The sequence below is a fragment of the Streptomyces sp. NPDC048825 genome (assembly GCF_043198355.1).
GTDB classification, from domain to species: domain Bacteria; phylum Actinomycetota; class Actinomycetes; order Streptomycetales; family Streptomycetaceae; genus Streptomyces; species Streptomyces xiangluensis.
Window position 1 is genome coordinate 1 of record NZ_JBICUR010000025.1, and the last position, 55195, is coordinate 55195.

Sequence of the window (55195 nt, forward strand, 5' to 3'; positions counted from 1 at the left end):
TAGTTTCTCAACTGGCCGGTCCACGGTCCCCCGCCCGCTATCCGCCCCGCCGGGGGGGGGGGGGGTGGGGGGGGGGGGGGCCCCCCCCCCCCCCCCCCCCCCCACGACCGCACAGTGGTCAGACGCCGAAGTACGTACGACAGCGGCTCCCCGGAGAGCTAGAAGGGGAACGCGTGCGCCTGCTCGCGGTAGGTGACCCACTGCCACTGGGTGAATTCGTCCCAGCTGCTCTGGGAGCCGAACCGGCTGCCGTTGCCGGAGGCGCCCGTACCGCCGAAGGGTGCGTACGCGTCGTTGTTCAGGGTCTGGTCGTTGATGTGGACGATGCCGGTCCGCAGCCGTCGCGCCAGATCGCGGCCACGGTCCGGGGATCCCGTCTGCACCGCGGCGACCAGCCCGTACTCGGTGTTGTTGGCGACCGCGACCGCCTCGTCCTCGTCGCGCACGACGACGACCGGCGCCACGGGTCCGAAGATCTCCTCGCGGAACGCGGGCATCGACGTGGTCACGCCGGCCAGCACGGTGGGCTGGTAGAACAGCCCGTCGTACGAGCCGCCTGCCCTGACCTCGGCCCCCGCCCCGACGGTCTCCTCCACGATCCGGTGCACATTGTCCCGCTGCCGCTCGTTGATCAGCGGCCCGAGAGCCACCTGCCCCGTGAACGGATCGCCCACCGGAAGTCCCTGCGCCCGCTTGGCCAGCCGGTCGAGGTATTCGTCGGCGACGGATTCGAGCACGATGTGCCGGCCCGCGGTCATACAGACCTGGCCCTGGTGCAGGAACGCGCCCCATGCCCCCGCCGAACTGGCGATCTCCAGGTCGGCGTCGTCGAGCACGATCAGGGCGTTGTTGCCACCGAGTTCGAGCGAGACCCGCTTCAGCGTGCGCCCGGCGGTGGCGCCGACCTCACGGCCGACCGCCGTCGAGCCGGTGAAGGCGATCATCGCGACGTTCGGGTCCTCGGCCAGAGCCGCGCCGGGCCCGGCATCCCCGGGCAGCACATGCAGCAACCCGTCGGGCAGGCCGGCGGCCTCGAAGAGCCGCGCGACCAGCGTGCCTCCTGACACCGCCGTCTGTACGTCCGGCTTCAGGACGACCGCGTTGCCCAGCGCCAGCGCCGGCGCGACGGCACGGACGGAGAGGATGAACGGGAAGTTCCACGGACTGATCACACCGACCACGCCGAGCGGCACCCGGCGGGCGACGCTCTCCCGGCCGGGCTCACTGGCCGGCAGCAGGTGCCCCCAGGGCTGGGTGGGCAGCGCCGCCGCCTCCCACAACTCCCCCAGCACCAGGTCGACTTCGAACGCCGCCTTGCCCGGCACCGCTCCGCCCTCGCGGACGAGCCAGCGCTCGAACTCCGCACGGTTGTCGGCGAGGACGGCAGCGGCCTTGCGGATCACGGCGGCGCGGGACGGGCCGGTCGCCGCGGCCCAGTCGGCCTGTGCCTGGGCGGCTCGGGTGGTCGCGGCCGCCACGTCGTCGGCGTCGGCCAGGCCGACCTGGGCCAGGACGGCACCGGTCGCCGGTTCGGTGCTGTCCAGCACACCGCCGTGGGCGGTGGTCCAGCCATTGCTGTAGATCTTGCCCTGCCAGGAAACGTCATCGAGCAGTTCGGTCATCGCGGGGTTCTCCTCAGCTTCGCGTGAGCTCGGGTGGTCAGGCGCCGGGCCGGCGGATGAGGTCCGCTGCCTTCTCGCCGATCATGATCGTGGCGGCGTTGGTGTTGACGCAGACGAGCCTCGGCATGACCGAGGCGTCGGCCACCCGCAGGCCGTCCAGGCCGTGCACCCGCAGATCGGGCCCCACGACGGCCTCCGGCCCGACACCCATCGCGCACGTGCCGACCGGGTGGTAGTAGGTTCCGGTGCCCCGGGCGATGAACTCCCGCAGACCGGCCTCGTCCGTGACGTCCGGTCCGGGAAGCACCTCGCGGGCACGCCAGGGAGCGAACGGTTCGGAGGCGGCGATCTCGCGGGCGACCTCGATGCCGTGCAGCAGCCTGCGCACGTCGGACTCCGCGCCCAGATAGTTCGGATCGATCATTGGCGGCGTCTGCGGATCGGGCCCAGCGATCCGGATGGAGCCGCGTGCCTCGGGCACCGTGGCGACGCCGATGGTGAAGCTGTTCTCCGGGGCCTGAAGCGTCGGCGGGTGGAACGGCAGGTGAATGAACATCAGCTGCATGTCCGGGCCCGCGAGGGCCGGGTCACTGCGCCACAGCATCGACGTCTCGGCGTGGTTGGTGAGCCCGGGCGGAATGGGCCGGCTCGCCTCGTACACGATCCCGCACAGCGGATGGTCGTGCAGGTTGCGGCCGACACCGGGCAGGTCGTGCACGACCGCGACACCCGCCTGCTCCAACTCGTCGGCTGCGCCCACACCGGAGAGAAGCAGCAGCCGGGGCGAGTCGACCGCGCCCGCGCTGACCACCACCTCCGCATCCGCGTACGCGGTGACGAGCTCGCCGCGGCGTTCGTACTCGACACCGGTGCAGCGTGTGCCGTCGAACAGCAGCCTGTGGGCACGAGACTCCGTCGCGACCGTGAGATTCGGACGGCTGTCACGGACCGGGTGCAGATAGGCCGCCGCGGTGCTCTGGCGGTGTCCGCCGGTGATCGACAGGTCGTGCCAGCCGGCACCCTCCTGCACCTCTCCGTTGAAGTCGTCCGTCAGCGGATGACCGGTCGCCGCCGCCGCGTCGAGGAAGACCTGCGACAGCGGATTCGGCTGCGCCGACGGAGCCGGACGCATCGGGCCGCCCTCACCCCGGTACTGCGGATCCCGGCCACTGACGGTCTCCATGCGACGGAAGTAGGGCAGCACGGAGGCGTAGTCCCAGCCGTCGCAGCCCGCCTTGGCCCACTCGTCGAAGTCCGCGCCGTGTCCCCGCAGGTACACCATCGCGTTGATGCTGCTCGACCCGCCGAGCGTGCGCCCCCGAGGCCAGTTGTGGACCACCCCGCCGGTGCCGGGCTGGGGAACGGTGTCGTAGGAGTAGTCGACCTCCGTGCCCCACAGCGCGGGCCACGCGGGTGGCACGGCAATCTCGGGCGCGTCGTCGGCAGGACCGGATTCGAGCAGGAGAACCCGGGTGTCGTGATCTTCCGACAGCCGCGCGGCCAGAACGCAGCCGGCCGACCCGCCACCGATCACCACGTAGTCGTAACGAGAAGCCATGGCCAAGCCCACCTCTGATTCGGCGGTCCGGCGGGCCCCGTCGCCCGCGCGGTGAAAAACCTGCTACAGATTCTTGTCAGTCACGTTGCAGAGTTGTTGACTGATCCCGCCTCGGCCTTTGTCGTGCAAGGCCAAGTCTGGTGGGAGGGCGCACACAGTGATGTCGTCGACCGCAGGGACCGAACAGTCAAGCTCTCTCCCGGCCGAACTCTGGCGAGAGCAGTTGGGCAGTGCCTTCGGCCGACTCGTCCCAGAGGCCATCGGAGCACGGGCCGCCCATGGGCAGATGGCCGGCACTCAGCTCGGGACGATCGCGGCCTACCGGGTGAGCGGCACTCCGCAGGTGGTGCGGCGCACCCCCAGGGCCGTACGGCAGACACCGATCGACCTGCTCAAGGTCTGCGTACAGCTGAGCGGGTACGCCACCGTGTGCCAGGACGATCGCGAGATCGCGATCGCGCCCGGGCAGATGGCGATCTACGACACCGGCAGGCCCTACCACCTGCGTCTGGAGCGCCAGTGGTCGTGCGCGGTCATGGCCTTTCCCCGGGGCGCGTTGAGCCTGCCCGAGCGCATGGTCGTCACGTCGATGAGCCATGCCTATCCACTCGCGGACGGACCTGGCGCGGTGCTGGCCGGCTTCGTATCGTCCGCGGTTTCGCAGCGAGATTCGATCCCCCGGACATCCGCCGATCGGCTCGGCGAAGCGGGGCTGCATCTGGTGGCGGCGGCATTGAGTGACGCCGCCACCTGTGGCAACGATGGCGCAGCGGACGCATTGCGGCTGCAGATCCTGAACTACATCAGAGCGCACCTCGCCGAACTGGATCTGACGCATGCGCGGGTTGCCGCCGTCCACCACATGAGCGCGCGCACACTGCACCGACTGTTCGAGCACGAGCCATGCAGCGTCACCGACTACATCCGGTCATGCCGCCTCGAAGCGGCGATGCGTGACCTGGCCGACCCTCTGCTCGCCAATCGCAGCATCGCGGCGATCGCCGCCCACTGGTGCTTCGTCGGCCAGGCGCACTTCACTCGCGCCTTCCACGCCAAGTACGGCGTGAACCCCTCGACTGCCCGTCGCAACGCCGCGTAGTCGCCGGACCTCACGAGAGCCGCGCCGCCCCGCGGATCCGGCCATGAAGAGAGGCCGTCGGCCGTGCCTCCGCCTGACGCAGCGCGGCGAGACAGAGCCGGCTACTCCGTTCGCAAAGCCGTAGCCGTACGCGTCCTGGCCGCCCAGCCCGCCGGGAGCAGCGCGCCCAGTAGCGCGATGGCGATCCCGGCCAGCCCCAACAGGACCAGTTGCGGGGTCTCGTACACCTCGAGCACCGACGGCGGCAGATCGGTGCCCGCGGCGTGCCCCATCACGGGCAGTACAAAGCCGTGCAGCGCGAACCCGGCCGGTACACCGACGAGACCGCCGAGTACGCCGATCCCGGCCACCGAAGCGAGTACGAGGCTCACCGTCTGCCGCGGCGACATGCCGAGCGCCTTGCACACGCCCAGGTCATGGACGCGCTCCCGGGTGTCGAGGACGACGGAGTTGAGCACGCCGAGGCCGGCCACGGAGACCAGCATGAGGGTGAGCAGCGCCGCCATCGCCTCCAGGATGAGGATCATGTTCTCCTGTTCCGAAGGGGAGTTGGCCATGACGTCTCCGCCCAGTGGCTGCACCACCGCGGCGAGTTTCCTGGCGTACTCGGCGGGGGAGACGCCCGGCTTCACCTCGATGTGGAAGACCTGGGGCTTGGCCGCGGCGAAGCTGGCGAGGTCCGCGTGGATTGCCAGGCCGTCGTTCGAGGTGTCGAAGGCCTCGCCGACGATCCGCAGGGTCTGCGTGTCTTTCCCGAGGGTCACGCGCACCGTGTCGCCGATCCTGGTGCCGGTCCGTTCCAGGAAACCTGTGGGCACGACGACCTGCCCAGCGCCGGTGATCCAGTGCCCGGAGATCATCTCGTAGCTGCCAGGACGTGAATCGCCCTGGTAGAGGCTGGCCTCGACCGAGCCGGAGATGCCGGCCACGGTGACGTCGGTCTGGGACATGCCGTAGTACGAAGCGGTGCCTGCCTGCGCCTCGATGGCAGCGCGGACCTTCGCCGGGTCGGCGGACGGAGGCTCGTGGTTGGCCCCGGGGCCAGGTCCGCGGCCCGGGCCCACGCCCTCCCCGCCCGGTACGCCGCTGACGGCGGTGACCTGGGCGCGGTCCTCGGGATCCGACGCGTCGCCGACCGCGTTCAGCGACGCGGTCAGCCCCACCGCGAAGGTCGCCGCGACCGTGCCGAAGGCCACCGCGAGCAGCATCGCGGCCGTACGGACCGGGTGCGCGACGGGGCTTGCGAGGCCGTAGGTCACCGCCCGCGGCAGCGGCAGCCGCCCCGCCGCCCGGTGTGCCCACTGGCCGCGCCCCGTGCGCGGCGCCCGGCCGACCGCGATGGCCTCGACCGTCCGCAGTCTCCCGGCCCGCAGCGCGGGGGCCAGCGCCGCGATCCCGACGATGAGCAGCGCGGCGGCCGGCACCACGATGTCCACCCACCAGGCCACCGAGAGCGAGACAGTGCCGTACACCGACTCGGTGTCCTCGAGCAGCGGCACGGCCAGGAGGTTCCCCAGCACGACCCCCAGCGCTATACCGACGCCGGCCGGGATCAACGCCTGGGCCACATAGGCGCGTACGACCTCGCGCGGGGTGAAGCCGATGGCCTTGAGGATGCCGATCCTGCGCAGGCTGGTGCCGACCGAGCCGCTGACCACACTGCCGACGATGATCACCGACATCACGATGCCCAGCGCACCGAAGGCGATCAGGAACGGGATGGTCGCCGCCGCGCCCTGGTCGGCGGCGCGCTTGGTGTCCAGCCAGGACTCGGTGCCCAGCAGCGCCTCGGCGGGCACGGCGGCGGCGAGCTTATTCCGGTCCGCGGTGATCTGCTCCTTCGTCCCCGCGGAGTCGAAGCGGTAGAGCATCTGACTCGTGACCGGGCTGTCCTCCGACGCCAGTGCCCTGACCTGTCCGGGGGTCGCCCAGACGTCGGCGGTCTTGCTGGCCGACACGGCAAGGCCGACGACCGTCAGGGTCGGACTGTCCACGGCGTCCGAAGCCTTCATGGTGAAGCCGGGCTTGATGTCGGGTCCGGCGAACGAAGCGGACACCACGACCTCCCCCGGCTTCGCCGCCCACCGGCCGGACTTCAGGTCCAGGTCGTCCACGTCGCCGTGCGGATCGGACCGCCCGGCAAGGGTCAGCGCCGGAAAGTGCCCGCCACCGGGGCCTGTCGGGTGGATGATCGTCGACGGGAACGGCCCCGCGCTCGCCGTGACGCCGTCGAGCTGCCCGGTCTCCTTCAGCTGTGCCGTGCTCGCCTTGGCCGGATCGAACTGCGCGGTGACATGCGCACCGTGCTGCTTCGCGAAGGCGTGGTCGAACGGGGCATTCGTGGCGACCATGAGTGCCCCGGCGACCACGGCCGAGGCCACGGCCATCATCGTGGCCACGGCGATCACCAGCGTCTGGACCCGTCTCCGGCCCACCCCGGAGCGTACGACCCGGCCGAGCGCGCCGGTGCCGAAGCGGCTCATCGGACGGCCTCCACATGCGTACCGAGGGCGAGGTGACCGTCGACCAGATGAATCGCGCGGCTCGCGCACGCCTCCGCCAGCGCCAGGTCATGCGTGACCAGCACGATGGTCTGCCCGCCGCGGTGCAGATCCACCAGCAGTTCCCGTACGTCCTGGCCCGAGGCGGTGTCGAGCGCGCCGGTCGGCTCGTCGGCGAGCAGCAGCGCGGGCCGGTTGACCAGCGCCCGGGCGACCGCGACCCGCTGGCGTTCGCCGCCGGACAGCCGGCCAGGATAGGCGCGGGCGTGCTTCTGGATGCCCAGCACCTCCATGAGCTCACCGGCGCGGGCCGCCGCCTTGCGGCGCGCGGTCCCGGTCAGTTGGGCGGGGAGCTGGATGTTGTCGGCGACGGTGAGGTCGTCGAGCAGATTGAAGAACTGGAAGACCATGCCGATCCGCTCGCGGCGGAACCGGGCCAGCGCGTGCTCGCTCAGCTGGTCGATGCGCTGCCCCGCCACGGTCACGGCGCCTTCGGTGGGCTTGTCCAGGCCGGCGACGAGGTTCAGCAGCGTGGATTTGCCGCTGCCGGAAGGGCCCGTCACGGCAAGGGCCTCACCCTGGGCGACGCTGAGGTCGAGCGGTCCGAGCGCGGGCGCGTCGGCGCTGTCGTAGCGCTTGGCCACGCCCTCCAGTTCGATCACGTGAGTCATGGAGTGGTACGTCCTTACGGTCGAGAGGGCCCGGAGGGCTCATGCCTTGGCCGGTCCCGGCGAACGTAGGGGCGTGCGCTCGGATGGCGCGTCGGCCGCGGCACCGACATCCGGCCCTCCTGGCGGAGGACCCGGCCGCGGGGTCATCCCTGCGAAGTACGCCTGCGGGACAGCGCTTTGGCCGTGCAGGCGGACGCGGGCCCTGGTGGGCGGGCCGCACAATGAGCCCATGGAGACGGAGGACCGGCGCGGATGGCGTCAGCACCTGCGCGACGCGCTGCGCCCGGAGGCGAAGCCCGCGCCGTTGTCGCGGCGTGCGGTGCGCGCCGATGTGGTGCTGGCCGTCGTGCTGACCGTCGTCGCGCTGATCTGGCTCGCGCGTTATCCCGACAGCGGACCGGTCGGGATCGACCAGGACGTTCCGTTCCCTCCCCCGACGCCCCCGACGCCCCCGACTCCGGGCGGCCTGGTGCGGGAGGAGGAACCCTCGTCGGTGATCTGGCCTCTCGTCGTGCTGTCGGCACTGCCGCTGGCGGCCCGGCGGCGGTATCCGCTGGCCGCGTTCGCCGTGGTGATGGCCTCGACGCTGGCCATGGTCGACGACGCCTCCTGGATAAGCGTGCTGACCTGCGTCATCGGCGCGTACAGTGCCGTCGTCCACAGCCGTTACCGGATGTGGGCCATGGCCGCACTGGTCGTCGCCGCCGTGCTGGCAGGCCTCGCGTTCCGGGAGACGGAGCCCATCCTTCCGGGCTGGTCGAGCCCGGCAGTCGTGCTGCTGGTCGCCGGGGTGCTGGCCGGCCTGGTCCGGATCTGGCGCCGTCAGCTGGCGGCGAGCAGGAACCGGTACGCGCGGCTTCAGGAGGCCCAGGAGGAGGTCACGCGCCGGGCCGTCGAGGAGGAACGCGCCCGCATAGCCGCCGAGTTGCACGACGTCGTGACCCACAATGTGAGCGTGATGGTCATCCAGGCGGGTGCGGCGCGCAAGGTGATGGACGCGGCGCCGGAGCGGTCGAAGGAAGCACTGCTGGCGGTCGAGGCCGGAGGCCGGGCCGCCATGGCCGAACTCCGGCATGTGATGGGCCTGTTGGCCGGTCCTGGCACCGGTCGCCCCGACACCCCCGCCGACGGCCTGGAGCCGCAGCCCGGCCTCGGGCAGCTCGACGCCCTGACCGAGCGGGTCCGCGCCGCCGGGACACCGGTCGGCATCGCGGTGTCGCTGCCCCCGGACCCGCTGCCGCCCGGGGTGGACCTCGCGGCGTATCGCGTCGTGCAGGAGGCGCTGACCAACACGATCAAGCACGCACCCGGCGCCGAGGCGTCCGTCATGATCGGTTACGCCGACGACTGTCTGGAGATCGAGGTCACCGACACCGGCGGCGCCCACGACTCACCGCCGGCGGAAGGCAACGGCCGCGGCCTGATCGGGCTGCGCGAACGGCTGGCGGTCTACGGCGGCGAACTCACGGCCGGGCCGACCCTCGCCGGCGGATACCGGATCAAGGCCCGAGTCCCGTGGCGGACCGCGTGAACCGGCCGCCGCTGCGCGCGGTCATCGCCGACGACCAGGCCCTGGTGCGAACGGGATTCGGGATGATTCTCGCCGCCGACGGAATCGAGGTGACGGCCGAGGCCGCCGACGGGGCCGAGGCGGTCGCCGCCGTCCGGCGCACCCGGCCCGACGTCGTCCTCATGGACATCCGGATGCCGGGGACGGACGGCATCGAGGCCACCCGGCGGATCCTCGGCGGCGAAGGCCCGCATGAGACGCGGGTCATCATCCTCACCACGTACGACCTCGACCACTACGTCTACGCCGCGCTCACCGCCGGCGCCAGCGGCTTCCTGCTCAAGGACGTCACACCCGAGCACCTGGTGGCCGCCGTACGCCTGGTGCAGTCCGGCGACGCCCTGCTCGCGCCCACGATCACCCGTCGGCTGATCGAGCGCTTCGCCCACCGCGAAGAGGCCCGCCCGGCCGGCCTCCACCGAGACCTGTCCGGACTGACCCCGCGCGAGCTCGAGGTGCTCCGCCTGCTCGCGACGGGTCTCAGCAACGCCGAGCTCGCGGACCGGCTGTGCCTCAGCCCGACCACGGTCAAGACGCACATCGGCCGCATCCTGTCGAAGCTGGACCTCCGCGACCGCGTCCAGGCCGTGGTACTCGCCTATGAGACCGGACTGATCTCTCCGGGAGGCCCGACCGGGACCGGCTGACGCGGGCGGTTGTACGGGTCACCTGTCGCGCAGGTCCGCCACATACGGCTGATGGGCCGTCCTCCGGCCGGCCGAGAGGTTCAGTGACCCACACGGGTGAACGTCACATGCGTGACTCCGCTCGGCGAGGAGGTGGCCTCGACCTCGTGGTCCTTCTCGAGGCCTTCCAGTGCGTCCCAGAGGCGTACGCCTCGGCCGAGCAGGACCGGGACCACCACGATGTGCATGTGGTCGATGAGCCCGGCGGCAAAGAAGTCGCGGATCACGGTGGGACCCCCGCCGATGCGTACGTCCTGGCCGCCCGCGGCCTCGCGGGCCGTCTCGAGCGCCTTGGCGGGCGAAGTGTCGAGGAAGTGGAACGTCGTGCCGCCTTCCATCTCGATCGACGGGCGCGGGTGATGGGTGAGGATGAAGGTCGGTGTGTGGAACGGCGGGTTGGGCCCCCACCATCCCTTCCACTCCGGGTCCTCGTGCCATCCGGGCGGGCCGAACTTCCCGGCGCCCATGATCTCGGCGCCGATCCCGGGCGTAGTCTGCCGCCCGAAGGCGTCGTCGATGCCGCGGGTCCCGCCGGATTGGCCGGTCACCTGGTGCCAGAACCGGGTGGCGAACATCCACTCGTGCAGCCCCTCGCCGGCGTGGCCGAACGGCGCGTCACGGCTCAGGCCCTCACCGGTGCCGAAGCCGTCGAGCGAGATGGAGAAGTTGTGGACGCGGGCGAGTGACATGGCCGGCGACTCCTTTCCTTCTGCTGGTCGAGATTCGTCCGGTCAGCTCGGTCATGAAGCGATGATGGCCGCCCGATGTCATGACGTCCAATGCCAGTTCTTCCCAGGTCTCATAGACAAACTTGATCCATGCTGAACCTGACTCAGCTCAAGGTCCTTGAGGCTGTCGCCCGCCATGGATCGGTGACCGAAGCGGCGAAGGAGCTGCATTACTCCCAGCCGTCGGTCAGCCACCACCTGGGGCGGCTGGAAGCCGCCACCGGCGCCAGGCTCATCCGACGAGTGGGCTACCTCGTCAGCGACCAACCCGATCAGCGTCTGGAAGACCACCGTGACTCCGCCTGGGTCGGCGGCTGCGAACGCTGCCGAGCCGCCACGATCACGGCCTGCGAGCGCGCCGGCTTCACCCCACGCATCGCCTACTCCTGCGACGACACGGTCGTCTCCCAGGCACTGGTGGCCGCCGGGATGGGTGTCGCCATACTCAACGGACTCGCGTTGCAGGCCCACCGGGCGCCGGGCATCCACGCCACACAGCTCACCGGCAACGCCCGCCGGATCTACGCCGCCACATACGGCGATCCGCCAGACCCACCCGCCACGACCGCGCTGATCGAGATCCTGGCATCTCAGCCCCGAGTACCGAACCGGGACGAGGCAGGAGGGCCGACACTGGTCAGCAGATCCAGCACGAGTGCAGATCGGCGCTGAGGAGGCAGCAGCTCGGCCGTACCACGCGCTGTCGAGGTGATCGCGGCGTGGGAGCGCGTACAAGAAAACTCCTGTGCGCCGGCTCGCACACCTCTGCGATCATCCTCGAATGGCGCAAAGTTTCGAATCGCTGGTCATCCGGCACACCCACCGCCTTCCCTCCCCCAAGGGCTCCGCAGGGGAAGGAGCCACCGCCGCGCGGCAGTTCGACGCGGCGCTGACATCCGTGGGCTTCAAGCTCTCGGCGGAGCTGCTGGCGCGGCTGTCGGGGCTGTCCGAGGCCGCGGTCGTGCACACCGCCAAGCGGACGCTGCGCACTGTGAGCGAGATGGTGGGCGACCACGTCCGGCACAACTCGTACTTCATCGACTTTCCGGCGAACGTGCCGGACACCGAAGAGTTCTGGATGCGGTGTGTGACGCAGGCGCTCAGCGACGACAAGGCGCGTGAGAACGTCCTGACGCAGCTGGCACACGGGGTGCTGGACCTGCTCAGCCTCCCCACGTACGGCCGCTACCAGCACACCTACGTGGAGATGCTCGCGGCGCAGGACGAGCTGATCGCCTCGGCGGGCGACCGGGTGACCGTCCTGCACCTCGGGCGGGACCTGGACGACGAACTCACGGACCTGTACCTGGCCTTGGCGGGCAGCACGACGCCACTGGGTGAGGACCACCTGCGCGACCTGAAGACCCTCGCCGAGCGGTGCGCGCTGGGCCCCCAGCCGGAGTCGATCCCGGTCCGGGAGAACCGGGCGGTGGTCAACGAGGCCCGTCTCGCTGTCGGCGCGGACCTTCTGCTGGACACCGTCACCGATGTGCTGCGGCTGGCCTGCGCGCTGTCGGGCGGCGATGTGACGCTGCAGGAGCCGACCCTGTTTCGGGCTCTCTCGCGGCGGGCCCGCCGTGCGCTGCTCGCGGGCCTCGATGCCGTGGTCGCGGCGAACCCCGCCAAGCTGGCCGATGTGCACGCGCACCGCGAGCCTTTCAAGCGGCTCGGTGAGCGTCTCCACCCGCACGAGTACCCGCGCTGGCCGCACGCCTCCGATGTGTTCGCCGTAGCGCGGGGCGAGAAGGAGGCGCGGTCCTTCGACGGCCGTGTCGAGAAGCTGCTCGACGAGTTCGACGTCCTCGGTGCGGTGCAGCTGCTGAAGTCCGCTCCCGGCAAGCTGTTCCGCGCCCTGGACCTCCTGCTGCGTATCGCCGCCGACCAGGAGGAGCGGGACGCGGTGGTGGCCGCCGCGGTGCGGGTCGCACCCGAGGTCTCCGGCCGGGTCGTGCTCTCGGTGCGCGAGCACTTCCACAACCGGGAGCGGGAGACCGACGAGCTCCGCATCTTCGTCAACCGCCGGGGCCGCGCCTGGGTGACCCCCGACTTCCGGCCGCCGGTACCGGCGGCCGACCGCGACCGGCTGATCGCCGCCCTCGACGCCGAACTGCGCCGTCGGCTCCGGGCGCCGGGCCGGTTGCTGCTCGACCCCGACGTCCTCGACGTGGCGCTCCCGCTCAGCGGCCGGGCGACGGCGGCCGGGCTCGGGGTGCTGCCGCGAGGGTCGGTCTCGGCGGTCGACGGTGAGCGGCTGCGCTTCTTCGTGTACTGGAAGGAGACCGAGGACCGGACCGACTACGACCTCTCGGCGCTGCTTCTCCACAGCGACTACAGCACCGACTCCTGGCTCTCCTACACGTCTCTGACGGCTGTCGGGGGCCGGCACTCGGGCGATGTCACCGAGGCGCCCGACGGGGCCTCGGAGTTCATCGACCTGTCCCTGGACCGGGTACGCAGCTCGTTCATCGTTCCGGAGGTCAACATCTACGCGGGCGAGGGTTTCGACGAGGTCGAGGAGTCCTTCTTCGGTTTCATGCTGCGCGACAGTGAGCAGAAGGGCCGGCCGTTCGAGCCGCGCACGGTGCGGATGAAGTCGGAGCTTCGCGGGGTGGGTCGAGTGGCGCTGCCGCTGGTGTTCCGGCGCGAGGACGACGGCCGGTGGAGCGCGAAGTGGCTGCACCTGTACCTGAAGGGCATCTCGTCGGCCAACCGGGTCGAGGAGAACCAGGTGTCGGTGTCCAAGGTGGTGCGCGCCCTCGTGGAGCGGGAACAGCTGACGGTGCGATACCTGATCAACCTGATGTCCGGCGACACCACGGCCACGGACCTGTGGGAAGGCGAGGCGGTCCCGGACGAGCCGGTGACGTACATCGGTCTCGAACGTCCCGAGGGGCTGCACCCGGACTCCCGGGTCATCACCCTCGAAAATCTGCGCGACTTGATCCCGGGCTGAGTGCTAGCGTTGCCCACGGCGAGGCCATGAAGGGGCTTCCTTCTCATTCACTCCAAATGAACTCAAGTCCTTTCGCTTTCCTCGCCCTTGAGGTCGCTCCGGGCGGCGCCCGCGCTCACCGCGCGAGCGCCGCCTGAGCCGTTTTCAGGGCCTGTTCCGCGTAGCCACGGCCGAGAACACGGCGTGCACCAGCAGCGGGAAGAGCCGGCAGCAGCCGCGCGGTGGCGTCGCGGCTCTCCTCACTCCGGCCCGGAGTTGCGGGAGGCCAAGTCCGGGTCCTGAGTGCGTCTCGCCGGGGCGCGGCCCGCCAGTGCCTCCAGCAAGAGGTCGACCGCCTCCTCGAAGGAGCTGTTTCCCATGGTGTGCAGTTCCTGGCGCACGGAGGTCAGCGCGGGATATGCGGCGGGGTCCAGCCCTTGGTAGACATCGCGCCACGCCCGGTGGTCGGCCTCGCGCTGTTGTCGCGGGAGTGCCTGGAACGCGGCGTCCATGGCCGCGTGGCTGAGCACGGTGTCGATGAACGTCAGATACAGGCGCGTCGCGTCGGCCGGTTCGAAGCCCGCGGACAACAGCAGGCCGATGCCGGTCTCCACGGCACGGATCTCGTTCTCGCGCCGGGTCACCCGGTACGAGGCGAAGGCCGCCGCGCGAGGGTGGGCGAGGTACCCGGCGCGAACCCGCAGGGCCACCTCGCGCAGGTCGGCCACCCAGTCGCCCCCGGGGGCGAACCCCGCCATGGCGTCGCCGATGATGCGGTCGGCGATGGCGAGCACCAGGTCGTCGGTCCCGTGGAAGTAGCGGTAGAGAGCGCTCGGATCACAGCCGAGCGCCGTGCCGAGCCGGCGCACGCTGAGCGCCTCCGGGCCGTGCTCGCCGATCAGCCGCAGGGCGGTCTCCACGATCAGGTCCTCCGACAGCAGAACCCCTGAGCGGGTGGGACGGCGGCGTCTGCGTTCCTGCGGGACACGGGTGGGCATACCGGGGCTCCCTCTCGTCACGGGATTCGCGTACCGGCAGTGAAGGGTCCCGCCCGCCTTATGTCAACAGCATTGACGCAAAACGAACGCCCGGGGTTCCATCACAGTCCGCGCGGCTCTCCCTCGTCCCCTTCTCCGCGAGGAGCCCTCATGCCGTCCCTGTCTCCCCAACCGTCCATACCGCCTCCGTCCTCACCACCGGCCCCGCCCGGCGGGCCGGGCACCGGACTGCACCGTTCCCTCGGCGTCGTCGACGGCGTCGCCATCGCCGCCTCCAGCACGGCCGCCACCACCAGCATCGCCATCGGCATGGGCACGATCGCCACCATCGTGGGCCTGCAGGCACCGGCGCTCCTGCTCCTCGCCTTCCTGCCCGTGCTCGGCATCGCCACCGCGTACGCCCGCCTCAACCGCTCCGAACCCAACTGCGGCAACGGCTACACCTGGGTCGGCAAGTCCCTCGGCCCGTGGCCCGGCTTCCTGACCGGCTGGGTCACCATCGCCGGCTCGGTCATCTTCTGCGCCTACACCAGCGCGGTCATGGGTTCGGTCGTCCTGACCTTCGCCAACAAGGCGGGCCTGCACAGTCTGGCGGGCATCGCCCTTGATCCGTCGTCCACCGGTGTCAGTACGGCCGTCGGGCTGGTGCTGCTGCTCGGCCTCACCGCTCTCGCCGTCACCGGGATGCGCGCCACCACCCGCTTCCAGTTCGCCCTGCTGGTCTTCGAGTACACCGTGCTGCTGGCATTCTGCGGCTGGGCTCTGATCACCGGCGAACAGTCCTTCTCCTTCTCCTGGTTCAACCCGTTCGAGATCTCCGACGGCACCGCCTTCGCCCAGGGCATGGTCCTCGCGGTGTTCTTCTTCTGGGGCTGGGACGCGGCCTTCAGCGTCACCGAGGAGACGAAGAGCCCGGGTGACTCGGCACGCGGCGGGCTGATCGCCCTGTTCGCCATGCTCGGCCTGTTCCTCTTCGCCTCGGTCGCCTTCCAGCGGGAGATGAGCCTGACCGAACTCATCGAGAACGGCCCGCAGGCCCTGCCGTACCTCGGTCAGAAACTGGCCGCCGAACCCTGGGCCACCCTGCCCCTGGTCGCCCTGATGTTCTCGGCCGCGGCCTCCGTGCAGTCCACGCTGATTCCCACGGCGCGCGGGCTGCTCGCGATGGGCCGGGACCGCACCATGGGGCCGCTGTGGACCCGGGTGCACCCGCGGTACGGCACTCCCGCCGCCGGAACGATCGTGGTGCTGTCCATCGCCGCCGTGATCGCCCTGCTGGCCGTCGGCATCCCGCGGCTGAGCGACATGCTGCTGGCCGCCGTCAACTCCATCGGTCTGCTGGTCGCCCTCTACTACGGCCTCACCGCGCTCGCGTGTGCCGTCCGCTTTCGGTCCTCGCTGCACGACGGGCTGCGTACGGCCGTGCTCGCCGTGGGCGTGCCCGCCGTGTCCGGTCTGATGCTGCTGGGCCTCGGCGGCTATCTCGGATACTCGTACCTGACCATGAGCGACCACTTCGAACTGAGCCCCGACAACGGGTGGTTCATGTTCTCCCTGCCCACCTTCATCATCCTCGTCGGCCTCGGTATGGCCGCGGTCGCCAAGTACGTCCGCCGTTCGCCGTACTTCACCACGGGACGCGGCACGGACGCCGACGCCATCGCCCTCCCTATGGACCGCGCGGCCGTCTGAATCACCGCCTCCTTCAAACCCCCCTCCATGGAGTTCACCGCATGTCGCAGTACCAGGTCACGGGTCCCGCCGATCTCGTCTTCACCGGCGGACCCGTCCATACCGTCGATCCCGCCCGCAGCCGCGCCACCGCCGTGGCCGTGCACGGTGGGCGGATCACGGCCGTCGGCCACGACGAGGTGCACGCGCTGATCGGTCCGGGCACGGAGGTCGTCGACCTCGCCGGGAAGCTGTTGCTGCCCGGCTTCCAGGACGCCCATGTGCACCCGCAGGGCGCGGGCCTGGAACTGGGTCTGTGCCACCTGGCCGACACGGTCGACCCCGCCGAGTACGTGCGGCGGATCCGGGCGTACGCCGACGAGAACCCGGACGCCGAATGGATAACCGGCGGCGGCTGGTCCCTGGAGGCCTTCCCTGGCGGCTCCCCCACCGCCGCGGTCCTCGACGCCGTCGTCCCCGACCGGCCCGTCTTCCTGCCCAACCGGGACCACCACGGCGCCTGGGTCAACACCCGGGCACTGGAACGGGCCGGCATCGACGCCCGCACCCCCGACCCCGCCGACGGCCGGATCGAACGCGACGCCGAGGGAAACCCGACCGGCATGCTCCAGGAGGGCGCCGTTCATCTCGTGGGCCGGCTGGTGCCCGTCCCCACGCCCGAGGAACAACTGGCCGCGCTGCTACGTGCCCAGGCCGTGCTGCACTCCCACGGTGTCACCGCCTGGCAGGACGCCATCGTCGGCGCGTACGCCAACATGGCCGACCCGGCACCCTCTTACCACGCGGCCCTGGACCGGGGCCTGCTCACCGCCCGCGTCGTCGGCGCACTGTGGTGGGACCGCGAACGCGGCCCCGAGCAGATCCCCGAACTCGTGGCGCGACGCGAGGAGTTGAGCAAAGGGCGGTTCCGCGCCGGCACCGTGAAGATCATGCAGGACGGCATCGCCGAGAACCACACCGCCGCCATGCTCGACCCTTATCTCACCGGCTCCGGCTGCGGCTGTGTCGCGGACACCAGCGGCATCAGCTTCGTCGAACCGGGCGAGTTGAAGAAGTACGTCACCGAGCTCGACACGCTCGGCTTCCAGGTCCACTTCCACGCTCTCGGCGACCGCGCGGTGCGCGAAGCACTCGACGCCGTGGACACCGCCCGCACCGCCAACGGACACCGCGACACACGCCACCACCTGGCACATCTCCAGGTCGTCCACCCCCATGACATACCGCGGTTCCGAGCGCTGGGCGCCACCGCCAACCTGCAGATGCTGTGGGCCGCCCACGAGCCGCAGATGGACGAACTGACCCTGCCCTTCCTGGGCCCCGAACGCGGCGCCCGGCAGTATCCGTTCGGAGATCTGCTGCGCGCGGGGGCAACGCTCGCCGCGGGAAGCGACTGGCCGGTCAGCAGCCCCGACCCGCTGCAGGCCATCCATGTCGCCGTCAACCGCGTCTCCCCGAACGCGCCCGAGGGCACCCCCGAGTTCCTGCCCGGACAACGCCTCGACCTGGGCGCCGCCATCGCCGCGTACACGGCGGGCAGCGCCTACGTGAACCACCTCGACGCCATCACCGGCAGCATCACCGCCGGCAAGGCGGCCGACCTGGTCGTCCTCGACCGCGACCCGTTCACGGGCCCGCCCGAGGAGATCGCGGCCACCCGGGTCCTGGAGACGTTCGTGGAGGGAGCACGCGTCCACACGGCCCGCGATGCCTGAGCTTGTTCCTCAACCTCCGTCTGCTTCGTATGGCGCTGATGGTTGGTTCCATACGGCGTCAAACCGGCTGATGATCTGGCGGAGTTCGCGGGCGCTTCGAGGTGACATGGCCTGCATCACGGTCTCGAGGAGAGCGCGGGCTTCGAGGGGATCGGCGCAGCAGTGCCAGTGCACGTTGCCCCACTCGTACTCGTGCCACAGCTGGCGCTCGGGACGGTGGACGTAGTCCTTCCACAGGCGCACGCCCGCACTGACGTCTCCTGGCTGCAGCTAGTTGCGGGTGCGCTCGAGACGGAAGATCTCGGACAGTGCACGGGAGGACAAGCCGTCGATGACTGGCTTCGCACCTGGTGTCCGGTGGCGGGAGGTGCCGGCCCGGATGTGTCCTGGCCGTCTACGCGGCATGGACCTTTCGGTTCGTCGTCATGCCGCACATGCTCCCACGATCTCGAGCGATATCTCGAACGGATTCGCTCGGGCCCGGTGACACCACCCCCAGGTCATCCCATCGACAGGAAACTCCGGTGCAAACCGTATGCCGCCCCTCACATGCCCGCCGACGCCCGGGGGACCGCGGTCGCCCGGGCGTCGGCAGGGGAATCGTCCTCACGGGGCCTGCTGAAGCGCTTCGTCGAGCGACAGCCAAGGCTCGTTCTGACACTGGGTGATCAGATGTTCGGCACCGGCTCCGGCGGGATGCCGGACGGTCGATCCGCCGGGCCTCAGCCCGTCCCCTGCCGGACGGAGGGGCGGTCCATGGTGTTGTCCAAATGCGTGATGACGGCCGGCACGTCATCACTCTCGGTGCTCCGGATCAGCTGCAGGGCCGGCCGGACGAGGCCGCCCGGCCGCGCCGTCAACCGTGCGAGCACGGCGGCCCGGATGTCGAGCCGCTCGATGGTGGCCTCGCGCTCCTCTTCGTTCTGACCGGCAAGCAGGACGGCGTTGTACCACGCCTCCTTGCGGGACTGACGGACACTGAAGTCGAGGATCCGCTCGTCGGTACGGCCTCCGACCTGATCCAGCAGCGACATGAGTGGCGAGAGGGCGCCGACCGAGTCCTGCACCGCCAGCGCCACCCGCGCAAGGATGTCGTTGATCAGCAGAAAGTCGCGCCGCAACGCGTGGACGGCCTCGCCCGGGCTGGTCCGCGCGGCGGCGATGGCCAGGTCGAGGTTGATGTGCGCGTTCACGCCGAGTATCAGGTGCTGGACGATGACGGTGTCGGCGTCGTCGAGCAGCCCGAACGCCTCGCGCCAACAACGCGGCCCGCTCTGGTCACGACGCCAGGCGTCGTACGCGTCGAAGTAGCGGTTTCCGAAGTGCGTGTCGAAACGGTCCATTCGGGCGCCGTCGTCGAACAGCCCACCGTGAATGGCCGTACGGACCTCAACGGTCACCTGTCGGTACAGCGCCGCGAAGTACCCGACCCGGTCACCGGCGCGGCCGGCCTCCCGCACGATCCCGGCAAGCCCGTCCACGACATCGTCGATGTTCTCTGCCGCCATGCCCAACTCCCTCTCGCGGTCCCCGCGTTCGGCCCGCACTCTGGCTGCTGTCCGCAGTTGCCGATTACAGCCCCGTCCTACCACCGCACACCGCGGAGGGTCCCCGCTCTACGGAAACCGGGACGGGAGCCCCGCTCGTCTCCCCGCCATGGCCGCGACCGCGGCGAGCACCTGGGAACGGGACTGCGTTTACCGCGCTGGGCATCGCGGGCGAAAATGCGCCTAGGAGGGTGCTCTTGAATCAGGGCTTGATGGGCTTGCACCGCATATCCGGACGGTAAAGTCGGCACACATGACAGCAGAGTCACCGGCGCAGACTGTGCAACGCTTGTTCCCGCTGCTCGCAGAGGGGAAGAGTGCGGAGGCGGCGGCGCTGTTCGCCGACTCGGTATCGTTCTCGATCCCGCACCCCCCGGGCATTCCGTGGGTACCGGAGGTCGACTCGGCGGAGGGCATGCGGACGTTCTTCGAACTGCTGCAGACCCATGTGCAAGCAAAGGAGTTCGACCTCCGCCAGGTCATCGCCGAGGGCGACGATGTGGTGCTCATCGGGCGCTTGGTCTCCGAGGTCAAGAAGACGGGCCGGGACATCGACACCGCGTTCGCCCTGCACACCACGGTCCGGGACGGGCGAATCACCCGCTACCACCTCTACGAGGACAGCTACGCCGTTGCCAAGGCCTACTTCGACGACTGATCGTCCGGCGGGCTCGCTCAGCTTGCCCTTCGACCGATCGTGCACTAGCACTCACAGAGCAGCGGACGGGATGATGGCCACCCAGAGCCCGAGGGGGTAGTCATGAGGTCGCGCCTGCAGTGGAACCACGGCCGCGGAGAGCATGTCATCGTCGAACGCAAACAGACGTACACGGCCGAGATCCTCGTCAAGTTCTTTGTCCTGGTCGGCCTGCTGTATATGCCGGTTCTCATCTTCCATTGGGGTGAGTGGATCCCGTTCGCCGGAGCCAGCATCTACCTGCTCTGGGAACTCAGCCGCACCGACAGCGCACTTGGCGAGCTCGCCGGCCTCTGGAACGAGCAGTACCAGCAGCGGCAGGAGTCGACTCGAACCGACTCCCTCCAGTGACACAGCCGGTCGGCGGCTGCATGACGATCCCGCCGTCGGCCCAGGGCACTCACCTCCGGAGCGCTGCCGGGCCACGGGACGGCCCTGCCTGTCCAGTCCGCCGAGGAGTGGGTCCTCGTCGAGATGGCCGACGGCGCCCTCGGCCTGCGGCGCCTCCCGTTCAGCGCAGGCTCGCGGGCACCAGCCGGAGCCGGTCCTGATCCGCACCGGCGGGGCGCTGCCGCGGCCAGCACGGGCTGGGCAACGGGCCACTGTTTGACCGGCCTGGTCAGCCGTCTGATCATCAACGTGATGGTGGCCCACGCGATGTGCGCCTCGCAGTACCCCGACGGCCAGGCTGCGCTGCTCGGCCAGCTGCGGGCGGCGGAGTTGGTGCGGTAGTTGAGCTCCGCCACCGCACGCAGCACGGCTTCGCTCTTTCCCGGGCTGACCTTCGGGGAGTCACGCAGGCCCAGCGAGACGCGCGGGACCAGCGAGACCATGGACTTGGACACCGGCCCGCTCGGCGACGTACAGGACCGCCGACCGCCTGCCCTTGCTCTGGCCCGCCGTCGGCAGTGATCACGGTCGCTTCCAGGAAACCGGTGGAGCGTTCCAGCGCCTGCCCAAGCTTCCAGCAACCGAATGTCTTGACATGCGAGGTGGCCGCTCTCACGATAACGGGACTGGAGCGCTCCATTAGAGCGCTCCAGTGCCCACGCATGACCGGCTCGATGGAGAGGACAGGGATGCATGGTGAAGTCCAGAGAGCGTCTGCAGCGCTACAGCCTCGTCGGCCCTGAGGGCGAACGCGCCGTGGAAGCGGGGCTGGCCGACGGCACCGACTGGTTCCGCAGCGACGTGCCGCGCCGCCGGATGAAGGAGCTGATGCGCCGCTCGGACTACCCGGCGATCCGCGACACGGTCATCTGGCTGGGCGCCATGGCGGTGTTCGGGACACTGGGCGCCGTCTTCTGGGGCAGCTGGCTCGCGGTGCCCTTCTTCGCCGCCTACGGAGTGCTGTACGGCTCGGCATCGGACTCACGCTGGCACGAGTGCGGGCACGGCACCGCCTTCAAGAACCGCCGGCTCGACGACGCCGTGTACTGGCTGGCCTCGTTCATGGTCATGAGGAACCCGACCGTGTCGCGCTGGAGCCACACCCGTCACCACACCGACACCCTGATCCTCGGCCGCGACCCGGAGATCCAGGTGATGCGGCCAGCCCGGCTGGCCCGCCTCCTGGCCAACTTCCTCGGCCTGGTCGACGTACCTCTGGCGCTGCGCGACACCCTCCTGCACTCGTTCGGACGGCTCACCGCGGAGCAGCGCACCTACGTCCCCGACACCGAGCGGACCAAGGTGTTCCGTACGGCGCGCATCTGGCTGGCGATCTACGCCGCAGTGATCGCTGCCTGCGTGCTGACCGGCTCGATCCTGCCGGCGATGTTCGTCGGCCTGCCGCGGATGTACGGCGGCTACATGCTCTACGTCTACGGCCTGACGCAGCACGCCGGGATGGGCGAGAACGTACTCGACCACCGGCTCAACACCCGCACGGTGCACATGAACCGCGTCAACCGGTTCCTGTACTGGAACATGAACTACCACGTCGAGCACCACATGTTCCCGATGATCCCCTACCACCGGCTGCCGGAGCTGCACGAGGAGATCAAGCACGAGCTGGCACCCGCGTACCCCTCCCTATGGGCCGCCTACAAGGAGATCATCCCGGCGGTGCTGCGCCAGCTGAAGGACCCGACCTCCTACGTGCGCCGCGAACTGCCCCCAGGCGCCCCTCCGTTGCACGCCCGTTCCGACGGACGCGCGCTCGCCCTGTAGTTCCGTAACCGCCGCGTCCGGTCCCACGCCGCCCGCGCGTCCCGCCTGCAAGGAGGCACACCGAGATGTCCCAGTGGATCGCCGCATGCCAGACCGACGACATCGAGCCGGAAGACGTCATCCCCTTCCAGCACGAGGGGGTGGACTACGCCATCTACCGCTCGCCGGACGACGACATCTACGCCACCGCGGGGCACTGCACCCACGAACGGATGCTGCTGTGCGACGGACTGGTCATGGACAACACCATCGAATGCCCCAAGCACAACGGCCGGTTCGACTACACCACCGGGAAAGCCGCGGGCGCTCCCGTCCTCGTCGACCTGCAGACCTACCCGGTCCGAGTCGAGGACGGCACCGTCTTCATCGAGATCGGCTGACGGGTGGGCGCCGCACCGGGGACGGATGCACCGGGGATGGTGGTCGTCGGGGCCGGCGAATGCGGTACGCGGGCCGCGTTCGAGCTGCGCGAGGCGGGCTGGACCGGCCCGATCACGCTGGTGGGCGCGGAGAACGTGCTGCCGTACGAGCGCCCGCCGCTGTCCAAGTCCGTGCTCACCGGACCCGACGAGACCTGCGAGCCCACCGCGCTGTGTGAGAGCCGCGCGCTGCGGGACGCCGGGATCGAGTTCATCGCCGGGGCCGCGGTCACCAGTATCGACCGCGACGCTCGTCGCGCCGTGCTGTCCGACGGGCGCCGGATCGCCTACCAGCGGCTGCTGCTGGCCACAGGGGCGGCCGCCCGGCGGCTGCCGCTGGCCGGCATCGACGCGGGCGGCGTGCGCTACCTGCGCAGCCGCGCAGACGCTCTCGTTCTGCGGGACCGGCTGCGGCCCGGAGCGCGCATCGGCGTGATCGGTGCCGGTTTCATCGGCCTGGAGCTGGCCGCCGCGGCGGCCGCACGGGGCTGTGCCGTCACCGTGATCGAGGCGGCGCCGCGCCCGATGAGCCGAGCGGTGCCGACCGCCCTCGCCACCGCGGTGGCCGACCGCCACCGGCAGGCGGGCGTGGATCTGCGCTGCGGGCTGACGGTGGAACGGCTCACGCGCCGGGACGGAGTCCTGCTGCTCGATCTTGCCGGTGGCGAGATGCTGGAGTGCGACACGGTGGTGGCGGGCGTCGGTGCCGTACCGGAGACCGCGCTGGCGGAGAAGGCCGGCCTCGCCGTCGAGAACGGGGTACGGGTGGACGCCCGTCTGGCCACCTCCGACCCCGACATCTTCGCGGCCGGCGACTGCTGCTCGTTTCCGCACCCGCTCTACGGCGGGCGCCGCATCCGCCTGGAAGCCTGGCGCAACGCCCAGGACCAGGGCCGGGCGGCGGCCCGCAACATGCTGGGCGACGACCAGCCGTTCGCCGCCGTGCCGTGGTTCTGGTCCGACCAGTTCGACCTCACCCTGCAGATCGCCGGACTGCCCGACACCGCCGCGCAGGAGGTGGTGCGCGAACGCCCCGACGGGGTGCGGATCCGGTTCGGCCTCGGGACCGGCGGCCGACTGCTGTCCGCCGCCGCGATCGCCACCGGCAACGCCGTGGCCAAGGACATCCGACTGGCGGAGATGCTCATCGCCCGCCGGGCCGCCCCGGCTACGGCAGCACTGGCCGACCCGGCCACCCCGCTCAAGGCCCTGCTGCGGCACGCGCCGATCTGAACAGGAGGCACCCTCCATGCACCACTCGTCCTTCCCCCGCTCCGGTGAACCGATCAGCAAACTCGGTTTCGGGGCCATGGGATTCGCCGGCTGGTTCGGCGGCAACGGCAACGACTCGGAGTCCAGCTGGATCGACAGCCTGCTGTACGCGCTGGACCGGGGCGTGAACTTCGTGGACACCGCACGGGCCTACGGCAACTCCGAACGCATCGTCGGGAAAGCACTGAGCCAGTGGTCCGGAACGCGTCCCTTCGTCGCCACCAAAGTCGAGAACCTCTCCGGGCAGCGCGGCTGGGGCACCCCCGTCGACCCCGAACTCGCCCACCCGCCCGGCCACATCCGCGCCGGCGCCCAGCGCTCGCTCACCGAACTCGGCCTCGACCACGTCGACCTCCTCCAGCTGCACATCTGGTGGCCCACGTGGGGCGTGACCGGGCACTGGATGGAGGAGCTGCAACAGCTCAAGCAGGAGGGACTCGTACGCCACATAGGGATCTCGATCCCGGACCACCGCTCCGACATGGCGCTGCCCCTGGTGCAGTCCGGCCTGATCGACTCCGTCCAGACGATCATCAACATCTTCGACCCGGTCGCCCTGGACAACCTCCTGCCGGCCTGTGTCGAGCACGACGTCGCCGTGATCGCACGCTGCGTCCTGGACGAGGGCGGACTGACCGGCACCCTCACCGAGGACACCGTGTTCGCCGAGGACGACTTCCGGTACGGCTACTTCGACGACATCGTGCCCCGCTCGGTCTACCTGGAGAAGGTCGACGAGCTGCGGCAGTACGTGCCGCAGTACGCCGGCTCGCTCGCCGCGCTCGCCCTGAAGTTCGTCGTCCAGGCACCGGGCGTCACCACGGCGATCTCCTCGATGCAGGTCCGGGAATTCTGCGAGGCGAACATCGCCGCGCTGGACGAGCCCGAACTCCCCGCCGAAATCCACGAGTTGCTGCGCTTCAAGCACCGCTTCATCAAGAACTTAAACGAAACCAAGATCTTTGGGGAGTACCGATGACGACCGCAAGGCCCGAACGCTTCGAACACACTGAAACGGTCCGCTGGGAAGACCTGCTGCCGCGTGAGTTCGAGCAGCGCCTGGCCCAACTGCCGCTTGTCTACCTGCCGATGGGCCTGTGTGAGCCGCACGGCCATGTCGCCGCCTTCGGCCTGGACACCCACAAGGCCGTCCACCTGTGCGAGGAGTCCGCGCGCCGCCTCGGCGGCATCGTCGCCCCGACGCAGACGTACCAGATCCACGAGACCGGATACCACCGGCCGTGGCTCAAGGAGGTGATGGGCGACGTCAATCCGCGCATGGGCAGCCTCCCGCCCGACGTCGTCCTGCGACTGCTGGTCTACCAGCTCCGGGCGTTCGTCAACGCGGGTTTCCGCGCCGTCGTCGTACTCACCGGCCACAACGCCAACCAGCCCGATCTGCGGCTGGCGGTCGAGGAGTTCCGCCGCGCCCGCGACATCCCGATCACCGCCGTCAGCGACCCGGAACTCGTCATGGGACAGTTCGAGGGCGACCACGCCGGCCGGTACGAGGTCTCCCAACTGATGTACGTCCGCCCGGAACTGGTCGACCTCGGCCGCCTGGACGATCGCAACACCACACCCCTCGGCCGATTCGCCCAGGGCGACGACGCCCATCTCGCCACCGCGAGCGAGGGCCGGGCCATCATCGAGGCCAGTCTCGACGCGATCAAGGCGATCGTGGACGGCTGCCGGCCGCTTCCAGAAGCGGACGCTCCGTTCATGTCGTTCGAGGAGGCCGAGGAGGTCTGGCAGCGCGTCGCCGCCCGCTCGGACGAATGGTGCACCCTTCGGGAGTGATCACGACACCGCGGCACGGGGAGGCCCGGCACTGCTCCCGCAACGCCGGGGCGGCCTCCATCATCCCGTTCCGGCGGCTCCTCGTCTGCGTCGTTGCTGTCCAGGGAACCGTGGAGCGGCCCGTCACGTGACCTGTCCGGCTCTCTGCAGTCCGTCGAGGATCAGGTCGAGGCCGAATTCGAATTCGTTGCTGTAGTCGTAGCCGGGGCTGAGAACGTGCTTAGTCGTCAGTTCGGCCAGGTGTGGGTACTGGTCGGCCGGGACCTGCGCCAGGATGGCCTGCGCCAGCTCCGCGGTCTCGGCGGGTGTGTCGAACGGCAAGTCGCGTTCCTGCAGGGCGAACCCGTAGATGTAGCTGTCGAGGGCCGAGTACGCGTGCGCGGTCAATGCGACGGAGAAACCGGCCTTGCGAAGACATCCGAGGACGGCGTCGTGATGCCGCAGCGTCGCCGGCCCGGGTGAGGCCCGCGACTCCATCAGGCCGATCGCCCAGCGGTGGCGGGACAGGACCTGGCGCATCGAGAGCGCCCGCTGACGCATCGCCGTCTTCCAGTCGTCCTCGTCGGAGGGCAGATCGATCTCGGTGAACACTGAGTCGATCATGCCGTTGAGGAGATCTTCCTTGTTGGCGACGTGCGTGTAGAGGGACATCGCCTCGACCCCGACCGCCTCCCCGAGCTTGCGCATGCTGAGCGCTTCGAGTCCGCTCTCGTCGGCCAGGGCGACACCTGCGTGCAGCACTCTCTGGCGGCTCAGCGGGATTCGGGGCGCTCGATCACGTCCGGTCCGCGGGGTCATGTGTGGTCCTCCCATCGTCGGCCTTGACAACCTTACGCCGTAAGGACGAACCTTACGGCGTAAGGACGATGAATCGAACCTGGGCATCGTCATGCAGCGACATAGCCGGCCACTGTGGCCTCCGAGGGGGAACCATGAAGTCGATCGTCCAGGAGCGGTACGGGCCTTCGCCCGAGAACGTTCTGCGTCTCGCAGAGATCGACAAGCCCACGACCGGGCGGGACGAGGTCCTGGTCAGGGTGCACGCGGCCAGCGTGGATCGCGGCACCTGGCACATCATGTCCGGTCTGCCGTATCCCGTCCGGGCGGCAGGGTTCGGTCTCCGTCGGCCGAAGTACCCCAACCCGGGCCGCAGTTTCGCGGGAACGGTCGAGGCCGTCGGCGGCGATGTGACCGGATTCAAACCGGGTGACGAGGTGTTCGGCATCTGCGATGCCTCGTTCGCCCAGTACGCGCGCGTCCGAACCGACAAGCTCGCCCCGAAGCCGGCCGACCTCTCCTTCGATCAGGCGGCTGCCGTACCCGTCTCCGGGCTCACCGCCATCCAGGCCGTTCGCGACCAGGGACGAGTCCAGGCCGGACAAAGGGTGCTGATCGTCGGCGCGTCGGGAGGCGTGGGCACCTTCGCCGTGCAGATCGCCAAGGCATACGGAGCCGAAGTGACGGCCGTGTGCAGTACCTCAAAGGTCGAAGCGGTCCGCGCGCTCGGTGCAGACCATGTCATCGACTACACCCGAGCCGACTTCGCAGACGGCCACCACCGCTACGACGTCATCCTCGACATCGGAGGCAACCGCCGGCTGTCGCAGCTGCGCCGCGCCCTCACCCCGACCGGGCGGCTGGTCATCGTCGGCGGCGAGACCGACGGCCGGTGGCTCGGCGGAACCGACCGTCAACTCCGGGCGCATCTGCTGTCTCCGTTCATCGGCCAGAAGCTCGGGACCTTCATCTCGTCGGAGAACGCCGAAGACCTGGAAGCCATCCGCGAGCTCATCGAGTCCGGCAAGGTCTCACCCGCCATCGACCGGACCTACCCGCTCGACGAGGTCGCCGCAGCCATCCGGTACATGGTGGAGGGGCGGACCTGCGGCAAGCTCGTGATCACCATCTAGGTAGGGGCGGGTCCCGGAGGCGGCAACACGGTGTTGGCTCGCGTACGCGCCTCAGCACGGTGGGCGGTACCTGTGCCGAGTGAAGTACTGGCGCCATTCGGCGCGGGTGATCGCAGGGGTGGCGGTGTCACAGATCCGGGACGCCACGCGCCGGACGTCAGGGTCCCACAGCAATGCGGTCCAGTCCTCGCTGCCGGTGGCCAGGGTCCGGCCGTCGGGACTGAAGGCGAGGGCGTCCACCGCTTTGGTGTGGCCCTGCAGGAGGGCCAGTTCCCGGGCGCCACCGCGATCGGTCAGGCCGTACAGCCGCGCGGTGTTGTCGGAACTCGCGGCGGCCAGCGTCCGCCCGCCCGGGGCGAAGGCGACGGACATGACACCGTCGGCGTAGCCGGTCAGCCGGTCCCGTGAGACAGGGCGGTGCGGATCGGTGAGATCCCACAGCCGTACGGTGCGGTCTTCGCTACCGGTGGCCAGTGTGCGGCTGTCGGGACTGAACGCCACTGATTTCACCGCGTCGGTGTGGCCGGCGAGGACGGCCAGGCGTTCGGGATGCCGTCGGCCGGCCATGTTCCACAGGACGGCCGTACGGTTTCGGGCCGCAACCGCCAGGGTGCGGCCGTCGGGGGCGAATGCCACGGAGTCGACCGCGCTGTTTCCCCGCACAGCAGCCAGAAGACGCGGATGCCGCATGTCGGTTGTGTCCCACAGCCGCACGCTGCCCTTCTCTCCGCCGGTGGCCAGGGTGCGGCCGTCGGAGCTGAACGCCACCGAGTTGACGTGGCCGATACGACCTTGAACGGCACTCAGCAGTTGGGGACGGCGCGATGTTCCCACGCTCCACAGCCGCAGCCTGCCATCGGCGCTGCCACTGGCCAGTACGCGCCCGTCCGGCCGGAAGGCCACCGAGTTGACGGCCTCTGTGTGGCCGGTGAGCCGGGCCAGTTGCCGGGGGCGGCGGACGTTCGCGAGGTTCCATAAGCGCACGGTGCGGTCGTAGCTGCCGGTGGCCAGGAGGCGTCCGTCGGGGCTGAAGGCGACGGAGTAGACCGAGCTGGTGTGGCCGGTCATGGCCGGCCCGGGAAGGTCCCACAGACGTGTGGTCTGGTCTTCGCTGCCGGTGGCCAGAGTGCGGCCGTCGGGGCTGAAGGCCAGCGATCCGACGCTTCCCGTGTGGCCCGTGAGGACGGCCGGTTCACGAACGGGACCGGGCCCGGTCAGCTCCCAGCGGCGTACCGTGCCGTCGACGCCCGCGGAGGCCAGGGTGCGGCCGTCGGGACTGAAGCCCACGGCATTGACCGCGTCGGTGTGCCCGGAGAGCACCTCCGTCGCGCGAGGTCGGCGTGGCCCGGCCACGTCCCACAGCCGCACCGTGAAGTCGGCGCTGCCGGTCGCCAGCGTGCGGCCGTCCGGGGCGAACGCGAGTGCTTTGACCTCACCGCCGTGACCGGCCGCGGGCGGCAGCTTCCGCAGCCGCCCGCCCGACGCGGTCACCTCCCACAGCCGCACCGTACGGTCGGAATGGCCCGTGGCCAGCATGCGCCCGTCCCGTTGGAGCGCCATCGCGGTCACGGCGGCGGGCGCACGGATCGCGGCAAGGGGACGCGGCCGGCGGGGATCCGACAGCTGCCACAGCCGAAGCGCGCCGCCGGAGGCTGTCGCCAGGGTCCGACCGCCGGGAGCGAAACCCAGTCCGACGACCGGGCCCGCACCGGCCGGCAGGCGTGCCGCGAGCCGGGGGCGCCGTGCGTCGCCGATGTCCCACACCCCGGCCGTCCCGAGGTCGTCTCCTGCGACCAGAAGACGGCCGTCGGGGCTGACGGCGACCGTGCGAACAGGGCCCCCCAGGCGGGGCAGCGTGCTCAGCTCGCGCGGCCGGTGGGCATCCGAGGCCCACCACAACCGCACGGACCGGTCGCTGTCGCCGGTGGTCAGCACCCGGCCGTCGGCACTGAACGCCATCGTCGTGACCGCGCTCGCCTGACCGGGCAATTGCGTGGCGTACGGGGTGGCGAAGGTGCTGAGCAGACTGCCACGGGCCTCGGGGGTGGGCGACAGCCGGTAGGCGGCCAGAGTCAACTGGGCAGCCAGAGCGGGGTTGGCCGCCCGCAGTGCCGCCGCCCTCTCGGCGGCCCGCTGCGAACTGGCGGCGTCGCGCTGCCGGTCCGCCGCTCGCTGCGCCCGCACGGCGAAGACAGCGGTCGTGCTCGCCAGCACGAGCAGGACGGTCAGCAGCGCCACCGCCCCGTGCCGGACCCGGGCGCGTCGCCGCACCGCCGCACGTTCGGCCGCCCGGGCGGCCAGGCTCGCGTCGAGGAACTGCCGCTCCCGCACGGACAAGGACGCGCGCCCCAGGGCGGTGGCCATGTCGAGGCGGGTGCCGCGGTACAGCGCACCGGGATCCCGGCCCAGCGCCTCCCAGGCCTGGGCCGCGTCGGTGAGCTGGCGCAGGGTCCGTACGGCCTCACGGTTCTCGGTCAGCCATCCATGCAGCCTGGGCCAGCACCGGATCAGAGCCTCATGGGCCAGCTCCACGCGCTCGCGGTCCAGCGTCAGCAGCCGTGCTCCGGCCGCACGATCCAGTACGGCACCGACGCCCTCGCCGTCGGCCTCGGCCAGCCCGTCCAACTCGTCCAGGCGTGCCGGCCGCCGGGTGTCCTCCGTACCCTCCCCCAGAGCCGTCAGCCGCATGAACACACCCCTGGCCAGCTTCCGCTGCTCCGTGTCCAGCCGCTGGTAGAAGTCCTCGGCGGTGCGCGCCAGGGCGCCCTCGAGCCCGCCCGCCGCCTCGAACGCCCCCAGCGTCAGCGCGTTGCCGCGTCGCCGCCGCCAGGTCTGCAGCAGTGCGTGCGACAGCAGCGGCAGCACTCCGGCCTGGCCGTGCGCCTGCGCCGTGAGCGACGCCAACAGTGCACCCTCGACGGTCAGTCCGGCCTGCTGGGCCGGCTTCACCACCGCCCGGCGCAGCTCGTCCAGGCTCATCGGTCCGACCGGCACCTGTGCGTCGCGCATCGCCTCCACCAGCAGCGAGTGGTGGGTGCAGTGCGCGTAGAAGTCGGCGCGTACGCCCACTGCCACCCGGCACCGGCCTGCCTCGGCCGAGGCGGCGGTGACCAGTGCCTCGATGAAGCGGTCCCGCTCGGCGTCGTCCGGACACAGCGTGAAGGTTTCCTCGAACTGATCGACGACCAGGACCAGGCCGCCGTCACCAGCTCCGGAACGGGCGGCGGCCTGACGCACCACACGGCCCAGGTTCGCCGGGTCCTCCTTCAACTCCTCGTACAGTCCGCCCGGCGTGACTCCCGCCAGCGCACCCAGCCGCACGGCGCACTCCTCCAGCGGCCGCGGCCCCGGCGTCAGCACCACCGTGGTCACCAAGGGCCGCAGGCGCGGCACCAAACCCGCCCTCAACAGCGACGACTTGCCCGAACCCGAGGCCCCGATCACCACCACGAACCGCTGTCGCTCCAGCCGTTCGGCCAGCTCCTCCACCAGCCGCTCCCGGCCGAAGAACCACTCCGCGTCCTGCTCACGGAACGAGCGCAGACCCGCGTACGGCGGGGGCGTGCCGGACGCCTCCGCCGTGCCGGGGTCGGAATGCGCCTCGCCCAGTCGTTCCGCCGCCTCCCGCCAACGGCGCTCCCATTCCTCGAGGTCACCGTCACAAGCGCGAACGTACGCCAGAGTCACCGCCAGTGTGGGCAGCCGCTGCCCGGACGCCGCGGAGGACAGGGTCGAGATCGAGTAGTGCGCCTGCTCCGCCAGCTCCCGGTAGGGCGGGTTGCCGGCCTTCTGCCTCAACTGCCGCAGCCCTGCGGCCAGTTCTAGTAACGGACCGCTCCCCGCGTCCAGCGGTCGCTCCTTGCGCGGCATCGCCGCACCTCCCCCGTGTCGTTTCCCCGTGCCGCAGTGGTCGCTGCGGCGTCACATTTTTCAGGACTTGTTTGTTCGACACCAGTGACCGAACGCGAACAACGCGTGGCCCGCTACACCTTGGGGCGAACGGCCCGGCGGCACTCCGCACAGGGCCCGGGCTCCATGGGAGGAGAAAACAGATGAGGCGAAACAGGCTCGTGCTCACGGCGGCGGGCGGCGCGCTCGCGCTGAGCGGTGCGCTGAGCACACAGGCCACGGCGGCGGACGCGGGGGGCGTCACCGTGCTTGCCCCGCAAACGTTCAAGAACGCGGGTACGAGCCGCTGTCTGGACGACAGCGACCGCGGGCTCCGCGCCGTGGGGTGCAACAACCTCACGACCCAGCAGTGGACCGTGCGCAACCTCGGCGGCAACCTCCGCGAGCTGAAAAGCGTCGCCACGGGCCGCTGTCTGGACGACAGCGACCGCGGGTTCCGCACCGTGGGGTGCAACAACCTCACGACCCAGCAGTGGAGGGTGACTTCGCTGGGTGGCGGCGCCATCCAGTTCCAGAGCGTGGGCACCGGCCGCTGCGCGGACGACAGCGACCGCGGGCTCCGCACCGTGGGGTGCCACGGCGGTACGACCCAGCGCTGGTCCTGAGACGTTCCGACCACGTGGACCGACACCGACAACACGGGGAGAACATATGCGCAATCGAATCAGGCCGGGCGTATCTCTGCTGGTCATGAGTATGGCCGCCGCAACTCTCGCCCTGAGCAGCGGCCCGTCGACCGCTCAGACGTCACCTGTCGATGGCGGCAGCAGCAGTTCCGCCGAGAACGCGGCTGTCATCGCGACCTACGACGGTAAGAAGATCAACCTCAGTGAGGGGTGGCAAGGGGCGCAGACCTGCGCCCAGTTCTCCGAGCGCGACGTCCGCTGCTACGACAGCGAGGCACAGTTCCGAGCAGACGCCGGCCTGCCCGCAGTGGCGAAGCGCGCCGGCGCCGAGAACGCGGCGGCGACCTGCGGTTCCGGCTGGACCTGCTTGTACGAGGGCTACAACTCCTCGGGACGCAAGCTCCAGTGGAGCGAGAACGGGCTCTATCCGCTGGAAGGCTACGGCTTCCGGGACAAGGCATCCTCGGTACGCAGGGGCGCCGGCTGCGCGGTGGAGCTCGTGGACGCCGTTCCAGGGTGGTGGGACGACACCATGCTCCTGTGGACCGACTACGAGAACGACCTCAGGGATCCCGTGTCATCGGACGAAAACTGGGACAACATCACCGACGAGATTGAGCTGCGCAGCTGCTGAGTCTCGGTCTTTCGTGGCGGCTCGCCAGGCCAACTGGCGGGCCGTTTCAGGTCATTGAGTTGGTGGCCGTGTCCAACCCGCTACGGGGCGCTGCGCGGCATTCGGCGGATGCTCCAGTCGAAGGTGCCCCGGCACACCGGCGTGCCCTCCGTGTCGGTGACCCCCGCTCGGGTGGAAAGGCGTGCTCTGTCGGTCTCGCCCGACAGGAGCCGGCGCAGGGTGTGGTGGGCCTCATCGCCGACGCGGCAGGTGGCCAGTAGGCGGCCTCGTGCGGGGGCCAGGAACTCCAGGGACGCCGCAGCGCCCAGGGGCACTACGTCCTCCATCTCCTCGCTGCGCTCGCTCGTGGCGATGATCGCGGCCAGGCCGACCGCGTCGATCAGGGCGATGAGGCCGCTGGAATGCAGTGAGCCGATGACGTTCGTCAGCTCCTTGGGTGTCTCCAGCGCGACCTCGGCGATGCCGTCGGCGGCTCGGAGCACCTCGATGCCGGCCGTGCGATGGGCCGGGATGGGCTCGAGGAGCGTACGGGCCAGTGCCGTCATGTCCATCGCCACAGGATCGCGGCGCGGGTTGACGCCCGGGTGACGTCCAGGACAAGGGACGGCGTCGGCCTCGGCGTCGGTGGGATCTGATGCTCGCTGAGAGCGTGGACCCCGCCCTGTACGGGGAGTTGGTCCGCTTCGGCCAGGCCCTGCCCTGGTACGGCGGAACGCCGCCCACCGAGCAAACGGGCTGCTCACCCCGTAAGCCCCGCGGACAGGTCAGTGGAACAGATCAGTTGGACAGGAACGCCGCGGCAGTCGCCACGAACCGGTCGGCGTCGTCGAGCCACGGGAAGTGTCCGGCTCCGGGCTGGACGACGAGCTTGGCGTTCGGGAACAGCCCGGTGAACTCGGCCATCACGGGAGGAGGTGCCGCCAGATCGACTTCCCCGGCGAGCAGCAGCACCGGCGGCCCGAACCGGGCGAGCACCGTACGGGTGGCCTCCGGGTCGAACGCGCCGTCGGCGGCGAAGGCGCTCGCGGCCTCCCTGTTCCGCTGCGCGGCCTCCGCGGCCTGGTGGGCCTGCGCCGCCTCGTCCCAACGGCCGTAGGACAACGGTGCGATGGCCTGCCAGCTGTCGCCGGTGGCCCGGCCCGCCACGATCGTCTCCAGAGCCGCGAACGCCGCCGCGAACCACGGCTCGTCCTGGCGAAGCCGCGCGATCTCGAGCCGGGTGTCGCCGGTGATCGTGAGGCCGACAGCCATGACGCTCGGGGTGATCAACGCGAGCTTGCCGACCCGTTCCTGATGACGGGTCACATACTGCGCCGCCAGATTGGCGCCGCCGGAATGCGCGAGCAGGTCCATCCGGGCCAGGCCGAGGTGCTCGCGCAGGGCCTCCACGTCATCGACGAGTCGGTCGCAGCGGTAGGAGGCGGTGTCCTGCGGTGTCGCCGACTGGCCGGTGCCCCGGAGGTCCAGCCTGATCAACTGCCGGTGCGCGGACAGTCCACCGAGGTCGCCGAGATACACCGAGTCCTGCATCCCTCCGGGCAGGCAGATGACCGGCGGGCCGTCTCCGAGCACGTGATAGGCAAGCTGAGTTCCGTCGTACGCGGAGAAGGCAGGCATGGCCGAGACCCTGTCAGCGGCGTTCGGAGAGAGCAACTGGGTTTTCCCGGCGTGGTCAGGCCTGTCCACCCGGACCGCCCCGGGACCGCACCACCCGATTGATCGATTGATCGCTATCATGGTCACATCGCGCGAATTCGATCGCGCAAGCCGCCGCGCGATCGCGCCCCGGCGGCGCGACTGACGCGGACGAGAGCGGTGAGGACATGCGGGAGTCGGCACAGAAGCGGCAGACCCGGATCGCGGAGGTGGTGCGGGACCGAGGTGTCGCGCGCATCACCGATCTCGCCGACGAGCTCGGCGTCTCCGTCGTCACGGTGCGCCGGGACGTCGAGGAACTGGCCCGGCGTGGGGAAGTGCGCCGCGGGCATGGGGTGGCGCGTTCGCTGCGGCCGGTGCCCGAGGAGAGCACCGCCGGGGGTGACGCCGTTGCCATGATCGTTCCCGAGCGCAACACCTACCTCACCGAGGCCGTGCAGGCCGCGCGGGAGGCCGCGGAGAAAGCCGGACTGCGGCTCGCCCTGCACATCGCCGACGACGCCGGGGCGGAGCGCGAGGCCGTGCGCCAGGCGCTGGACGCCGGGGCGCGCGGACTGCTGCTCTCGCCGCACTGGCGTACGCAGGCGGAGGCCGACGCCGACCACTCGTGGCTCTCCGGCCTGGACGTCCCCACGGTGCTGGTGGAGCGGCGCCCCGCCCGCACCAGCGCGATCTACCCGCTGGACTCCGTGCGCTCGGATCACGCGTACGGCGTGCATCTGGCGCTCGACCACCTGGCCCGGCTCGGCCACGGCCGGATCGTGCTGGCGGCGCGCGACGACAGCCCCACCGCACGGGTCATCCGCGCCGAGTTCGCCGAGCAGACCGCTGCCCGGGGGATCGCCGAGGGGTGCCGCACGATCCTCAGCTCGCTCACCGCGGGTCCCGACCCTCGCGCCGCCGACCCGCGGGCGGCGGACCTGGTCGAGGTGGTGGGGCAGAGCGGCGCGACGGCGGTGCTGATCCACAGCGACATGGACGCGCTGGTGCTGGTGCAGCGGCTTCAGGCCGCGGGGATCGACGTGCCCGGGCAGTGTTCGGTGGTGGCGTACAACGACGTGGTCGCCGACATGGGGCCGGTCCCCCTGACGGCCGTCGCCCCGCCCAAGACGGAGCTCGGCCGGGTCGGTGTCGACCTGTTGCTGCGTCGGCTCGACATGGCACGCGAGGGACTGCGCCCCGGTGCCACCCGTCATCTGGAGCTGCTGCCGGCGCTCGTGATCAGGGAGTCCACGGCCCCGCCGCCGGCCTGATCCCGGCCATGTCGGTCCATTGTCCGACTGGCAATTGTTCGTTTGACCGTTCTAGTTTCTTCTGTTCGCTCTATTGACGCCTTTTTCATCTGCCGCTCAAGATGCCCGTAATCCATGCAAGGACGCGGGAGGGCTCATGCGATGGACCCGCAGGGCTACGGCGGCGCTGCTCACGATCTTCGCCATGCTGCTGGCGGGCTGCTCCGCCGGAGACAGCAGCGACACTGCCGGCAGCGGGCCGGTGCACATCACCTTCTGGTCTGCCCTCCGCGGCAGCCAGGAGGTCGTGGACGAGTACAACCGCACCCACACCAAGATCAAGGTCGACTTCGAGCAGGTACCCTCGGGCGACCAGGGCGGCTGGGCCAAGCTCAGCAACGCGGCCCGCGCCGGAAACGCGCCCGACGTCGCGACCATCGAGTACCCACAGCTGCCCGGCTACGCCATCGACGGCGTGCCGCGGGACATCACGAAGATGCTGCCCGACTCGGTGCGCCGCAAGATCATGCCGCAGGCGATGGACCTCACCACCTTCGAGGGACGCACCTACGCCCTGCCGGTCGACATCGAGCCCATGGTCTTCCTGTACCGCAAGGACCTGTTCACCAAGCACGGCATTCCCGTCCCCAAGACCTGGGCGGAGTTCGAGAGTTCGGCCCGCAAGCTGAAGAAGGCCGACCCCAGTTCCCGTATCGCCAGTCTCTTCACCACCGGCGGCACTCTCTACATGGCCGGATACAGCTGGCAGGCCGGCGCGCGGTGGTACGACACCTCCGGCGAGACCTGGCGCGTGTCCATGGACGACGCCCCCACCCGCAAGGTCGCCACGTACTGGCAGCGCCTGCTGGACGACGACCTGGTGCGTGTCGAGCCCGCGTCCAGCCAGCAGTGGCGGGCGCACCTGCAAAGCGGTGAGACGGCCGGGTGGCTGGCGGGCGCCTGGGCGGCGGGCTCGATGATGGCCTCCACGCCGGGCGGCAAGGGCAAATGGGCCATCGCGCCCTTCCCGCAGTGGGACCTGAAGAAGCCGTCCCTGGGCACACAGGGCGGCTCGACCTTCATGGTCACCAAGGACAGCAACCATCCCAAGGAGGCGCTGGACTTCATCTCCTGGATGGTCACCAGCCCCGACGCGCTGAAGGCCAAGCTCTCCAGCGGCATCAGCAGCGCGTATCCGACCGTGCCCGACCTGGTCCCGGTCGCCCGCAAGGAGATGGACACCAGCTACTACTCGGGCCAGGACATCTTTTCCCTCTTCGAGAGGGAAGCCAAGCTGATCAACCCCCGATGGAAGTGGGGGCCGCGCATGGTGTCGACGATCAGCTCCGGTGACGACGGGCTCGCGCGGGCCGGTGCCGGCAGCGGCAGCATCCTGGAGGCCCTCCGCGAAGCGCAACGCAGGACGATGCCCGACCTGAAGAGCCTCGGCCTGTCGGTCACCGAGCGCTGACGCTCCCCCGCCCGTCCGCCGCACCTCGGGACGGCGCACCCCCGAACCCCAGCCGCACCTCACGTCCTTGGAGCCGTGTCCACGTGAGCACAGTGACCTCCTCGACAAGAGCGACGGCGTCCTCCGCCGCCGCGCCCGCGAAACCACTCCGCAAAGCGGGCCAACGGCAGCAGAAGCTCGCCGCGTTCGCCCTGCTGGCCCCCTTCACGGCCCTGCTCGTCGCCGTGTTCCTCGTACCCGTCGGCTACGCCATCGGCCTCAGCTTCTTCTCCGAGGACCACGACGGCCTCGGCTTCGGGGGCGGGGAGACCGTCTTCACCGGACTGCGCAGCTATCTCGCCGTGCTGAGCGACCCGAGCTTCATCTCCGGGTTCGGCGCCATCCTGCTCTACTGCGTGATCTTCGTCCCCGCCGTGGTCGTCGGAGCGCTCGCGCTCGCCCTGCTGCTCGACTCGGGCCTGGTGCGGCTGCGACGTACCGCGCAGATGCTGCTCTACCTGCCGCACGCCGTGCCCGGCCTCATCGCGGCGGTCATCTGGCTGTACCTCTACACCCCGGGGCTCAGCCCGGTCATCAAGCTCTTCGCCCAGGCCGACATCACCATCGACTTCCTGGGGCTGAACACCGTGCTCCCGTCGATCGTCAACATCGCCCTCTGGAGCGGCCTCGGCTACAACATGGTGATCTTCTACGCCGCACTCCAGGCCCTGCCGCGCGAGGTGATCGAGGCGGCGCGCATCGACGGAGCGGGCGGCTTGCGCACCGCGCTCATGGTCAAGGTGCCGATCATCAGGGGTTCGGTGGTGATGGTGTGCATGTTCTCGCTGATCGGTGCGCTCCAGCTGTTCACCGAGCCCATGCTGATGAACCAGGCCACACCGATGGTCAACTCCCGCTTCACACCGAACATGTACATCTTCGACGCGGCCTTCCGCCGCAACAACTACGGACTGGCCTCCGCGGCCTCCGTCATCCTCCTCGTCGTCACCTGTGCCCTGTCGTACGCCGTGACGCGCTGGGCCGGCCGCAGGGAACGGAGCGCGCGATGACCACCATGACCCCCACCACGCCCCGCGCGACCCCACAAGAGCCCGCGGGCAAGCCGCTCGGCAGACCTTTCGGCACCTCGAAGCTGACCAGCCGGGGCGTCGCGAACGCCGTGGTCCTGATCGCGGCCCTCTACACCATGCTGCCCACGGTCTGGCTGCTGCTCGCCTCCACCAAGAACGCCGACGCCCTCTTCGGCAGCGACATCCTTTCCCTGAGCGACTTCTCCTTCGTCAGCAACCTCTCCGACCTGTTCGCCATGGACGGCGGGCTCTACCGCGAGTGGTACCTCAACAGCCTGCTGTACGCCGTTGTCGGCGCCCTGGTCGGCTCCCTCATCAGCGTCTCCGCCGGATACGCCTTCGACAAGTACGAGTTCCGGCACAAGGAGAAGCTGTTCGGCCTCGTCCTTACCGGAGTCATGGTCCCGCAGACCGTGCTGGCCCTCCCGCTCTACCTGGTGGCCTCCGGCATCGGCCTGGTCAACACCTTCTGGGCGGTCTTCATCCCCGTCCTGTTCAACCCTTTCGGGGTCTACCTCGCCCGCATCCTCAGCAACGGCTACGTACCCAACGAGGTACTGGAGGCGTCTCGGGTCGACGGCGCGGGCGAACTGCAGACCTACGTGCGCGTCAGCCTGCGCATGCTCGGCCCCGGATTCGTCACCGTCTTCCTCTTCCAGCTCACCGCCATCTGGAACAACTTCTTCCTGCCCATGGTGATGCTCTCCGACCAGCACCTGTATCCGCTCAGCCTCGGGCTGTACACCTGGAACAGCTCCGCCACCGTCTCCCCCGAGTACTACCCGCTCGTCGTCATCGGCTCGCTGCTCGCCGTCGTCCCGTTGATCGTCGCGTTCATCACTCTGCAGCGTTACTGGAAGTCCGGTTTGACCGCAGGAAGCGTCAAGTGACCAGCAGGGAGCGCCAGTTGCCCCGTACGGAGCAGGAATTGACCCACCTCGACCACCGGCCCCGCCCGCGCGCCGTGCTGGCCATGGCGAAGAAGACCGCGGAGCAGGTCCTCGACGCCGACGTACGGGCCCGGCTGACCGCCCTCACCGACATCGACCCGCACCTCGTCCTCGACGACCTCACCACCCCCACCGCGCACCGCGCGCTCGCCGACGCCGAATTGCTCATCACCGGCTGGGGCTGCCCGCCCATCGACGCGGCGGCCCTGGACGCCGCGCCCCGGCTGCGCGCGGTCGTGCACACCGCCGGCACCGTGCGCCACCACATCACCCCCGCGTGCTGGGAGCGCGGCCTCGCGGTGTCCTCCGCCGCCGCGGCCAACGCCGTGCCGGTCGCCGAGTACACCCTCGCCATGATCCTGCTCGCCAACAAGCGGGTCCTCGAGACCGCCCGCGTCTACCGCACCGAGCGCCGCCGCATCGACTGGAACGAGCGCCATCCCGACGCGGGCAACTACCGTAAGACCGTGGGCATCCTGAGCGCCTCGATCATCGGACGCCGCGTCATCGACCTGCTCCGTCCCCACGACCTGACGGTGCTGCTCCACGACCCCTACGTCACCCCCAGCGAGGCACGCGCTCTCGGCGCGCACCCTGTCCCGCTTCCGGACCTGTTCGAGCAGAGTGACGTCGTCAGCGTGCACACGCCGCTGCTGCCCGAGACCCGCGGCCTGATCGGCCGCGACCTGCTGGCGCGGCTGCGCACGGGCGGCACGCTGATCAACACCGCGCGCGGCGCCGTCGTCGACCAGGCCGCGCTCACCGACGAGGTGGTGTCCGGGCGGCTGCACGCGATCCTGGACGTCACCGAGCCGGAGGTGCTGCCCGCCGACTCACCGCTGTTCGACTGCGCCAATGTCCTCGTCACCCCGCACATCGCCGGTTCGAAGGGCGGCGAACTCCGCCGCCTCGCCGATCTGGCGCTGGCCGAGGTCGAGTCGTACGCCCTCGGCCGCCCCTTCGCCCATCCCGTACGGCCCGAACATCTGGCCCGCCTCGCCTGAGCCCATCCGCCGGAACGAACACCGGAACGAACAGGAGACGTGGCCCCCATGCCCGAGCATCCTCTCCCCGCCTCCCTTCCCGCCTCCCTTCCCGCCTCCCTTCCCGCGGAAGACCGCGGCCTCAGCCCGCACACCGGCTACACCCGAGCCCACTGGGAAACCGCCGCCGACCAACTGCTGACGTCCGCCCTCCGCTACGCCACCCCCGGCCAGGCCCTGATCGACCTGCCCGGCCCGCCCTCCAAGTCCGGGGTGCGCTCGGACGGTCTTGAGGGGTTCGCCCGTACGTTCCTGCTCGCCGCGTTCCGTACGGCCGGAGCGTCCGGCAAGGACCCGCACGGCTTCCTGGAGCGCTACACCGCAGGCCTCGCGCGCGGCACCCGCACCCCCGGCCGCGACGACGCCGAGTCCTGGCCGGAGATCGGCCACCACAACATCCAGGGCCAGCCCATGGTGGAGTCCGCCTCCGTGGCGCTGGCCCTGCGGCTGACCGCGCCGTGGACCTGGGACACGCTGCCCGCCGACGACCAGGACCGCGTGGAGCAGTGGCTGCGCGGCGCGCTGAGGCACACGCCCGCCCCCAACAACTGGTACCTCTTCCCACTGACCGTCGCGGGCTTCCTGGAGTCCGCGGGGCGGGGCGACGCCGAGACGCGCGGCGCGATCGAGCGCGGGCTCGGCCTGTTGGACGGCTGGTACCAGGGGCAGGGCTGGTACTCCGACGGCGACGGCCGGTCCTTCGACCACTACAACGGCTGGGCCCTGCACATGTACCCGCTCCTGCATGCCCACCTCGCCGGCGACCGGGCACTGCTCGACCAACTCGGCCCGCGGCTGCGGGAGTTCCTCGAAGGCTTCGCGCTGCTCTTCGACGCGAACGGCGCCCCCATCCACCACGGGCGCTCCCTGACCTACCGGTTCGCCGCGGTGGCCGCCGTGGCCCTCGGCGCCCTCACCGGCGAGACGCCACTCGCCCCCGGCGTCACCCGCCGCATCCTCAGCGGGGCGCTGCGCCACTTCCTCGACCGCGGCGCGCTCACCGCGGACGGCGTCCTCAGCCTGGGCTGGTACGGGCCGCACGAGGCGACGCTGCAGCGCTACTCGGGGCCCGGCTCCCCGTACTGGGCCTCCAAGGGCTTTCTCGCCCTGCTCCTCCCGCCCGAGGACCCGGTGTGGACGGCCACCGAGGAGCGCGCGCCCTCCGAAGGCCATGACCGGGTACTCGCCCGGTCTGCTCCCGGACTGCTCATCCAGACCACAGGCCGGGACGGTCTCGCGCGCCTGCACAACCACGGCAGCTACAAGCTCGACTCGCGGGAGCCGGAGCGGGCCCCCGGCAACCCGCTGTACGCCCGCCTCGCGTATTCCACCCGTACCGGCCCGACCAGCGCCGCCAACACCCCCGACAACCACATCGCACTGCAGGTACGCGGCACCCGCAGCGCCCGTATCCGCATCGATCCCCTGGCCGCCGGGCCCGACTGGCTCGCCTCCTGGCACCGGCCGGTCTTCCCCGAGGACGGCCCCGTCCTGCCCTCGGCCCGGATCGAGAGCCTGACGCTGGCGCGCGGCAGGCTCGAACTGCGCGTCCACCGCACCGTCGGCGTACCGGCCGGGACGCCGATCCACCACAGCGGCTGGGCCGTCGCCCTTTCGCCGGAGTCGGCTGCCGAAACTGAGGCCGAAGAGATCACGGAGATGCGTCTCGACGGACCGGAGGTGACCAGCCAACTGCTCGGCCTGCACGGCTGGCAGACGCAGCGCACCGTCCGCGCCCCGCAGGGCACGGCATACGGGGCCTGGGCCCTCGTCCCCGAACTCACCGGAACGATCGGCGGGGACCCGGCGGACACGGTGTTCGCCGCGCTCGCCTCGCTCACCGGCGAAGGCGACCCGGCCCCGCTCGCCGGGCAGGCCACAGCCGAGGTGAACGGCCTGACCGTCACCGTCCGCTGGGCCGACGGGACCCGTACGGTCGTGGACTTCGGCGACGGCGGCCTCACACGCCCCACGGTCACCGAGGTGCCGGCGTGACGCCGCACCTGGAGTGAATCTGCGGCGTGTGGCGGCAGCCGAGGTCGCCGGCCCCCACGAAGCGGTCAGGCCGCCCAGTCGGTCTCGCAGGCGGCGAGCAGCGCACGGACCGCCTCGACGGCGGCACCGGTCACGGAGGGGTCGGCGCCATGCCGGGGGCGCGCACTGAGCCGGACCGAAGGAAGGGCAGGCAGGCCCTCGACCGGGGCCAGCCCCTCCGGGTGCTGGCCGCCGGGCACAGCGAGAAGCGCCGCGCCCAGCCCGGCGCGGGCGGCGTCCAGAACGCCCGCGAGGTACCCGGCTTCGGCGACCACGGTGGCCGGAGTGTGGTGGGCGGCCAATGCGGTGAGGGCGCGGCGGCGGATGACGCACGGCTCGTTGATGGCGACCAGCGGCAGCGGGGCGGGGGCGGGCGGCGGCTGCCAGCCGGGGGCGGCGTACCAGCGCAGGGGCAGTCCGCCCACGGGGGTGCCCGCCGTGGCGGTCGCCTCGGTGACGTAGACGGCGAGGTCGGCCTCGCCTCGGTCGACCGCCTCCGTCAGCCGCACCGAGCGGTCGATCCGCACCCGCACCTCGGCACCCGGCCGCACCTCCCGTACGGCGTCGGTGAGGACCGGGAGGATCTGGTCGGCGCCGTGCTCGGTGGCGCCGATGACGATGGTGGCGGCCTGCTCGCCGCCCTCGCCCAGAAGCCTGCGCACCGCCGCGTCGTGCGCGCCGACAATCAGGCGGGCCTCTTCCAGCAGTTGGGTGCCGTGCGCGGTGAACCGGGTTCTGCGGCCGTCGCGTTCGACGACGGCGCGGCCCAACGACTTCTCCAGCTTCCGCACATGCTGGCTGACGGCGGACTGGCTCAACGCGAGTGGGCCGGCGGCCCGGTGGAAGCCGCCGTAGTCGGCAACGGCAATCAGGCTGCGCAACGCCACGATGTCCAGAACCGGTCGCATGGGCGCACGCTAGCACCTAATGATTAGGGATCCTGATCGGTTCTGATGCCGAATCGTCGTTGGACGTACGGCTCTTGGCTCCTGCATGCTGAGCACATGCTGCGTACAGCCATCGCGCCGGCCCACGGGTCGCGCCCCGAGAGCACCGGACCCCGGCCGTCGGCCGCCGGGTCGGCTGTGTGCTGCGGCGCGGGCACCTGGCTGACTCAGCGCCGCGTGGTCGATTTCGGCCGCGCCGTCACCATGCGCTGTCGCTGAATCCTCACACGCGCGCAACTCCACGCGCGCGCCTCTCCTTTGAGCCGAACCCGTCCTTGAGCTGATCCCGCACGCCTCCGGCGCCTCGCGGGCCTGCGCCGTGTGCGCGGTTCGCACTCTCCCGCCCGGCGGCCTCCGGGCCATCCCGCGGGCTCCCCGCCCGCCGGCCATCCCCGAGCCCACGACGAATCGAGTCACCATGAGCTCCCCTCAGTCCGTCCACGCCTGGGACGAACCATCAGAAATCGCCCCGCGCGGCACCCTCGTCCTGCTCCCCGGCCGTGGTGAACACGGCGGTGTGTACGAGCGGTTCGGCCGCCGCATAGCCGCCGACGGCTATCGCGTCCGGGCACTGGGCGACGCGGCCCTCGACCCGAACGCGGTCCTGGACGAGGCCGCCAAGCTGCTGCGCGACGAAACACTGCCCGGCCCGCGGGTGCTGGTCGGCGCCGACACCGGCGCGCTGTACGCCGCACAACTCGCCGCCCACGGCACACCGGGCCTGGACGCCCTGATCCTTGCCGGACTGCCCGCCACCCCGCGCGCCACCGCGACGGCGCGGGACTGGGAGGACGAACTGGACCAGCGCACCGCCTGCCCCACTCACCGAGGCAGGCTCACCTCCGACGCCGCGCTCCGCCGCGGCGCCCTGGCCGACACGCCCACACCCGAACTGCCCGCGCCGGCCGGCGTCTCCGTCCCCGTACTCGCCCTGCACGGCTCCGACGACACGGTCAGTCCGCTCCCGGACGCCCGCCGCGCCTATGGGGTGCTGCCCGGCGTGGAACTGGTCAGCCTGGCCGGGACCCGGCACGACGCGCTCAACGACCTCACCCACCGCACGGCCGCAGCGACCGTCGTGCTGTTCCTCGAACGGCTGCGGCTCTCCCCCGACCGAGGGCGTGTTGCCCTCGCGCCCATCGCCACTCGGGAGGATCTCGCATGACCGCCCCCGTCCTGACGAGCGTGGCGGAGCTGTACTCCCGGCTGCGCATCGGCGACGCCGCCGATCCGGCACCGCTCGTCCTCGACGTGCGGTGGCAGCTCGGCGACCCGCACGGCCGCGAGCACTACCTCAAGGAACACATCCCCGGCGCCGTATACGTGGATCTGGACACCGAACTCGCCGCCCCGCCCACATCCGAAGGCGGGCGCCATCCCCTCCCCGAACCGGCCGAACTCCAAGCGGCAGCGCGTCGTTGGGGTGTCACCGCGCGCCGCCCGGTGGTCGTGTACGACGACAACGGCAACACCGCCGCCGCCCGTGCCTGGTGGCTGCTGCGCTGGGCCGGAGTCGAGCGCGTGACTCTGCTCGACGGGGCACTGGGCGCCTGGCGCGCGGCCCGGCTGCCGACGGAAACCGGAGAGCCCGACCCACCCGCGCCGGGCGACATCGTGCTCAGCCCGGGGCGGCTGCCGGTGCTGGACGCCGACGCGGCGGCCCTAGTCGCCCGTGACAGCGTGTTGTTGGACGCCCGCGCTGTCGAGCGCTACCGCGGTGAGAGCGAGCCGGTCGATCCCCGTGCCGGGCACATCCCCGGCGCCCTGTCCGCCCCGGCCGGCGGCAACCTCAACCCCGACGGCACCTTCCGCGACGCGGAGGAGCTCGCGGTGCGGTTCACCGCACTGGGCGCCGATGACGCGATCGAGGTCGGGGTCTACTGCGGTTCCGGCGTCACGGCCGCCCACCAGATCGCGGCGCTCGCCCACGCCGGAATCCCCGCCGCGCTGTACCCCGGCTCGTGGTCCGCCTGGTCCGCCGACCCGGACCGCCCTGCCGTGCTGGGCGAACGACCGTACTGAACCACCCTCCCCCGTCCCCATGAGAGGCCGCGCCATGCCTGCCCCGAACGCCGCTGTATCCGGAACCTCCCCACCGACACACGCACCACCACCGCATACGGACACACCGGCCCCGTCCCTCACGAAGAGCGACCGCCCCGCAGCCCCGCGCAAGCCCCGCACCCTTCGTGTCCCGCGTGGTGTGCGACGCGCCGCCGGCCCCGTCGGTCTGTTGCTGGTCTGGTTCCTGGCCGGCACCACCGGAGTGCTGCCCGAGTCCGTACTGGCCTCGCCCGTCGACGTCCTCCAGCGCGCCATAGACCTCACCGACACCGGTGAACTGCCGCAGGCCATCGCCGCGTCCGGCCGCCGGGCGGCCATCGGGTTCCTCATCGGCGCGACGGTCGCGCTCGCCCTGTCGCTCACCGCCGGGCTGTTCCGGCTGGGCGAGGACGTGATCGACGCGTCGATGGGCATGTTCCGGGCCATCCCCTGGGTGGGGCTGATCCCGCTGTTCATCGTCTGGTTCGGCATCGACGAGACCCCGAAGATCGCGCTGGTCGCGCTCGGCGTCACGTACCCCCTGTATTTCAACATCTACGGCGGCATCCGCTCCGCCGACGCCCAACTCATCGAGGCCGGGCGGATGGTGGGGCTCGGCCGCCTCGGTCTGATCCGGTACGTGATCCTTCCGTCCGCGCTGCCCGGCGCGCTGGTGGGCCTGCGCTACGCGCTGTCCACCGCCTGGCTGGCCCTCGTCTTCGCCGAGCAGGTCAACGCCGACGCCGGCATCGGCTACCTGATGAGCAACGCCCAGCAGTACTTCCAGACCGACGTCATCGTCCTGTGCCTCGCCGTCTACGCGGTCCTGGGGCTGCTGTGCGACTTCGCCGTACGGCTGCTGTCGCGGCGGCTGCTGGCCTGGCGGGCCTCGTTCGACGGAGAGGGAGCGTGACGGCCATGAGCACGAGTGTGAGCACCCATGTCGAGGTCCGCGGGCTGACCCGCGCCTTCGACGACAAGACCGTCATCGACGGACTCGATCTCACCATCCGCCAGGGCGAGTTCGTCGCCCTACTGGGACACAGCGGCTGCGGCAAGTCCACCCTGCTGAAGATCCTCGCCGGGCTGGACAGCGAGACCGAGGGCGAGGTGACCGTCCCCGAGCGCCGTTCCGTGGCCTTCCAGTCGCCGCGGCTGATGCCCTGGCTGCGGGTCTGGCGCAACGTCGTGCTCGGTCTGCCCGCCTCCTCCGACCGGGCGCTCGCCGAGCGGTATCTGGCCGAGGTGGGCATCGAGGAGTACGCGGGCAGCTGGCCCAAGACGCTCTCCGGCGGCCAGGCCCAGCGCGTCTCGCTGGCCCGCGCACTGGTACGCGAGCCCGAACTGCTCCTGCTCGACGAGCCGTTCGGCGCACTCGACGCCCTCACCCGCGGCAAGGCACAGCGACTGGTCGCCGACCTCTGGCAACGCCACGGCTGCTCGGTGCTGCTGGTCACGCACGACGTGGAAGAGGCACTGCTGCTCGCCGACCGGGTCCTGGTGATGGACGACGGGCGGATCGCGTACGAGGCCGAAGTCGGCCTGGAGCGCCCGCGCAACCTCGGCTCCCGCGACTTCGTACGGCTGCGCGGCGAGCTGCTGCACCGGCTCGGTGTCCACGACGCCTCGGCGCATCTCGAAGGGCCCACGACGACGGCCACGACCACGGCCGCCGCCACGACCACGGCCACGGCATGAACAACAGGAATCCCATGAACCGCATGACCACCCGCACGGTGCGCGGCCTCGGCGCCGCGCTCTCCCTCGCCGCCCTGCTCGCCACCACCGCCTGCGGCGGCGACAGCGAAGCCGCCTCGGACGGGAGCTCGTCGGGCGTGACCCTCACCATCGGCGACCAGGCCAAGAACCTGCAGACCCTGCTGAACGCCTCCGGCGCGCTCAAGGGGACGTCGTACAAGGTGAAATGGGCCGAGTTCGAGGGCGCCGCGCCACTCTTCCAGGCCGTGCAGGCGGGGGCCGCCGACACCTCGTACGCCGCCGATCTGCCCACGCTCCAGGCCCTGTCCGGCTCAGTGCCCGTCAAGGCGGTCGGCGCGCTGCACAACGACGGCACGCACACCGGGATCGTGGTCCGCGAGGGCTCGTCGGTGAAGAGCGTCAAGGACCTCAAGGGCAAGAAGGTCGTGGTCTCCTCGGCCAAGGGCTCCATCGCCGAGTATCTGCTCGCGCATGCGCTGGAGCAGGCGGGGCTGAGCTACTCCGACGTCAAGGTGCAGTACCTGCTGCCGACCGACGCCCAGGCCGCGTTCACCTCCGGGAAGATCGAGGCCTGGGCCACGTTCGGGGTCTACAAGGCGGTCGCCGAGCAGCAGGGCGGCCGGCTCCTCGTCAACGGTGCCGACGGGCGCGTGAGCGGTTACGGGTTCATCGGTGCCTCCGAGGAGGCACTGGCCGACCAGGGCAAGAAGGCCGCGATCTCGGACTATCTGCGCCGTCTGGACAAGGCACTGGCCTGGTCGCAGAAGCACCCGGACGACTACGCCAAGGCCATCCAGCAGAACACCGGTGCCTCCGCCGAGGTCGCCAAGACGCTGGTCAGCCAGGCCAACAGCGAGCTGGTACCGGTGAGTTCACAGGTGACCCAGGCCGTGCAGAAGGTCGGCGACACCATGCACGGCATCGGCGTGCTCACCCCGAACCCGACCGTCGCCGACCACGTCGACACCAGCCTCGTCAAGGAGTGACCCCGCCATGCCCGTCGAGTTCATCAGCGCCGTCCACCCGAACCCCGCCACCGAGGGCGACCCCACCGCGGGCTACGGCATCGACGTCGACTACGCCCGCCGCTACGCCCGCGCCCTGGACGACGGCGGCTTCGACTACACCCTCGTCACCTACCACTCGGCCTCTCCCGACGCGCTCCAGCTCGCCCAGTTCGTCGCCAACCACACCGAACGCATCAAGCCGGTCCTGGCACACCGCCCCGGCGTGATCTTCCCGACCCACGCGGCCCGCGCCCTGGCCACCCTGGACCGGATCAGCGAGGGCCGGCTGGCGGTGCACATCATCTCCGGCGGCAACGACGAGGAGCAGCGCCGCGAGGGCGACTATCTGAGCAAGAGCGAGCGGTACGCGCGCTCGGACGAGTACATCCGGATCCTGCGCAAGGTGTGGTCGGCCGACGGACCGGTCTCCCACGAGGGCCCGTACTACCGCTTCGAGGGCTTCCGCTCCGACGTCACCCCCTACCAGGGCACCATCCCCATCTCGGTGGGCGGCTCCTCGGAGGACGCCTACCGGGTGGGCGGGCAGCTGGGCGACATCTTCGGACTGTGGGGCGAACCGCTCAAGGAGACCGCCGAGCAGATCGCGGCCGTGAACGCGCACGCGGACGCCGCCGGGCGGCCCCACCCCCGTATCTGGGTGTCGTTCCGCCCGATCATCGCCCCCACCGACGAGCTGGCCTGGGAGAAGGCGCACCGCATCCTGGGCGCGGTCAAGGCCAACCACGCCGAGCGCGCCAAGCGGCGGCACTACCCGGCGGTCGGCCAGGGCACCCCGGCCAACGTCGGCTCGCAGCGGCTGCTGGCCGTCGCCGAACGGGGCGAGGTGCACGACCGCTGCCTGTGGACCGCGCCCGCCGCGGCCACCAACGCCGCCGGCGCCTCGACCGCGCTGGTCGGCTCGCCTGAGACGGTGGCCAAGGCGCTGCTGGACTACGTCGACATCGGCTGCGAACTGCTCTCCGTCCGTGGCTTCGACCCGCTGAACGACGCGATCGACTACGGCCGTCACGTGCTTCCGCTGGTCCGCCAGGAGCTGGCGCACCGCGCCGCCTCGGGAGCGGCCGCGTGAGCCGGACCGTTCGCGCGCTGGCCCTTGCCGCGGTGCTCCTGACAAGTGCGCTCACGGGCTGCGGCGGCTCGGCGGGCGCCGAGGACAGCGGCGGGAACGGCTCGGTCACCCTGCGGGTCGGTGCGACGGGCTGGAAGCGGGAGGAGGCCCTGCTGAAGTTCGCGCACCTGGACGACACGCCCTACCAGGTGCGCTGGAGCCTCTTCCAGGGCGGCGACAAGCAGTTGGAGGCGGTCCGGGCCGGGGCGCTGGACGTGGCGAACTCCAGCGAGATCCCGCCGGTCTTCGCCGCCGCCGACGGCAGGCCCAACTTCAAGGTCGTCGCCGTGCAGCGCGGCAACACCCTCAACCAGGAGGTGGTGGCGCCCAAGGACTCGGGGATCACCTCGATCGCCCAGCTCAAGGGCAAGAAGGTCGGCTACGTCAAGAACACCACCGCCCACTACTTCCTCTACGAGCTGCTGAAGCAGGCCGGGCTCGGCTGGGACGACATCACCGCCGCCCCGCTGGAACCTGACAAGGGCCTCGCCGCACTCAACGGGGGCTCCGTCGATGCCTTCGCCGGCTACGGCAACGCCGTCATCGCCGCCCACCAGCAGGGAGCCCGCACCATCGGCTCCGCCAAGGACATCCTCTCCGGGAACTTCCTGTGGACGGCCTCCGACGACACCCTCCAGAGCCCGGCCCGCCGCAAGGCACTCGCGGATCTGCTCACCCGTATCGACCAGGCGTACGCGTACGTCCGCGACGGGCACGAGAAGGAGTACGCGAAGGTCGTCGCCGCCGCGACCCATCAGCCGGTGGACGAGGCGCTGAAGGAGTTGGAGGAGGGCGAAGCGCAGCGGCAGACCGAGGTGCGGTTGGTGAGCGCGCAGGCCACCGCCTCCCAGCAGAAGGTGGCCGACGCCTTCCGGGACCTCGGCGCCCTGAAGCAGCCGCTGAAGGTCTCCGCGTTCTGGACGGACCGCCTCAACTCCCCGCTGCGGAAGGCGCTCTCCTCATGACGACCGGTCTCCTGCTCCGCGCACCGGATCTCACCACTCTCGCCCCCGTCACCGGGCGACTCGCGGCCACCGCGGCCGAGTACGACCGCACGGGCGCCTTCCCGGCCGACGGGATCCGCGCCGCGCACGAGGCCGGGCTGCTCACCGCCACGGTCGGCGAACGGTACGGCGGTCCCGGGCTCGGGGTCGCGGGCACCGCGCGGGTCCTGCACGCGCTGGGTGAGGGCGACCCTTCGGTGGCGCTCATCGCGGCGATGAGCCTCTCCATCCACCACCGCCAGGCCGTACGGCCGCACTGGCCGGAGGAGGTGTACGGGCAGGTGCTGGCCGAAGCGGCTGGGCGCCCGGTGCTGCTCAACCACGTGCGGGTGGAGCCGGAGCTGGGCTCCCCCGCACGCGGCGGACTGCCCGCAACGGTGGCCCGGCGCACGGCCACGGGCTGGTCCCTGTCCGGCCGCAAGCGTTTCGCGACCGGTGTGGAGGGGCTCGACTGGCTGCTGGTGTGGGCCACCACGGACGAACCCACGCCGCGGGTCGGCACGTTCGCCGTGCCCGGCACCACCCCCGGTATCGAGATCACCCGTCGCTGGGACCATCTGGGGCTGCGCGCCAGCGGCAGCCACGACATCGCGCTGCACGAGGTCGAGATCCCGGCCGGGAACGTGGTCGACATCGCCGCGCACGGTGTCGGCGCGGAGCAGGACAACCGCGCGGGCGCAGCTCTCCATCTCCCGCTCGCCGCCCTCTACTTGGGCGTTGCCCGCGCGGCCCAGCGGTACTTCCACCGGTTCGCCCAGGAGCGGGTGCCGGCCAACCTCGGCCACCCCGTGGCCCTTACGGAACGCTTCCGGCGAACGGCGGGAGAGATCGCCCTGCGGCTGGACGCGGCCGAACAGCTGGTGTTCGGCGGCGCCGAGCGGGTGGACGCGGCAGACGACACGTACACCCCCGAACAGGCCCTGGGCGCCCGGCTCCTGGCCGACCGGCACGCCACCGAGGCGGTCGGGCTCGCCGTACGGCTGCTGGGCAATCCGGGCCTGAGCCGCGACAACCCTCTCGAGCGCCACTTCCGCGACGTCCAGTGCGCCCCGGTGCACGCCCCGCAGGAGGACATCGCGCTGCTCGCCATCGGAGGGCGGGCACTCGACGAGGCCGGGAGGGCGGACCTATGACCCTCCAACTGGGGTCGGACGAAACCCTGTTGAAGGCCCTGCGCCGCGACCTGCCCGCCGCCGCGCTGAGCACCGGCCCCCGGGCCGCCCCGTACGCGACCGACCGCTCCGGCAGCCACCCGTACGGCCTGCCGCTCGCCGTCGTACATGCGGCGAACGCCGACCACGTACGGACTACTCTGCGGCACGCGCACGCCCTACGGGTGCCAGTGGTACCCCGCGGGGCCGGGACCGGACTCTCCGGTGGGGCGAACGCCGGAGTGGGCACCGTCGTGCTCGACCTGTCACGGATGAACCGCATCCTCGACCTCGACCCGCACGACCAGATCGCCGTCGTCGAACCGGGCGTCATCACCGCCGAACTGGACCGCGCGGCAGGCGAGTTCGGGCTGCGCTACGCACCCGATCCGGCCAGCGCGGCGATCTCCACCGTGGGCGGCAACATCGCGACCAACGCGGGCGGGCTGCGCTGCGCCAAGTACGGGGTGACCCGGGACGCCGTTCTGGGCCTCGACGCGGTGCTCGCCGACGGCACACCGGTCCGTACCGGCCGGCGCACCGTCAAGGGGGTCACCGGCTACGACCTCACGGCGCTGCTCACCGGTTCCGAGGGCACCCTCGCCGTGATCACCGCGGCGACGGTGCGGCTGCGTCCGGTCCCGGAGGCGACGGCCACCGTTGCCGCGTACTTCGACACCTTCGCCGAGGGCGCGGAGGCCATGGCGGAGCTCACCGCCGCCCGGCTGGAGCCCTCCATGGCCGAACTGCTGGACGGCCCGGTGCTGCGAGCCGTGGACGAGGCGCGGGGCACGGATCTGCGGTCGCGCGGTGGTGCGTTGCTGCTTCTGCAGTGCGACGGGCGGTCCGCGGCGGCCGAGGCAGAGCTCGCGGTACGGCTGCTGCGGGACCGTGCGGCGTCGGTCGAGACCACTTCCGAACCTGTGGAGGCGGAACGACTGCTCGCAGCTCGCAGGCTCGCTCTTCCCTCGCTGGAGCGGTTGGGCCGCGTGCTGATCGAGGACATCGCCGTCCCCAGGTCTCAACTGGCCGCCGCCGTACGGGAGATCACGGTCATCGCCGGACGCCACGACGTACGGATCTTCACCTTCGCCCACGCCGCCGACGGCAACCTCCACCCCATCCTCGTCCTCGACCCCGCCTCGCAGGACATCCCGGACGCGGCCTGGCAGGCGGCGGGCGACATCTTCACCGCCGCGCTGCGTCTGGGCGGCACCCTCACCGGCGAGCACGGTGTGGGCACGCTCAAACGGCGCTGGCTCGCTGACGAACTCGGCCCCGAACAACACGCGTTGCAGCAACGCATCAAGGCGGCCTTCGACCCGCACCACATCCTCAACCCGGGCAAGGCCCTGTAACCGCCCCTCCCTCCTTTGGAGCTCGCTCATGGCCACCGTCCTCTCCGTCTCCGGCAGCCCGTCCCCCACCTCGCGCACCGCCCGCCTCCTTCGCGACCTCGACGCGCGACTGACGGCACAAGGGCACGAGGTGGTCCCCCTGGACGTGCGCACCCTCCCGCCCGAGGCCCTGCTGCACGCCGACTTCGGCCACCCGGCGATCGTCGCGGCCACGGAGCTGTTCGACCGGGCCGAAGGGATCGTCATCGGCACCCCGGTCTACAAGGCCGCGTACTCGGGGCTGCTCAAGTCGCTGCTCGACCTGCTGCCCCAGTACGCCCTGACGGGCAAGACCGTGCTGCCCCTCGCCACCGGCGGCACCACCGCCCATGTCCTGGCCATCGACTACGCCCTGCGCCCGGCCTCGCGTCCATGGGCCCCGCCCACATCACGCCGGGCTGGTTCGTACTCGACAAGCACATCGAGGTCCGCAACGACGGCAGCGGCATCGTCGTGGAGCCGGCCACGAGGGAGGCGCTGGAGCAGGTCGTCGACCAGTTCTCCGCGGCACTCGGCGACCGCGAGCCACTTGGAGCAGTGGCGTGACCACTCCGGGGGTGCTACTGAACGCGGCACCCAGGTCACGTGCTTCAGTCGGACGTGGCCGATGCGTACTGCGGGCGCCCGGTGGGCCGGTAGACGTGGATCGTCACTCCCTTCGGAGTGGACTGCGAGTCGACCAGTTCAAGTGCTGTGTCCGGGCCGGTGGCGGGGAACAGCCGCGTGCCCTGGCCGACGACCACGGGATAGGTGAGCAGGATGAGCTCGTCGACCAGGTGGTTGTCGAGCAGCCGGCGGACCAGGGCGCCGCTGCCGTGCACCTGCAGCTCACCCGCCGGCTTGGCTTTCAGCTCGCCGATGGCCGCCGCGACGTCACCGGAGAGGACGGTCGTGTCCGCCCATTGCGGATCGGTGAGCGTGGTCGATGCCACGTACTTGGGCCGCGTGTTCAACGCCGCCGCGATGGGGTTGGCCGGATCTGTGATTGCTCCCCAGTAGCCGGCAAAGATCTCGTAGGTCCGCCGGCCGAACAGGAACGCGTCGGCGCGCTGGTAGACCTGGCCCAGAAACGCCTCGGCCTCGTCGTCGAAGAGCGGCAGAGCCCATCCGCCGCGCTCGAATCCGTCCCTGCGGTCCTCGTCCGGCCCGCCGAGTCCCTGCATCACTCCGTCGACGGAGACGTTCGTGATGGTCGTCAGCTTCATGGGTTCGTCTCTTCTCTCGGGGTGGTCTTTCTCGTTATGACCGCACCGAGGCGCGGATCTCATCGGCGGAGCGTGGCTCCGTGCTGCAAGTTCTCAGACGAGACGGATCGGTTCACGGGGTCCGGTCAGGAGCCGCCCGCAATCACGGCACCGAAGGCGTCGCGCGCCCCAACCCGATCCCCGTCCCGGGCATCCCCCCTCCCCAGCGTGCCGAACCCGATGCCGTAACCCGTACGAAGCCGCCGCAACGGCGGCCGACCGACAAGGAGCGTCCCGTGGTGTTACGGGTCCTGCGCGGAATGAAGCACTTTGCGACAGGAACCGACCCCCCTCGGCTCGGAGGCGCACAGCGCCGGAGTTCCCTGCGTCTCGGGGTGGCGGTCAGGCAGGCCGCTTCTGGTTCTCGATGTAGTCCTTGACGATGCTCAGCGGTGGGCCGCCGCACGATCCTGCGAAGTACGAGGGTGCCCAGAACACCGACCCCGTGCCGATGCGGTTGATCCGCCCGGTGTACTCGGCGCGCAGGTAACGGGAGCTGACCCCTTTGAGGCTGTTGACCAGCTTGGACAGGGCGACCTTCGGCGGGTAGTGCACCAGCAGGTGGATGTGATCGCCTTCCCCGTTGAACTCGATCAGTTCCGCGCCGAAGCTCTCGCACACGTCTCGCATGATCGCCTCGCAGCGCGTCAGCATCTCGTCGTCGAAGACCTCACGCCGGTACCTGGTGACGAACACCAAGTGAGCATGCAGGTGGTGGACGACGTGATTTCCCCGGCGGATATCGGGATCTGGTTCCCAGCGTGGTGACATCCGCCAAGTGTATTATGATCAAGCGGACTCAGTCGAAGGGGGGTGGGCCGGATGATCCGTGCGTACAAGTTCCTCATGCGGCCCACCGTGGGCCAGCAGGCCGCGCTAAGCGAGATGCTGCGGGATCACTGCTCCCTCTACAACGGGGCCTTGCAGGAGCGCCGCGACGCCTGGCGGCATGCCTCGAAGACGAGCATCACGTACGGGCAGCAGTCCGCGCAGCTCAAGGAGATCCGGGCATTCGACCCGGAGCGGCAGGGCCGCTGGTCCTTCTCCAGCCAGCAGGCGACAATGCGCCGTCTGGACAAGGCGTTCGCCGCGTTCTTCCGCCGCATCAAGTCCGGTGAGAGCCCCGGCTATCCGCGCTTTCGCGGGGTGAACTGGTTCGACACGGTGGACTTCCCCAAGGACGGCGACGGCTGCCGCTGGAACTCCACCCCGCACGACCCCGTGACCCGCGTCCGTTTCCAGGGTGTCGGGCACGTCAAGGTCAACCAGCACCGCCCGGTGGTCGGCACGGTCAAGACCGTGTCCGTCAAGCGCGAGGGCAGGCGCTGGTACGTCGTACT

General features: G+C 70.6%; 52 protein-coding genes and 2 pseudogenes (1 of these 54 cut by a window edge). 39 read left to right on the forward strand and 15 right to left on the reverse strand.

Going from position 1 to position 55195, the window contains the following annotated elements; genetic code table 11:
* Positions 1 to 158: 158 nt before the first annotated feature.
* On the reverse strand, positions 159 to 1622 hold the full coding sequence (locus ACGFNK_RS40540; protein ID WP_393424745.1) for a benzaldehyde dehydrogenase: 1464 nt from the start codon (positions 1620 to 1622) through the stop codon (positions 159 to 161).
* 37 nt (positions 1623 to 1659) lie between these two features.
* Entirely contained in the window at positions 1660 to 3180 is a 1521-nt protein-coding gene (locus ACGFNK_RS40545; RefSeq protein ID WP_393424748.1) for a GMC family oxidoreductase, read from the reverse strand.
* Positions 3181 to 3340: 160 nt separating this feature from the next.
* Between ACGFNK_RS40545 and ACGFNK_RS40550 the strand changes: the two genes are divergently transcribed.
* The gene (locus ACGFNK_RS40550; protein WP_393424751.1) at positions 3341 to 4279 is read left to right on the forward strand and encodes a helix-turn-helix domain-containing protein; all 939 of its coding nucleotides are present in this window, start codon (positions 3341 to 3343) and stop codon (positions 4277 to 4279) included.
* Positions 4280 to 4380: 101 nt separating this feature from the next.
* Here the strand turns inward: ACGFNK_RS40550 and ACGFNK_RS40555 are convergent, their stop codons facing one another.
* Together ACGFNK_RS40555 and ACGFNK_RS40560 are read right to left on the reverse strand one after the other, a co-directional pair.
* On the reverse strand, positions 4381 to 6762 hold the full coding sequence (locus tag ACGFNK_RS40555) for an ABC transporter permease (protein ID WP_393424754.1): 2382 nt from the start codon (positions 6760 to 6762) through the stop codon (positions 4381 to 4383).
* Positions 6759 to 7451 carry an ABC transporter ATP-binding protein gene (locus ACGFNK_RS40560; protein ID WP_393424757.1) on the reverse strand — a complete coding sequence of 231 codons (693 nt, stop codon included), beginning with the start codon at positions 7449 to 7451 and terminating at the stop codon, positions 6759 to 6761. The genes ACGFNK_RS40555 and ACGFNK_RS40560 overlap by 4 nt, the downstream gene beginning before the upstream one ends.
* A gap of 229 nt (positions 7452 to 7680) precedes the next feature.
* Here ACGFNK_RS40560 and ACGFNK_RS40565 point away from each other — a divergent pair, with 229 nt between their 5' ends.
* On the forward strand, positions 7681 to 8982 hold the full coding sequence (locus ACGFNK_RS40565) for a sensor histidine kinase (protein ID WP_393424760.1): 1302 nt from the start codon (positions 7681 to 7683) through the stop codon (positions 8980 to 8982).
* On the forward strand, positions 8967 to 9668 hold the full coding sequence (locus tag ACGFNK_RS40570; RefSeq protein WP_393424763.1) for a response regulator: 702 nt from the start codon (positions 8967 to 8969) through the stop codon (positions 9666 to 9668). Before ACGFNK_RS40565 ends, ACGFNK_RS40570 begins: the two co-directional genes overlap by 16 nt.
* Positions 9669 to 9748: 80 nt before the next feature.
* On the opposite strand, the gene ACGFNK_RS40575 is transcribed toward ACGFNK_RS40570, so the two are convergent.
* On the reverse strand, positions 9749 to 10396 hold the full coding sequence (locus ACGFNK_RS40575; RefSeq protein ID WP_393424766.1) for a dihydrofolate reductase family protein: 648 nt from the start codon (positions 10394 to 10396) through the stop codon (positions 9749 to 9751).
* Positions 10397 to 10525: 129 nt separating this feature from the next.
* Here ACGFNK_RS40575 and ACGFNK_RS40580 point away from each other — a divergent pair, with 129 nt between their 5' ends.
* Both ACGFNK_RS40580 and ACGFNK_RS40585 read left to right on the forward strand, forming a co-directional pair.
* Positions 10526 to 11107, forward strand: coding sequence for a LysR family transcriptional regulator (locus tag ACGFNK_RS40580; RefSeq protein ID WP_393424769.1), 582 nt, complete (start codon positions 10526 to 10528; stop codon positions 11105 to 11107).
* 109 nt (positions 11108 to 11216) lie between these two features.
* Entirely contained in the window at positions 11217 to 13388 is a 2172-nt protein-coding gene (locus ACGFNK_RS40585; protein WP_393424772.1) for a TerD family protein, read from the forward strand.
* Between the two features lie 239 nt (positions 13389 to 13627).
* Here the strand turns inward: ACGFNK_RS40585 and ACGFNK_RS40590 are convergent, their stop codons facing one another.
* Positions 13628 to 14365 carry a TetR family transcriptional regulator gene (locus tag ACGFNK_RS40590; protein ID WP_393424775.1) on the reverse strand — a complete coding sequence of 246 codons (738 nt, stop codon included), beginning with the start codon at positions 14363 to 14365 and terminating at the stop codon, positions 13628 to 13630.
* 150 nt (positions 14366 to 14515) lie between these two features.
* On the opposite strand from ACGFNK_RS40590, the gene ACGFNK_RS40595 reads away from it, so the two are divergent.
* Positions 14516 to 16057 (forward strand): APC family permease, encoded by a 1542-nt coding sequence (locus ACGFNK_RS40595; protein ID WP_393424778.1) that lies wholly within the window; start codon positions 14516 to 14518, stop codon positions 16055 to 16057.
* Between the two features lie 41 nt (positions 16058 to 16098).
* Positions 16099 to 17772 carry an amidohydrolase gene (locus ACGFNK_RS40600; RefSeq protein ID WP_393424781.1) on the forward strand — a complete coding sequence of 558 codons (1674 nt, stop codon included), beginning with the start codon at positions 16099 to 16101 and terminating at the stop codon, positions 17770 to 17772.
* 9 nt (positions 17773 to 17781) lie between these two features.
* On the opposite strand, the gene ACGFNK_RS40605 is transcribed toward ACGFNK_RS40600, so the two are convergent.
* Positions 17782 to 18015 (reverse strand): hypothetical protein, encoded by a 234-nt coding sequence (locus ACGFNK_RS40605; protein WP_393424784.1) that lies wholly within the window; start codon positions 18013 to 18015, stop codon positions 17782 to 17784.
* 479 nt (positions 18016 to 18494) lie between these two features.
* Positions 18495 to 19280, reverse strand: coding sequence for a DUF5995 family protein (locus tag ACGFNK_RS40610; RefSeq protein WP_393424787.1), 786 nt, complete (start codon positions 19278 to 19280; stop codon positions 18495 to 18497).
* A 292-nt stretch (positions 19281 to 19572) separates the two neighbouring features.
* On the opposite strand from ACGFNK_RS40610, the gene ACGFNK_RS40615 reads away from it, so the two are divergent.
* The 10 genes from ACGFNK_RS40615 to ACGFNK_RS40660 all read left to right on the forward strand — a co-directional run bounded on the left by ACGFNK_RS40615 (position 19573) and on the right by ACGFNK_RS40660 (position 25810).
* Positions 19573 to 19977, forward strand: a complete 405-nt coding sequence (locus ACGFNK_RS40615; RefSeq protein WP_386336175.1) for a nuclear transport factor 2 family protein — start codon at positions 19573 to 19575, stop codon at positions 19975 to 19977.
* A gap of 102 nt (positions 19978 to 20079) precedes the next feature.
* Complete coding sequence (locus ACGFNK_RS40620) at positions 20080 to 20367, forward strand: hypothetical protein (RefSeq protein WP_393424791.1); 288 nt, start codon at positions 20080 to 20082, stop codon at positions 20365 to 20367.
* A gap of 123 nt (positions 20368 to 20490) precedes the next feature.
* The gene (locus tag ACGFNK_RS40625) at positions 20491 to 20748 is read left to right on the forward strand and encodes a hypothetical protein (protein WP_393424794.1); all 258 of its coding nucleotides are present in this window, start codon (positions 20491 to 20493) and stop codon (positions 20746 to 20748) included.
* Positions 20749 to 20928 carry a hypothetical protein gene (locus ACGFNK_RS40630; RefSeq protein ID WP_393424797.1) on the forward strand — a complete coding sequence of 60 codons (180 nt, stop codon included), beginning with the start codon at positions 20749 to 20751 and terminating at the stop codon, positions 20926 to 20928. It abuts the gene before it with no gap.
* A gap of 171 nt (positions 20929 to 21099) precedes the next feature.
* Positions 21100 to 22188: a fatty acid desaturase family protein gene (locus tag ACGFNK_RS40635; RefSeq protein ID WP_393424800.1), complete on the forward strand. Its 1089-nt coding sequence runs from the start codon at positions 21100 to 21102 to the stop codon at positions 22186 to 22188.
* 65 nt (positions 22189 to 22253) lie between these two features.
* Positions 22254 to 22568, forward strand: a complete 315-nt coding sequence (locus tag ACGFNK_RS40640) for a MocE family 2Fe-2S type ferredoxin (RefSeq protein ID WP_393424803.1) — start codon at positions 22254 to 22256, stop codon at positions 22566 to 22568.
* A gap of 36 nt (positions 22569 to 22604) precedes the next feature.
* Positions 22605 to 23840, forward strand: a complete 1236-nt coding sequence (locus tag ACGFNK_RS40645; RefSeq protein WP_393424806.1) for an NAD(P)/FAD-dependent oxidoreductase — start codon at positions 22605 to 22607, stop codon at positions 23838 to 23840.
* Between the two features lie 16 nt (positions 23841 to 23856).
* Positions 23857 to 24858 (forward strand): aldo/keto reductase, encoded by a 1002-nt coding sequence (locus ACGFNK_RS40650; RefSeq protein ID WP_393424809.1) that lies wholly within the window; start codon positions 23857 to 23859, stop codon positions 24856 to 24858.
* Positions 24855 to 25679 carry a creatininase family protein gene (locus tag ACGFNK_RS40655; RefSeq protein ID WP_393424812.1) on the forward strand — a complete coding sequence of 275 codons (825 nt, stop codon included), beginning with the start codon at positions 24855 to 24857 and terminating at the stop codon, positions 25677 to 25679. Before ACGFNK_RS40650 ends, ACGFNK_RS40655 begins: the two co-directional genes overlap by 4 nt.
* Positions 25676 to 25810 (forward strand): hypothetical protein, encoded by a 135-nt coding sequence (locus tag ACGFNK_RS40660; RefSeq protein WP_393424815.1) that lies wholly within the window; start codon positions 25676 to 25678, stop codon positions 25808 to 25810. Before ACGFNK_RS40655 ends, ACGFNK_RS40660 begins: the two co-directional genes overlap by 4 nt.
* Here the strand turns inward: ACGFNK_RS40660 and ACGFNK_RS40665 are convergent.
* Positions 25803 to 26477, reverse strand: coding sequence for a TetR/AcrR family transcriptional regulator (locus ACGFNK_RS40665; protein WP_393424818.1), 675 nt, complete (start codon positions 26475 to 26477; stop codon positions 25803 to 25805). The genes ACGFNK_RS40660 and ACGFNK_RS40665 overlap by 8 nt on opposite strands.
* Before the next feature lie 134 nt (positions 26478 to 26611).
* Between ACGFNK_RS40665 and ACGFNK_RS40670 the strand changes: the two genes are divergently transcribed.
* A complete protein-coding gene (locus ACGFNK_RS40670; RefSeq protein ID WP_393424821.1) occupies positions 26612 to 27589 on the forward strand; it encodes an NAD(P)-dependent alcohol dehydrogenase in 978 nt (325 codons plus the stop codon).
* A 51-nt stretch (positions 27590 to 27640) separates the two neighbouring features.
* Here the strand turns inward: ACGFNK_RS40670 and ACGFNK_RS40675 are convergent, their stop codons facing one another.
* Positions 27641 to 31459: an XRE family transcriptional regulator gene (locus ACGFNK_RS40675; protein ID WP_393424824.1), complete on the reverse strand. Its 3819-nt coding sequence runs from the start codon at positions 31457 to 31459 to the stop codon at positions 27641 to 27643.
* Positions 31460 to 31641: 182 nt separating this feature from the next.
* Here ACGFNK_RS40675 and ACGFNK_RS40680 point away from each other — a divergent pair, with 182 nt between their 5' ends.
* Together ACGFNK_RS40680 and ACGFNK_RS40685 are read left to right on the forward strand one after the other, a co-directional pair.
* Entirely contained in the window at positions 31642 to 32103 is a 462-nt protein-coding gene (locus ACGFNK_RS40680; RefSeq protein ID WP_393424827.1) for an RICIN domain-containing protein, read from the forward strand.
* A 46-nt stretch (positions 32104 to 32149) separates the two neighbouring features.
* Positions 32150 to 32758, forward strand: coding sequence for a peptidase inhibitor family I36 protein (locus ACGFNK_RS40685; RefSeq protein ID WP_393424830.1), 609 nt, complete (start codon positions 32150 to 32152; stop codon positions 32756 to 32758).
* Between the two features lie 80 nt (positions 32759 to 32838).
* Here the strand turns inward: ACGFNK_RS40685 and ACGFNK_RS40690 are convergent, their stop codons facing one another.
* The gene (locus ACGFNK_RS40690) at positions 32839 to 33309 is read right to left on the reverse strand and encodes a PaaI family thioesterase (protein ID WP_393424833.1); all 471 of its coding nucleotides are present in this window, start codon (positions 33307 to 33309) and stop codon (positions 32839 to 32841) included.
* A gap of 92 nt (positions 33310 to 33401) precedes the next feature.
* Between ACGFNK_RS40690 and ACGFNK_RS40695 the strand changes: the two are divergent.
* Positions 33402 to 33508 (forward strand): annotated as a pseudogene (locus ACGFNK_RS40695) (carbonyl reductase); the annotation flags it as partial.
* Positions 33509 to 33535: 27 nt separating this feature from the next.
* On the opposite strand, the gene ACGFNK_RS40700 reads toward ACGFNK_RS40695, so the two are convergent.
* A complete protein-coding gene (locus tag ACGFNK_RS40700) occupies positions 33536 to 34375 on the reverse strand; it encodes an alpha/beta fold hydrolase (protein ID WP_393424836.1) in 840 nt (279 codons plus the stop codon).
* On the opposite strand from ACGFNK_RS40700, the gene ACGFNK_RS40705 reads away from it, so the two are divergent.
* The 7 genes from ACGFNK_RS40705 to ACGFNK_RS40735 all read left to right on the forward strand — a co-directional run bounded on the left by ACGFNK_RS40705 (position 34374) and on the right by ACGFNK_RS40735 (position 42175).
* A complete protein-coding gene (locus tag ACGFNK_RS40705) occupies positions 34374 to 34559 on the forward strand; it encodes a hypothetical protein (protein WP_393424839.1) in 186 nt (61 codons plus the stop codon). The genes ACGFNK_RS40700 and ACGFNK_RS40705 overlap by 2 nt on opposite strands.
* 22 nt (positions 34560 to 34581) lie before the next feature.
* Complete coding sequence (locus ACGFNK_RS40710) at positions 34582 to 35667, forward strand: LacI family DNA-binding transcriptional regulator (protein ID WP_393424842.1); 1086 nt, start codon at positions 34582 to 34584, stop codon at positions 35665 to 35667.
* Positions 35668 to 35803: 136 nt separating this feature from the next.
* Positions 35804 to 37117 carry an ABC transporter substrate-binding protein gene (locus tag ACGFNK_RS40715; protein WP_393424845.1) on the forward strand — a complete coding sequence of 438 codons (1314 nt, stop codon included), beginning with the start codon at positions 35804 to 35806 and terminating at the stop codon, positions 37115 to 37117.
* An 83-nt stretch (positions 37118 to 37200) separates the two neighbouring features.
* The gene (locus ACGFNK_RS40720) at positions 37201 to 38166 is read left to right on the forward strand and encodes a carbohydrate ABC transporter permease (RefSeq protein WP_393424848.1); all 966 of its coding nucleotides are present in this window, start codon (positions 37201 to 37203) and stop codon (positions 38164 to 38166) included.
* Positions 38163 to 39077 carry a carbohydrate ABC transporter permease gene (locus ACGFNK_RS40725; RefSeq protein WP_393424851.1) on the forward strand — a complete coding sequence of 305 codons (915 nt, stop codon included), beginning with the start codon at positions 38163 to 38165 and terminating at the stop codon, positions 39075 to 39077. The genes ACGFNK_RS40720 and ACGFNK_RS40725 overlap by 4 nt, the downstream gene beginning before the upstream one ends.
* An 83-nt stretch (positions 39078 to 39160) precedes the next feature.
* Complete coding sequence (locus tag ACGFNK_RS40730; RefSeq protein WP_393425056.1) at positions 39161 to 40141, forward strand: hydroxyacid dehydrogenase; 981 nt, start codon at positions 39161 to 39163, stop codon at positions 40139 to 40141.
* Between the two features lie 48 nt (positions 40142 to 40189).
* Positions 40190 to 42175 carry a DUF2264 domain-containing protein gene (locus ACGFNK_RS40735; protein ID WP_393424854.1) on the forward strand — a complete coding sequence of 662 codons (1986 nt, stop codon included), beginning with the start codon at positions 40190 to 40192 and terminating at the stop codon, positions 42173 to 42175.
* Between the two features lie 65 nt (positions 42176 to 42240).
* On the opposite strand, the gene ACGFNK_RS40740 is transcribed toward ACGFNK_RS40735, so the two are convergent.
* A complete protein-coding gene (locus ACGFNK_RS40740; RefSeq protein WP_393424857.1) occupies positions 42241 to 43122 on the reverse strand; it encodes a LysR family transcriptional regulator in 882 nt (293 codons plus the stop codon).
* Between the two features lie 457 nt (positions 43123 to 43579).
* On the opposite strand from ACGFNK_RS40740, the gene ACGFNK_RS40745 reads away from it, so the two are divergent.
* From ACGFNK_RS40745 to ssuE, 10 genes and pseudogenes are all read left to right on the forward strand, one after another.
* On the forward strand, positions 43580 to 44326 hold the full coding sequence (locus tag ACGFNK_RS40745; protein WP_393424860.1) for an alpha/beta hydrolase: 747 nt from the start codon (positions 43580 to 43582) through the stop codon (positions 44324 to 44326).
* Complete coding sequence (locus ACGFNK_RS40750; RefSeq protein WP_393424863.1) at positions 44323 to 45183, forward strand: sulfurtransferase; 861 nt, start codon at positions 44323 to 44325, stop codon at positions 45181 to 45183. The genes ACGFNK_RS40745 and ACGFNK_RS40750 overlap by 4 nt, the downstream gene beginning before the upstream one ends.
* Before the next feature lie 34 nt (positions 45184 to 45217).
* A complete protein-coding gene (locus ACGFNK_RS40755) occupies positions 45218 to 46117 on the forward strand; it encodes an ABC transporter permease (RefSeq protein ID WP_393424866.1) in 900 nt (299 codons plus the stop codon).
* A gap of 5 nt (positions 46118 to 46122) precedes the next feature.
* Positions 46123 to 46902, forward strand: coding sequence for an ABC transporter ATP-binding protein (locus ACGFNK_RS40760; RefSeq protein ID WP_393424869.1), 780 nt, complete (start codon positions 46123 to 46125; stop codon positions 46900 to 46902).
* Positions 46903 to 46925: 23 nt separating this feature from the next.
* The gene (locus ACGFNK_RS40765; RefSeq protein ID WP_393424872.1) at positions 46926 to 47909 is read left to right on the forward strand and encodes an ABC transporter substrate-binding protein; all 984 of its coding nucleotides are present in this window, start codon (positions 46926 to 46928) and stop codon (positions 47907 to 47909) included.
* 7 nt (positions 47910 to 47916) lie between these two features.
* Complete coding sequence (locus ACGFNK_RS40770) at positions 47917 to 49020, forward strand: LLM class flavin-dependent oxidoreductase (protein ID WP_393424875.1); 1104 nt, start codon at positions 47917 to 47919, stop codon at positions 49018 to 49020.
* Positions 49017 to 50024 (forward strand): ABC transporter substrate-binding protein, encoded by a 1008-nt coding sequence (locus ACGFNK_RS40775; protein WP_393424878.1) that lies wholly within the window; start codon positions 49017 to 49019, stop codon positions 50022 to 50024. Before ACGFNK_RS40770 ends, ACGFNK_RS40775 begins: the two co-directional genes overlap by 4 nt.
* Positions 50021 to 51196, forward strand: coding sequence for an acyl-CoA dehydrogenase family protein (locus tag ACGFNK_RS40780; protein WP_393424881.1), 1176 nt, complete (start codon positions 50021 to 50023; stop codon positions 51194 to 51196). Before ACGFNK_RS40775 ends, ACGFNK_RS40780 begins: the two co-directional genes overlap by 4 nt.
* The gene (locus ACGFNK_RS40785) at positions 51193 to 52572 is read left to right on the forward strand and encodes an FAD-binding oxidoreductase (RefSeq protein WP_393424884.1); all 1380 of its coding nucleotides are present in this window, start codon (positions 51193 to 51195) and stop codon (positions 52570 to 52572) included. The genes ACGFNK_RS40780 and ACGFNK_RS40785 overlap by 4 nt, the downstream gene beginning before the upstream one ends.
* Before the next feature lie 28 nt (positions 52573 to 52600).
* Positions 52601 to 53157: pseudogene (gene ssuE, locus ACGFNK_RS40790) on the forward strand (NADPH-dependent FMN reductase).
* 44 nt (positions 53158 to 53201) lie between these two features.
* Here the strand turns inward: ssuE and ACGFNK_RS40795 are convergent.
* On the reverse strand, positions 53202 to 53816 hold the full coding sequence (locus tag ACGFNK_RS40795) for a dihydrofolate reductase family protein (protein ID WP_393424887.1): 615 nt from the start codon (positions 53814 to 53816) through the stop codon (positions 53202 to 53204).
* A 381-nt stretch (positions 53817 to 54197) separates the two neighbouring features.
* Positions 54198 to 54626, reverse strand: coding sequence for an IS200/IS605 family transposase (gene tnpA, locus ACGFNK_RS40800; RefSeq protein ID WP_393424890.1), 429 nt, complete (start codon positions 54624 to 54626; stop codon positions 54198 to 54200).
* 51 nt (positions 54627 to 54677) lie between these two features.
* On the opposite strand from tnpA, the gene ACGFNK_RS40805 reads away from it, so the two are divergent.
* Positions 54678 to 55195, forward strand: the 5' portion of a protein-coding gene (locus tag ACGFNK_RS40805; protein WP_393424893.1) for an RNA-guided endonuclease InsQ/TnpB family protein. The gene runs 697 nt beyond the window's last position; 518 of the gene's 1215 nt are visible here — the first part of the coding sequence; the start codon lies at positions 54678 to 54680; its stop codon lies off the right edge, out of view.

What these genes read in the sequence shown, in the direction of transcription:
- ACGFNK_RS40640 (WP_393424803.1), top strand. Translation starts at nt 22,254, where the DNA reads ATGTCCCAGTGGATCGCCGCATGCCAGACCGACGACATCGAGCCGGAA.
- ACGFNK_RS40705 (WP_393424839.1), top strand. Translation starts at nt 34,374, where the DNA reads ATGGCCGAGACCCTGTCAGCGGCGTTCGGAGAGAGCAACTGGGTTTTC.
- ACGFNK_RS40590 (WP_393424775.1), bottom strand. Translation starts at nt 14,365, where the DNA reads ATGCCCACCCGTGTCCCGCAGGAACGCAGACGCCGCCGTCCCACCCGC.
- ACGFNK_RS40700 (WP_393424836.1), bottom strand. Translation starts at nt 34,375, where the DNA reads ATGCCTGCCTTCTCCGCGTACGACGGAACTCAGCTTGCCTATCACGTG.
- ACGFNK_RS40710 (WP_393424842.1), top strand. Translation starts at nt 34,582, where the DNA reads ATGCGGGAGTCGGCACAGAAGCGGCAGACCCGGATCGCGGAGGTGGTG.
- ACGFNK_RS40785 (WP_393424884.1), top strand. Translation starts at nt 51,193, where the DNA reads ATGACCCTCCAACTGGGGTCGGACGAAACCCTGTTGAAGGCCCTGCGC.
- ACGFNK_RS40550 (WP_393424751.1), top strand. Translation starts at nt 3,341, where the DNA reads ATGTCGTCGACCGCAGGGACCGAACAGTCAAGCTCTCTCCCGGCCGAA.
- ACGFNK_RS40680 (WP_393424827.1), top strand. Translation starts at nt 31,642, where the DNA reads ATGAGGCGAAACAGGCTCGTGCTCACGGCGGCGGGCGGCGCGCTCGCG.
- ACGFNK_RS40770 (WP_393424875.1), top strand. Translation starts at nt 47,917, where the DNA reads ATGCCCGTCGAGTTCATCAGCGCCGTCCACCCGAACCCCGCCACCGAG.
- ACGFNK_RS40565 (WP_393424760.1), top strand. Translation starts at nt 7,681, where the DNA reads ATGGAGACGGAGGACCGGCGCGGATGGCGTCAGCACCTGCGCGACGCG.
- ACGFNK_RS40655 (WP_393424812.1), top strand. Translation starts at nt 24,855, where the DNA reads ATGACGACCGCAAGGCCCGAACGCTTCGAACACACTGAAACGGTCCGC.
- ACGFNK_RS40670 (WP_393424821.1), top strand. Translation starts at nt 26,612, where the DNA reads ATGAAGTCGATCGTCCAGGAGCGGTACGGGCCTTCGCCCGAGAACGTT.
- ACGFNK_RS40650 (WP_393424809.1), top strand. Translation starts at nt 23,857, where the DNA reads ATGCACCACTCGTCCTTCCCCCGCTCCGGTGAACCGATCAGCAAACTC.
- ACGFNK_RS40715 (WP_393424845.1), top strand. Translation starts at nt 35,804, where the DNA reads ATGCGATGGACCCGCAGGGCTACGGCGGCGCTGCTCACGATCTTCGCC.
- ACGFNK_RS40755 (WP_393424866.1), top strand. Translation starts at nt 45,218, where the DNA reads ATGCCTGCCCCGAACGCCGCTGTATCCGGAACCTCCCCACCGACACAC.
- ACGFNK_RS40730 (WP_393425056.1), top strand. Translation starts at nt 39,161, where the DNA reads ATGGCGAAGAAGACCGCGGAGCAGGTCCTCGACGCCGACGTACGGGCC.
- ACGFNK_RS40615 (WP_386336175.1), top strand. Translation starts at nt 19,573, where the DNA reads ATGACAGCAGAGTCACCGGCGCAGACTGTGCAACGCTTGTTCCCGCTG.
- ACGFNK_RS40645 (WP_393424806.1), top strand. Translation starts at nt 22,605, where the DNA reads ATGGTGGTCGTCGGGGCCGGCGAATGCGGTACGCGGGCCGCGTTCGAG.
- ACGFNK_RS40635 (WP_393424800.1), top strand. Translation starts at nt 21,100, where the DNA reads ATGGTGAAGTCCAGAGAGCGTCTGCAGCGCTACAGCCTCGTCGGCCCT.
- ACGFNK_RS40600 (WP_393424781.1), top strand. Translation starts at nt 16,099, where the DNA reads ATGTCGCAGTACCAGGTCACGGGTCCCGCCGATCTCGTCTTCACCGGC.
- ACGFNK_RS40625 (WP_393424794.1), top strand. Translation starts at nt 20,491, where the DNA reads ATGGCCGACGGCGCCCTCGGCCTGCGGCGCCTCCCGTTCAGCGCAGGC.
- ACGFNK_RS40555 (WP_393424754.1), bottom strand. Translation starts at nt 6,762, where the DNA reads ATGAGCCGCTTCGGCACCGGCGCGCTCGGCCGGGTCGTACGCTCCGGG.
- ACGFNK_RS40545 (WP_393424748.1), bottom strand. Translation starts at nt 3,180, where the DNA reads ATGGCTTCTCGTTACGACTACGTGGTGATCGGTGGCGGGTCGGCCGGC.
- tnpA (WP_393424890.1), bottom strand. Translation starts at nt 54,626, where the DNA reads ATGTCACCACGCTGGGAACCAGATCCCGATATCCGCCGGGGAAATCAC.
- ACGFNK_RS40735 (WP_393424854.1), top strand. Translation starts at nt 40,190, where the DNA reads ATGCCCGAGCATCCTCTCCCCGCCTCCCTTCCCGCCTCCCTTCCCGCC.
- ACGFNK_RS40595 (WP_393424778.1), top strand. Translation starts at nt 14,516, where the DNA reads ATGCCGTCCCTGTCTCCCCAACCGTCCATACCGCCTCCGTCCTCACCA.
- ACGFNK_RS40665 (WP_393424818.1), bottom strand. Translation starts at nt 26,477, where the DNA reads ATGACCCCGCGGACCGGACGTGATCGAGCGCCCCGAATCCCGCTGAGC.
- ACGFNK_RS40760 (WP_393424869.1), top strand. Translation starts at nt 46,123, where the DNA reads ATGAGCACGAGTGTGAGCACCCATGTCGAGGTCCGCGGGCTGACCCGC.
- ACGFNK_RS40560 (WP_393424757.1), bottom strand. Translation starts at nt 7,451, where the DNA reads ATGACTCACGTGATCGAACTGGAGGGCGTGGCCAAGCGCTACGACAGC.
- ACGFNK_RS40740 (WP_393424857.1), bottom strand. Translation starts at nt 43,122, where the DNA reads ATGCGACCGGTTCTGGACATCGTGGCGTTGCGCAGCCTGATTGCCGTT.
- ACGFNK_RS40690 (WP_393424833.1), bottom strand. Translation starts at nt 33,309, where the DNA reads ATGGACATGACGGCACTGGCCCGTACGCTCCTCGAGCCCATCCCGGCC.
- ACGFNK_RS40685 (WP_393424830.1), top strand. Translation starts at nt 32,150, where the DNA reads ATGCGCAATCGAATCAGGCCGGGCGTATCTCTGCTGGTCATGAGTATG.
- ACGFNK_RS40580 (WP_393424769.1), top strand. Translation starts at nt 10,526, where the DNA reads ATGCTGAACCTGACTCAGCTCAAGGTCCTTGAGGCTGTCGCCCGCCAT.
- ACGFNK_RS40745 (WP_393424860.1), top strand. Translation starts at nt 43,580, where the DNA reads ATGAGCTCCCCTCAGTCCGTCCACGCCTGGGACGAACCATCAGAAATC.
- ACGFNK_RS40540 (WP_393424745.1), bottom strand. Translation starts at nt 1,622, where the DNA reads ATGACCGAACTGCTCGATGACGTTTCCTGGCAGGGCAAGATCTACAGC.
- ACGFNK_RS40575 (WP_393424766.1), bottom strand. Translation starts at nt 10,396, where the DNA reads ATGTCACTCGCCCGCGTCCACAACTTCTCCATCTCGCTCGACGGCTTC.
- ACGFNK_RS40795 (WP_393424887.1), bottom strand. Translation starts at nt 53,816, where the DNA reads ATGAAGCTGACGACCATCACGAACGTCTCCGTCGACGGAGTGATGCAG.
- ACGFNK_RS40765 (WP_393424872.1), top strand. Translation starts at nt 46,926, where the DNA reads ATGACCACCCGCACGGTGCGCGGCCTCGGCGCCGCGCTCTCCCTCGCC.
- ACGFNK_RS40725 (WP_393424851.1), top strand. Translation starts at nt 38,163, where the DNA reads ATGACCACCATGACCCCCACCACGCCCCGCGCGACCCCACAAGAGCCC.
- ACGFNK_RS40675 (WP_393424824.1), bottom strand. Translation starts at nt 31,459, where the DNA reads ATGCCGCGCAAGGAGCGACCGCTGGACGCGGGGAGCGGTCCGTTACTA.
- ACGFNK_RS40610 (WP_393424787.1), bottom strand. Translation starts at nt 19,280, where the DNA reads ATGGCGGCAGAGAACATCGACGATGTCGTGGACGGGCTTGCCGGGATC.
- ACGFNK_RS40620 (WP_393424791.1), top strand. Translation starts at nt 20,080, where the DNA reads ATGAGGTCGCGCCTGCAGTGGAACCACGGCCGCGGAGAGCATGTCATC.
- ACGFNK_RS40750 (WP_393424863.1), top strand. Translation starts at nt 44,323, where the DNA reads ATGACCGCCCCCGTCCTGACGAGCGTGGCGGAGCTGTACTCCCGGCTG.
- ACGFNK_RS40585 (WP_393424772.1), top strand. Translation starts at nt 11,217, where the DNA reads ATGGCGCAAAGTTTCGAATCGCTGGTCATCCGGCACACCCACCGCCTT.
- ACGFNK_RS40780 (WP_393424881.1), top strand. Translation starts at nt 50,021, where the DNA reads ATGACGACCGGTCTCCTGCTCCGCGCACCGGATCTCACCACTCTCGCC.